This window comes from Aurantimonas sp. A2-1-M11 (assembly GCF_036549475.1).
In the GTDB taxonomy this organism is placed as follows: Bacteria; Pseudomonadota; Alphaproteobacteria; order Rhizobiales; family Rhizobiaceae; genus Aurantimonas.
Genome location: NZ_JAZHLI010000039.1, coordinates 1 through 43,196 on the forward strand (window position 1 = coordinate 1; position 43,196 = coordinate 43,196).

At 62.4% G+C, this 43,196-nt stretch carries 41 protein-coding genes and 2 pseudogenes; 22 read left to right on the forward strand and 21 right to left on the reverse strand.

What is annotated here, in order from left to right; all coding sequences use genetic code 11:
• Nucleotides 1–293 precede the first annotated feature (293 nt).
• Nucleotides 294–611: a hypothetical protein gene (locus tag VQ042_RS16460; protein ID WP_331821222.1), complete on the forward strand. Its 318-nt coding sequence runs from the start codon at nucleotides 294–296 to the stop codon at nucleotides 609–611.
• Here VQ042_RS16460 and VQ042_RS16465 read toward each other — a convergent pair.
• Nucleotides 590–1,594: an AAA family ATPase gene (locus tag VQ042_RS16465; protein ID WP_331821225.1), complete on the reverse strand. Its 1,005-nt coding sequence runs from the start codon at nucleotides 1,592–1,594 to the stop codon at nucleotides 590–592. The two genes, VQ042_RS16460 and VQ042_RS16465, sit on opposite strands and share 22 nt — an antisense overlap.
• A gap of 109 nt (nucleotides 1,595–1,703) precedes the next feature.
• A pseudogene (locus VQ042_RS16470) lies at nucleotides 1,704–2,521 on the reverse strand (aldo/keto reductase).
• Nucleotides 2,522–2,699: 178 nt separating this feature from the next.
• Here VQ042_RS16470 and VQ042_RS16475 point away from each other — a divergent pair.
• From VQ042_RS16475 to VQ042_RS16525, 11 genes and pseudogenes are all read left to right on the forward strand, one after another.
• Nucleotides 2,700–2,864: pseudogene (locus tag VQ042_RS16475) on the forward strand (IS3 family transposase); the annotation flags it as partial.
• 649 nt (nucleotides 2,865–3,513) lie between these two features.
• Nucleotides 3,514–4,683: a mandelate racemase/muconate lactonizing enzyme family protein gene (locus VQ042_RS16480; RefSeq protein ID WP_331821227.1), complete on the forward strand. Its 1,170-nt coding sequence runs from the start codon at nucleotides 3,514–3,516 to the stop codon at nucleotides 4,681–4,683.
• A gap of 13 nt (nucleotides 4,684–4,696) precedes the next feature.
• On the forward strand, nucleotides 4,697–5,599 hold the full coding sequence (locus tag VQ042_RS16485) for a LysR substrate-binding domain-containing protein (RefSeq protein ID WP_331821228.1): 903 nt from the start codon (nucleotides 4,697–4,699) through the stop codon (nucleotides 5,597–5,599).
• A gap of 128 nt (nucleotides 5,600–5,727) precedes the next feature.
• Nucleotides 5,728–7,326 (forward strand): FAD-dependent oxidoreductase, encoded by a 1,599-nt coding sequence (locus VQ042_RS16490; protein ID WP_331821230.1) that lies wholly within the window; start codon nucleotides 5,728–5,730, stop codon nucleotides 7,324–7,326.
• Complete coding sequence (locus VQ042_RS16495) at nucleotides 7,323–8,180, forward strand: transporter substrate-binding domain-containing protein (protein WP_331821232.1); 858 nt, start codon at nucleotides 7,323–7,325, stop codon at nucleotides 8,178–8,180. The genes VQ042_RS16490 and VQ042_RS16495 overlap by 4 nt, the downstream gene beginning before the upstream one ends.
• A gap of 46 nt (nucleotides 8,181–8,226) precedes the next feature.
• Nucleotides 8,227–8,973 carry an amino acid ABC transporter permease gene (locus VQ042_RS16500; protein ID WP_331821234.1) on the forward strand — a complete coding sequence of 249 codons (747 nt, stop codon included), beginning with the start codon at nucleotides 8,227–8,229 and terminating at the stop codon, nucleotides 8,971–8,973.
• Nucleotides 8,970–9,815: an amino acid ABC transporter permease gene (locus VQ042_RS16505; protein WP_331821236.1), complete on the forward strand. Its 846-nt coding sequence runs from the start codon at nucleotides 8,970–8,972 to the stop codon at nucleotides 9,813–9,815. Before VQ042_RS16500 ends, VQ042_RS16505 begins: the two co-directional genes overlap by 4 nt.
• Nucleotides 9,816–9,858: 43 nt before the next feature.
• The gene (locus tag VQ042_RS16510) at nucleotides 9,859–10,587 is read left to right on the forward strand and encodes an amino acid ABC transporter ATP-binding protein (RefSeq protein WP_331821238.1); all 729 of its coding nucleotides are present in this window, start codon (nucleotides 9,859–9,861) and stop codon (nucleotides 10,585–10,587) included.
• A gap of 95 nt (nucleotides 10,588–10,682) precedes the next feature.
• Complete coding sequence (locus tag VQ042_RS16515; RefSeq protein WP_331821240.1) at nucleotides 10,683–12,758, forward strand: NADH:flavin oxidoreductase; 2,076 nt, start codon at nucleotides 10,683–10,685, stop codon at nucleotides 12,756–12,758.
• Between the two features lie 72 nt (nucleotides 12,759–12,830).
• Nucleotides 12,831–13,544 (forward strand): HAD-IA family hydrolase, encoded by a 714-nt coding sequence (locus tag VQ042_RS16520; RefSeq protein WP_331821242.1) that lies wholly within the window; start codon nucleotides 12,831–12,833, stop codon nucleotides 13,542–13,544.
• Nucleotides 13,545–13,612: 68 nt separating this feature from the next.
• On the forward strand, nucleotides 13,613–14,875 hold the full coding sequence (locus VQ042_RS16525; RefSeq protein WP_331821244.1) for an NAD(P)/FAD-dependent oxidoreductase: 1,263 nt from the start codon (nucleotides 13,613–13,615) through the stop codon (nucleotides 14,873–14,875).
• 210 nt (nucleotides 14,876–15,085) lie between these two features.
• On the opposite strand, the gene VQ042_RS26020 is transcribed toward VQ042_RS16525, so the two are convergent.
• The 12 genes from VQ042_RS26020 to VQ042_RS16580 all read right to left on the reverse strand — a co-directional run bounded on the left by VQ042_RS26020 (nucleotide 15,086) and on the right by VQ042_RS16580 (nucleotide 26,205).
• Nucleotides 15,086–15,508 carry a LysR substrate-binding domain-containing protein gene (locus VQ042_RS26020; RefSeq protein ID WP_442880104.1) on the reverse strand — a complete coding sequence of 141 codons (423 nt, stop codon included), beginning with the start codon at nucleotides 15,506–15,508 and terminating at the stop codon, nucleotides 15,086–15,088.
• 83 nt (nucleotides 15,509–15,591) lie between these two features.
• Nucleotides 15,592–15,930 (reverse strand): hypothetical protein, encoded by a 339-nt coding sequence (locus VQ042_RS16530; RefSeq protein ID WP_331821246.1) that lies wholly within the window; start codon nucleotides 15,928–15,930, stop codon nucleotides 15,592–15,594.
• 81 nt (nucleotides 15,931–16,011) lie between these two features.
• Nucleotides 16,012–17,034, reverse strand: a complete 1,023-nt coding sequence (locus VQ042_RS16535) for a LacI family DNA-binding transcriptional regulator (protein ID WP_331821248.1) — start codon at nucleotides 17,032–17,034, stop codon at nucleotides 16,012–16,014.
• Nucleotides 17,035–17,044: 10 nt separating this feature from the next.
• Nucleotides 17,045–18,130: a glycerol dehydrogenase gene (locus tag VQ042_RS16540; RefSeq protein ID WP_331821250.1), complete on the reverse strand. Its 1,086-nt coding sequence runs from the start codon at nucleotides 18,128–18,130 to the stop codon at nucleotides 17,045–17,047.
• Complete coding sequence (locus VQ042_RS16545) at nucleotides 18,127–18,903, reverse strand: SDR family NAD(P)-dependent oxidoreductase (RefSeq protein WP_331821252.1); 777 nt, start codon at nucleotides 18,901–18,903, stop codon at nucleotides 18,127–18,129. Before VQ042_RS16545 ends, VQ042_RS16540 begins: the two co-directional genes overlap by 4 nt.
• A 3-nt stretch (nucleotides 18,904–18,906) precedes the next feature.
• Nucleotides 18,907–19,743 carry a carbohydrate ABC transporter permease gene (locus VQ042_RS16550; protein WP_331821254.1) on the reverse strand — a complete coding sequence of 279 codons (837 nt, stop codon included), beginning with the start codon at nucleotides 19,741–19,743 and terminating at the stop codon, nucleotides 18,907–18,909.
• Nucleotides 19,744–20,625, reverse strand: coding sequence for a carbohydrate ABC transporter permease (locus tag VQ042_RS16555; protein ID WP_331821256.1), 882 nt, complete (start codon nucleotides 20,623–20,625; stop codon nucleotides 19,744–19,746).
• A 67-nt stretch (nucleotides 20,626–20,692) separates the two neighbouring features.
• Entirely contained in the window at nucleotides 20,693–22,018 is a 1,326-nt protein-coding gene (locus VQ042_RS16560; RefSeq protein WP_331821258.1) for an ABC transporter substrate-binding protein, read from the reverse strand.
• A gap of 24 nt (nucleotides 22,019–22,042) precedes the next feature.
• On the reverse strand, nucleotides 22,043–23,113 hold the full coding sequence (locus VQ042_RS16565) for an ABC transporter ATP-binding protein (RefSeq protein WP_331821260.1): 1,071 nt from the start codon (nucleotides 23,111–23,113) through the stop codon (nucleotides 22,043–22,045).
• 3 nt (nucleotides 23,114–23,116) lie between these two features.
• The gene (xylB, locus tag VQ042_RS16570) at nucleotides 23,117–24,628 is read right to left on the reverse strand and encodes a xylulokinase (protein ID WP_331821262.1); all 1,512 of its coding nucleotides are present in this window, start codon (nucleotides 24,626–24,628) and stop codon (nucleotides 23,117–23,119) included.
• Nucleotides 24,629–24,916 (reverse strand): hypothetical protein, encoded by a 288-nt coding sequence (locus VQ042_RS16575; RefSeq protein WP_331821264.1) that lies wholly within the window; start codon nucleotides 24,914–24,916, stop codon nucleotides 24,629–24,631.
• A 2-nt stretch (nucleotides 24,917–24,918) separates the two neighbouring features.
• Nucleotides 24,919–26,205: an FAD-binding oxidoreductase gene (locus tag VQ042_RS16580; RefSeq protein WP_331821266.1), complete on the reverse strand. Its 1,287-nt coding sequence runs from the start codon at nucleotides 26,203–26,205 to the stop codon at nucleotides 24,919–24,921.
• A 93-nt stretch (nucleotides 26,206–26,298) separates the two neighbouring features.
• Here VQ042_RS16580 and VQ042_RS16585 point away from each other — a divergent pair, with 93 nt between their 5' ends.
• The 3 genes from VQ042_RS16585 to VQ042_RS16595 all read left to right on the forward strand — a co-directional run bounded on the left by VQ042_RS16585 (nucleotide 26,299) and on the right by VQ042_RS16595 (nucleotide 28,118).
• Entirely contained in the window at nucleotides 26,299–26,508 is a 210-nt protein-coding gene (locus VQ042_RS16585) for a hypothetical protein (RefSeq protein ID WP_331821268.1), read from the forward strand.
• Between the two features lie 192 nt (nucleotides 26,509–26,700).
• Nucleotides 26,701–27,789: an isocitrate/isopropylmalate dehydrogenase family protein gene (locus VQ042_RS16590; protein ID WP_331821270.1), complete on the forward strand. Its 1,089-nt coding sequence runs from the start codon at nucleotides 26,701–26,703 to the stop codon at nucleotides 27,787–27,789.
• Nucleotides 27,786–28,118, forward strand: a complete 333-nt coding sequence (locus tag VQ042_RS16595; protein ID WP_331821272.1) for a putative quinol monooxygenase — start codon at nucleotides 27,786–27,788, stop codon at nucleotides 28,116–28,118. Before VQ042_RS16590 ends, VQ042_RS16595 begins: the two co-directional genes overlap by 4 nt.
• An 89-nt stretch (nucleotides 28,119–28,207) precedes the next feature.
• On the opposite strand, the gene VQ042_RS16600 is transcribed toward VQ042_RS16595, so the two are convergent.
• From VQ042_RS16600 to VQ042_RS16610, 3 genes are read right to left on the reverse strand one after another with little or no spacing between them, the layout of a single operon-like run.
• Nucleotides 28,208–28,912, reverse strand: coding sequence for a GntR family transcriptional regulator (locus VQ042_RS16600; RefSeq protein WP_331821274.1), 705 nt, complete (start codon nucleotides 28,910–28,912; stop codon nucleotides 28,208–28,210).
• Entirely contained in the window at nucleotides 28,909–29,964 is a 1,056-nt protein-coding gene (locus tag VQ042_RS16605) for a Gfo/Idh/MocA family protein (RefSeq protein WP_331821276.1), read from the reverse strand. Before VQ042_RS16605 ends, VQ042_RS16600 begins: the two co-directional genes overlap by 4 nt.
• Nucleotides 29,965–29,989: 25 nt before the next feature.
• Complete coding sequence (locus VQ042_RS16610) at nucleotides 29,990–31,009, reverse strand: SMP-30/gluconolactonase/LRE family protein (protein ID WP_331821278.1); 1,020 nt, start codon at nucleotides 31,007–31,009, stop codon at nucleotides 29,990–29,992.
• Between the two features lie 138 nt (nucleotides 31,010–31,147).
• Between VQ042_RS16610 and VQ042_RS16615 the strand changes: the two genes are divergently transcribed.
• The 6 genes from VQ042_RS16615 (at nucleotide 31,148) to VQ042_RS16640 (ending at nucleotide 37,804) form a co-directional block, all read left to right on the forward strand.
• Nucleotides 31,148–32,155, forward strand: a complete 1,008-nt coding sequence (locus VQ042_RS16615; RefSeq protein WP_331821280.1) for a Bug family tripartite tricarboxylate transporter substrate binding protein — start codon at nucleotides 31,148–31,150, stop codon at nucleotides 32,153–32,155.
• A gap of 90 nt (nucleotides 32,156–32,245) precedes the next feature.
• The gene (locus VQ042_RS16620) at nucleotides 32,246–33,010 is read left to right on the forward strand and encodes a tripartite tricarboxylate transporter TctB family protein (protein ID WP_331821282.1); all 765 of its coding nucleotides are present in this window, start codon (nucleotides 32,246–32,248) and stop codon (nucleotides 33,008–33,010) included.
• Between the two features lie 9 nt (nucleotides 33,011–33,019).
• Complete coding sequence (locus VQ042_RS16625; RefSeq protein WP_331821284.1) at nucleotides 33,020–34,564, forward strand: tripartite tricarboxylate transporter permease; 1,545 nt, start codon at nucleotides 33,020–33,022, stop codon at nucleotides 34,562–34,564.
• A 361-nt stretch (nucleotides 34,565–34,925) separates the two neighbouring features.
• Nucleotides 34,926–35,891: a TRAP transporter substrate-binding protein gene (locus VQ042_RS16630; RefSeq protein WP_331821286.1), complete on the forward strand. Its 966-nt coding sequence runs from the start codon at nucleotides 34,926–34,928 to the stop codon at nucleotides 35,889–35,891.
• Between the two features lie 84 nt (nucleotides 35,892–35,975).
• Nucleotides 35,976–36,527: a TRAP transporter small permease gene (locus VQ042_RS16635; RefSeq protein WP_331821288.1), complete on the forward strand. Its 552-nt coding sequence runs from the start codon at nucleotides 35,976–35,978 to the stop codon at nucleotides 36,525–36,527.
• Complete coding sequence (locus tag VQ042_RS16640; RefSeq protein WP_331821290.1) at nucleotides 36,527–37,804, forward strand: TRAP transporter large permease; 1,278 nt, start codon at nucleotides 36,527–36,529, stop codon at nucleotides 37,802–37,804. The genes VQ042_RS16635 and VQ042_RS16640 overlap by 1 nt, the downstream gene beginning before the upstream one ends.
• 306 nt (nucleotides 37,805–38,110) lie before the next feature.
• Here VQ042_RS16640 and VQ042_RS16645 read toward each other — a convergent pair whose 3' ends face one another.
• Together VQ042_RS16645 and VQ042_RS16650 are read right to left on the reverse strand one after the other, a co-directional pair.
• On the reverse strand, nucleotides 38,111–38,299 hold the full coding sequence (locus VQ042_RS16645; protein WP_331821292.1) for a fasciclin domain-containing protein: 189 nt from the start codon (nucleotides 38,297–38,299) through the stop codon (nucleotides 38,111–38,113).
• 260 nt (nucleotides 38,300–38,559) lie between these two features.
• Nucleotides 38,560–39,876, reverse strand: a complete 1,317-nt coding sequence (locus tag VQ042_RS16650; protein ID WP_331821294.1) for an SDR family oxidoreductase — start codon at nucleotides 39,874–39,876, stop codon at nucleotides 38,560–38,562.
• Here VQ042_RS16650 and VQ042_RS16655 point away from each other — a divergent pair.
• Complete coding sequence (locus VQ042_RS16655; RefSeq protein ID WP_331821296.1) at nucleotides 39,760–41,376, forward strand: alpha-amylase family protein; 1,617 nt, start codon at nucleotides 39,760–39,762, stop codon at nucleotides 41,374–41,376. The genes VQ042_RS16650 and VQ042_RS16655 overlap by 117 nt on opposite strands.
• 298 nt (nucleotides 41,377–41,674) lie before the next feature.
• On the opposite strand, the gene ligD is transcribed toward VQ042_RS16655, so the two are convergent.
• On the reverse strand, nucleotides 41,675–42,739 hold the full coding sequence (ligD, locus tag VQ042_RS16660) for a non-homologous end-joining DNA ligase (protein ID WP_331821298.1): 1,065 nt from the start codon (nucleotides 42,737–42,739) through the stop codon (nucleotides 41,675–41,677).
• A gap of 295 nt (nucleotides 42,740–43,034) precedes the next feature.
• The coding region (locus VQ042_RS16665) for a transposase (protein ID WP_331821300.1) at nucleotides 43,035–43,196 on the reverse strand (162 nt) is incomplete at its 5' end.

Here is a 43,196-nt window from a genome sequence, read left to right on the forward strand (position 1 = left end):
ATCCGGACAGCCCGCTCACGGACCTCCGGCGAATATCTCTTCGATGTCGATTTTGTCATGATGACCCCATTCTCTCAGGAAATGAGGTCTCCGGGAAACCCGGGGCGGTTCAGACGCACAGTCTCCATGCGCGAGACGAGCGTTTCGTTTCGGGGTCGGCCGCGGTCCGTGTCAAGGTCCCGATACGCCTCCACCTTCCGCTGATAGTAGGCCTCCGCGCGTTGCGGCACGAACACTGAAGCTGTGATCGGTGCGCCGGGTTGGGCCGGCTCGTGGACGGCCACAAGCTCCATATGCTGGCGACGATCGGCCAGCTGGTCGAGGCCGGCTCGCTCCGACGATGGCAGGTCGATCTCGAGGCAGAAGCCGGGAACGCCAACAGCGAGCTGTGCATCGCGCGCAGCGATCTGCTGGCGCGCACCCTCCACGGCCTGTTCGATCGATTGCAACAGGGCGGTTGCGTGCCCTGTTCGATCACGCGCGGGGAGTGGCGATGGCTCTATGCGTTGGTTCGGCCGCCGGTACGCTTCCCGGACGCCGTTATTGAGGAGGTGGATGTGGGGGCGATCGCGAGGAAAATCGTCTGCCATTATGACCCATGCTGTCGATAATCAGACAGCGAGGCCTGCCGGCGTTCCGTCAGCGCATCGAGAAGCGCCTCCGTCGTGATCCGTTTCCCGCCCCGCAATATGATTGTTTTTGCTGCATCGTCCGCTGCGCGGGTGATCTCCGCCTGGGACAATTTCTCGGCCTGCGTGATCGCCTCGCTCCAGCCAAGCCCCCTGGTGTCGAAGCGATCGAGGCGGGCCCGCAGGAGCGCCTCAATGAGCGGCCGGTCAGGGACATCGTATTCAATCACGTCGTCGAACCGGCGAAACAAGGCCTTGTCGAGAAGCTCTGGGTGGTTTGTTGCCGCGATGATCAAGCTCTGGCTGGCCTCCTGCTCAAGGAACTGCAGGAACGAATTCAGCACGCGACGGATTTCGCCGACATCCTGGCGTTCTCCCCGACGCGCGCCGATTGCGTCGAACTCGTCGAAGAAGTAGACGCCTCGCGTCGTCTGGATCGCATCGAACACGAGGCGCAGCTTGCCGGCAGTCTCACCCATGAACTTGGTGATCAGCCCATCGAGGACGATCGTGAAGAGCGGCAGATGGAGTTCGCCGGCCAACGCCGAAGCCGTCATCGTCTTTCCGGATCCCGGGGGACCGACCAGCAGAAGCTTGCGGCGGGGCAAGAGGCCGTGCTCGCGCAAGCCGGCTTGCTGGCGCTGTTCGCCAAGTACGCGCTGCAGGCGACCTCGCAGGCCATCCGGCAGTACCATGTCGGTCAATCGCAGGTCTGGATAGCGCGCATATAGGAGCCCAGCGAGTTCACACTTGGGCTGAGCAAGGGGAACCGGCCGCGCGCTCCTCGCGATCCCCACGTCCCTGCTCTTGGCCGCGTCGACGAGGTCCTTGAGCTCCTGAGCGAGCTTGCCATGGCCCTGACGGGCCTTATGCGCAGCGAGCTGCATCGCGGTCGAGAGGAAGCGGTCCTCGTCGCCGGCAATATGGCTCTTGAGCAGCGTCACGATGTGGCGGGCGGTGGTCATAGGCTTTACCCGGCGTAGTGGTACCTCGACGACGGTTCCGCCAATCGCCTTCGTGCGTCGGCGCCTAGCTAGCTAGGGAATGCAGCACGTCCCGTTACTCGGGTTCTGATCAGAGCATCTGCAGCGGGATGCGGCGGCGCGGACTTGGAAAGGCGGCGTCCAGGGCACCGAAATCGCCCGTCGACAGGGTAAGATCGGCAGCGGCTCTGTTCTCGCGAACATGTTCGGCGCTTCCCGCTTTCGGGATGGCGATGACGCCTTCGCGGCGCATTGCCCAAGCGATCGCCACCTGCGCGGGTGTCGCGCCGATCCGGTCCGCCACGGCGACTAGCGCGGGATGCGTCAGGAGCCGGCCCTGCTCGACGGGACTGTACGCCATGACCGGGATCGAGCGGGCTGCGAGCCAGGGAAGCAGTTCGTGCTCTGGCCCGCGCCTCGAAAGATTATAGAGGATCTGGTCGGTCGCGCATTCACCGCCGCCCGCCTCGATCAACTCGATCATATCTTCGGTATCGAGGTTGCTGACGCCCCAACGCCGGATTTTGCCAGCCGCCCTCAGCGCCTTCATCTCCTCTACGGTCTCAGCCAGGGTACCGAACCTCGCCAGTGCAGCAGATAGAGATCGATCCGATCGGTCCGCAGCCGCGCCATGCTCGCCTCGCAGGCGCGGGCTAACCGGCCGCGCGACGCGTTTTGCGGATAGGCCTTGCTGACGATGAACAACTCATCGCGTACGTCCGCGAGCGCGTCGCCGATGAGACTCTCGGCGGCGCCGTCCCCGTACATTTCCGCTGTGTCGATCAGCGTCATGCCCAGTTCGACCCCAAGCCTGAGCGCCGCTATCTCGTGCGAACGCTCCGAAGCCCGCTCGCCCATCTTCCAACTGCCCAAGCCAAGCGCCGGCACCTTCTCGCCATGCGGCAACATCACGNCAGTTCGACCCCAAGCCTGAGCGCCGCTATCTCGTGCGAACGCTCCGAAGCCCGCTCGCCCATCTTCCAACTGCCCAAGCCAAGCGCCGGCACCTTCTCGCCATGCGGCAACATCACGGTCTTCATCATGGTTCCTTCGGCATCAGTGCTGTTCCCCACGGGAGGCAAGCGGCGGCTGGGCGTTGAAGGCCGAGATGACGGTGCGGTTCGTCACCGATGCCCTCATCATGGCGATCTGGCGCCGAGGCAAGCCCGACAGCCTGCTACACCATTCGAAGGAGGACAGCCAATATGCCAGCGAGCAGTTCCAGCGCTTGATGGCCGATCCCGGTGTCAGCAGGAAGGCGTGCCTCTGAGGTCGCACGGTTAGACCGCGGTGCGGATGAGCGATAAATGATCTCTTGATGCGAGTTCTGTTGTCGCAGGGAAATGCGGCAAGGGAGGCGGCCGATGCACATGCCACGGGCGAATCCTCCAATCCTGAGGATCACGGACGGACCCTGTCGAGGATTACGGCTTCATCGGCTGGGTCATCCCTTCGTGTCGAAAACCGAATAGAAGTCGCATTCGTCACGCAGAGCACGCATCATAATCGGTACCGCGTAGTCTAAGGCGGCATGTTGGCAACGCTCCTCGATCGCGCGATCGGCATGAACTTTCTGCATCTCACTGGGAGACAGCCGTAGGCGACGATGCAACTCGATATCCGTTATCTCAAGGCGGTGCAGATAGGCTCCTTCGTCGTATTGAGCGAAAGGGGCGCAGCGTTATCTTCGGACGTGCTACGGCCTTTGTCGGATCGTGGGCCATCACGTCGGCCAACGGAATCTGGAAAATAACTCGCTGTGCGGGGAGGGAGGGGCGTCATCGGAGGGCTTCTACATCTGAATTTTTTCAGCGCCTTCTGGGAGGACTGCGTTTCAGCGGACAAGCGCGGAGCAGTCGACTAAGTGGCTCTGGCGAATTCAGACGATTGGCGAGTGAAGCATGTTCTTGAGGTCTGCGCATATCCACGTCATCGAGAGCGGCGGGATTCGGCCGGTGATCCTGCGCCTCGAAACAGATGCGGGGATCGTCGGGCTGGGCGAGGCCGCCGTGGCCTATGGTGTCGGCGCGCGCGCCGCGGCAGCGATGTTGCAGGAACTCGCAGAGTGCTTTCTGAAGGGAGAGGTCGATCCCTTCCGCACCGAGGCGATCACCACGGCAATCCGCGATTTTTCCTTCTGGGCAAAGGGCGGCGGAGCGATCCTCAATGCGGCGCTCAGCGCGATCGAACAGGCGCTGTTCGACATCAAGGCCCGCAGTCTGAACGTTCCTGTCTACGAACTTCTTGGCGGCCGGCTGCGTGACGACCTGAGGACCTACGCCAATGGCTGGTACTTCGGCTGCGCCTCGGATCTCGAACTGCGAACCGCCGCCGAAAAGACGGTCGCGGACGGCTATGACAGCCTCAAATTCTATCCGTTCGCGACCATTCTGCCCGATGGCCGGCTACGCCATCCCGCGCATCGCGGCGCCGGCGACCGTGATCTGGTGGGGCGCGGAATCGCGCGGGTCGCGGCCGTCCGCGAGGTGGTCGGCGCCGCTGTCGAACTGATGCTGGACCTGTCTGCCGGCCTCAACCCGGCCGATACGATCCGCTTCTGCCACGCGATCGAACGATACGACGTCGCCTTCATCGAGGAACCGACGGAGCCGGACGATCTCGGCGCGCTGACGCTCATCTCCAACAGGATTTCGCAGTCGATCGCCGTCGGCGAGCGCCTCTATGGCAGACAGGGCTTCCGCGATCTTCTGGAGAGTCGCAGCGTTGCGATCATCCAGCCGGATCTCGGCAATACCGGCGGGATCTGGGAAGGCAGGAAGATCGCCGCCATGGCCGAGACCTACGGCGTTAAGGTGCAGCCGCATATTTGCGCGAGTTCCCTGTCGACGGCGATCGGCGCGCATTTCAGTGCCGCGATCCCGAATTTCTATGTTCAGGAGCATTTTCCCTATTGGGACCGCACCCCCGGCCATGTCGAGGTTCTGAAAAATCCGCTTGAGCCGCGGGTCACGAAGGGGCGTCTCCCGATCGACGATGCGCCGGGTTACGGCGTGGAATTGCACCAGGACCGCCTCGCGCCTTTCCTTTATGCCGCGGTCGATCTTTCGTGATGGTGTCTCGCAAGTGAACATCCAGCATTTCGCCGCCTTTCGCGCTGTCATGATGACAGGAACGGTGAGCGGGGCGGCTGAAATCCTGGGCCGAAGCCAGCCAGCCGTCAGCCGGCTGCTCGACCGACTGGAGGCGGAACTCGGTCTCGCTCTCTTCGAACGCCGAAAGGGGCTCATCACCCCGACTCCCCAGGCCCATCGACTTCTCGACGAGGTCGAGCGGGCCTATGTTTCACTCGATTCCCTGAAGAACCTCGCGTCAAGACTGGCGAAAGGGCAGGGCAATCAGGTCAGCGTCGCCGTTCTTCCGGCCCTTGGTCTCAGCTTCATGCCGAGAGTCATTGCGAAGTTTCGGCAGGACTGGCCGGAGACGAAGGTAAGTCTCAACGTCCGGATGTCGCCGACGGTGGAGGAGTGGGTTGCGGGACAGCAGGTCGATTTCGGATTCGCCGAGATGCCGGTACGCCGCTCGGGTTTCGAGACGGAAATCTTCAGCAATGCGCCCTACGTGGCTGCCGTCCCCAGTGGTCACGAATTGGCGGATCGCTCCTGCCTCATGCCGGAAGACCTCCGCGAAGGGCCCCTGATCAGCTGGACGCCATTCGTTGCGGCCCGCCACCTTCTCGATCAGGTCCTTGTCACCTCCGGCGTCCGGATCGAAGCACTCTGCGAAACGAGCCTGTCCGGGGCCGCCTTCGAAATGGTGAAACAGGGCCTTGGGATCGCAATTGTCGATCCCTACACAGCCGTTCTCCAGGCAGACGAGCGGATCCGTCTCATCCCGTTTCGCCCGGCGATACCCTTTAATCTTGCTCTACTACGGCCGGAGTTTCGCGGTTCACCACCAACGGTCGACCATATGCTCTCTTTCGCGAGGGACCTGCGGGACGACGTTCTGGCGCGTGTTCCGACCTGACGTGCTGCTGCTGGCGACCCGGTCCACTTCGGTATAACATTCACGCATAACAATCCGCGTATTATCAATTTTGATTATTTCGAGAGCCTCGGCATAGTTGGCGCCAGCACCGCTTGATCGGGGATGGGATGCAGCCGAAGCTGGCCAATATCGACGGATCGGAATGGGATGTCGCCGTCATCGGGGCAGGCATCAACGGTGCAGCGACGGCCCGCGAACTGGCCATGGCGGGATATTCGGTGCTCCTTTGCGAGAAAGGCGATTTCGCCGGAGGCGCTTCAAGTCGTTCGTCTCGCCTGCTCCATTGCGGACTGCGCTATTTCGAGACTGAAGCGCCGGTCCGGGCGTTCGGTCTGCATCCTGGTCGCTTCCTCCAGGCTCTGACGATGGCGCGGGAGGGTATGGAAGCCCGCCACGAACTCGCGACGACGGCGCGGGAGGGCGTAAGGCCCTTCACCATGTGCTTTCCCGTCTATACCGAAAGCCCCATTAAGACGTGGCACCTCGATGTCGGGCTGCGGCTGCTGAGGCAGCTCGGCCCGAGCGAGCCACCGCTCGAATACCGCAAGATCACGTCCGACTTCGAAGCCAAGCTTCCGTTTGCAAAGGATCTGCGAGACCACGATCGTCTGCGATCGATCGCGACCTACCGGGAATATGTCTTCGACTGGCCCGAACGCTTCTGCGTCGATGCTGCTCTCGAGGCCGAGGCCCTCGGCGCGACGGTATTGAACTTCTGCGGGGCCCGCCTCGGCGAACTCGACGCGGGTGGATGCCGGGAGATCGCCCTCCAGGGGCGGGACGGCTCGGCTGGCAAGGTCAGGGCCCGCCTCGTCTTCAACATGGCCGGCACTTGGATCGACGCGGTGAATGCTGGTTCGGCCGAGGGGGCAACCGGGACTCGGCGTCTCGTCCAAGGGACAAAGGGCTCCCACATCATGGCCCGCCTGCCGAATACCTACCGAGGTTACGGGATCGCCACGATGCACCGCAAGGGAATGCCCTTCTACTGCCTGCCCTCCCATGAGGATTTCTTCTATTTCGGCCCCACGGAAACCCTCTTCGAGGGCGACGCCAGTGATGTCTCCGCGACGGACGAGGAGATCGATTTTCTTCTTGGAGAGGCGAACTTCCTCCTGCCCGGCCTCCGGCTCGGCCGCGAAGATGTCGCCTTGAGCTGGGCGGGTGTGCGGCCGCTGACGTTCGACCGGGACCTGCCGATGGGGCGCCGATCGCGCCAGATCCATGACTTGGCCTCCGAGGGTATGCCCGGCGTCTTCGCGATGACGGCCGGGCCGGTCATGTCCCATCGCAGTGCCGCCCGACAGCTTCGCAAACGCGCCGAGACAGCCCTCGGCAAGGCGCCTCAGGCCAATAATGGCGAGCCGAAATCATGGCGGGTTTCGAAGAACACCCTGCGCCTTTCCGATCCCGGCATGTCCGGAAATGTCCGACGTGCAGCCGTGCGCCGGGCGGTGACCCAAGAACACGCCCAGGATCTGAAGGGCATCTTGTACACGCGTACCGCGCTGGCCTGGCGTCGTCATCTGGCGCGTAACGAGGTCGAGGACGCCGCCGCCTCGGTCTCCGACCTCTTCGACTGGACCCCTGAGCAGACGGCCGAAGAGGTCGACAGATTCCTCGCCTACCAGAACACCGTGTTTCGAGCCGGGACCCCGGATCGATCGAGCGCAATGCCAACCCCAAAAGGAGACACACAGCCATGAAGTCGATTGCCAGAGCCATGCGCCTTCCCGTCCTCGCCGCCGTCATGGGAGGCACCTTCCTTGCGGCGACCGCACCCGCCAGCGCCGATGGCGGCCTTCTGGAGGAAGTTCTCGATCGCGGCACGCTTCGCGTCGGCGTGCTTGGAGCCTTCAAGCCATGGTCGTTTCCCTCGCCGGACGGTTCCATGCAGGGCATCGAGATCGATCTCGCGCAGAGCGTTGCCGATACGCTCGGCGTCGAACTGGAGCCGGTCGTCGTCACCTCGGCCAATCGGATGCAGTTCCTGCAGCAGGGCAAGATCGACGTTATCATTGGCGGCATGTACGACACCGCCGAGCGTCGCGAGATCATCGGCATCATCGAGCCCGCCTACTGGACCTCAGGCCCAACCCTGATGGCCAAGGAAGGCAACGTCGAAAGCTGGGAGGACCTCGACGGCAAGCCCGTCTGCGCCAAGCAGGGCGCGAACTACAACAAGCAGGTTCAGCAGGACTACGGGCCGCGTCTCATTGCCTTTGCCGGCAATACCGAAGGCAAGGCTGCCCTGCGCTCGGGCAAGTGCGTTGCGTGGCTTTATGACGATGCCAGCATCATGGCCGATCTCGCCTCCGGCGAATGGGACGGCTACGAAATGCCGGTTTCCGTGCTCTTCAACAATCCCTGGGCCTCGGCTGTCCCGCTTGAAGAACTCGACAAGCCCTGGGGCGTGTTCATGACGGGAATGGCCTATGGGTGGCACGCCGATGGCAAGCTTCTCGAGCTTGAAAAGAAGTGGGAGGTGAAGCCCTCCGACTGGATTGCCGAGCAGAACAAGCGGCTCGAATGGGATGAGAGCTATCTGAGCGGCCAGTAAGAGGCCGCATTCGGAAGCATCGAAACACCTCACCTAGGAATTGAGCTTGTTCGAGTCGATCGCCCCGTTCTTCCAGCGTCTCGATCAAGAGACCGGATGGAACTTCGTCATCTTCTACAGCCGCTACGAGTTCGAGCGGTTCGTGACTGGCATGTCGATCTCGCTGCAGCTCATCCTGTGGTCGATGCTCCTGTCGCTGTTCATCGGCGTCTTGGGCGCGTGGGTGCAAACCTCGCGCTCGATGCTTCTGCAGGGGTTCGTCAACGGCTATATCCAGTTGTTTCGCAACACGCCGCCGCTGATCCAGCTTCTGTTCTTCTATTTTGGCCTCGGTGCGTTCACCCCTCAGGTGGACATGGGCGGTTACTACGAGCCGCTCATCACGTCATTCACCTGGGCGGTACTATCGCTCGGCATCTTCGGCGGCGCTTTCAATGTCGAGATATTCCGTTCCGGAATCGAGGCTGTACCAAACGCGACTGCCGAGGCTGCCGAAAGCCTGTGCTTTTCGTCCTGGCAGACCTACGCCTACATCACCCTGCCGCTGGCGTTTCGCATCAGTCTTCCGGCCCTGACCAACAACCTGGTCTCGCTCGCGAAGACGACGTCGCTCGCCTACGTCATTGCTGTCCCGGAAATGACCTACACGCTCAACCAGGTCTGGTCTGACAACATCAACGTCCCAGAGATGATGCTCGTCCTCTTCCTGTTCTACGTCCTGGTCGTGAGCCTCATCGCCGCGGGGCTGCATGTTCTGGAGCGGCGTCTCGCCCTTCCGGGGTACAGCCGATGAAAGCGCTCGCCAGACCCTTTCGGATCGATGCCGGACGGCTCTCCTCCTTCCAGCCGAGCCATGCACTGCGCGCCAGACACGGGATCGTCCTTCTCGCCCTGTTCCTGGCCAGTCTCGTCACCGCGCATGCCCAAGGGATAGACCCGGCGGGGCCACCCTCTGCCCTGGCGACACTCGTCGAGTGGATGCCCTTCATCCTGCGGGGATTTCTCTTGAACCTTGGCATGAGCCTTCTGGCCATGGCGATCGCCACGATTCTTGGTGTCGGGCTCGGAATGCTCCAGCTCAGCCGGACACGTTTCATCAGCGCCCCTGCCTGGCTGGTTACGCATCTCTTCCGAAATTCCCCCTGGCTCGTGATCCTCTTCGTCGTGATGCTTCTCGTCCCGTACGAACTCGAACTGCCGGGTGGCGGAAGCTTCATCATGTCGGACTGGCTGAAGGCGACCTTCGCTTTCTCCCTGCCGGTCATGGCGAACCTCAGCGAGATCACGCGCGGCGCCATCGTCTCGATCCCGAGCGGCCAGTGGGAATCGGCAGAGAGCCTCGCCTTCACGCGCGGCCAGACCCTGCGCTGGATCATCCTGCCGCAATGCGTGAAGCGGGCGATCCCGCCATGGATGAACTGGTATGCGCTCCTGGCGATGGCGACACCGATGGCATCCATTCTCGGCGTACGAGAAGCAGTCGGAAACGCGCAGGCCGCAATGGAGGCAGCCGGCGCGCGGCCGGAACTCCTGGCACCGTTCTACCTGTTCCTGTTGCTTCTTTTCTTCGTCTACATCTACCCGATTTCCATCTGGACCCGAATGATCGAGCGTAAATATGCCGTCGAAACGTAATGCTGCCTCACAAGCGGCGGCGTCTGCCGAGTGGACACCGGACATGCCGCTTGTCTCGATCAAGGACGTCCACAAATCCTTCGGGAAGCTGGAGGTGCTGCGTGGCGTGAGCTTGGACGTGAAGAAGGGCGAGGTGGTCTGCATCATTGGTCCCTCCGGCTCCGGCAAGTCGACGCTGATCCGGTGCATCAATGGTCTGAATGATATCCAGAGCGGATCGATCACCGTCGAGGGCCAGGAGGTCAACGACCCGAAGCTCGACAAGCTCGCACTGCGCAAGAAGGTCGGGATCGTCTTCCAGCAATACAATCTCTTTCCCCACAAGACAGCACTCGAGAACGTCATGATGGCGCCGGTGAAGGTGCTGAAGGAACCGAAACTAGAGGTCGAAGAGCGGGCGAGGGCGCTGATCGCCAAGGTCAGGCTGGGCGGCAAGGAAGACGTCTATCCGGGCCATCTGTCCGGCGGACAGCAGCAGCGCGTGGCGATTGCGCGCAGCCTTGCAATGAGGCCGGACGTCATGCTGTTCGACGAAGTTACCGCGGCCCTGGATCCGGAGACCGTCAAGGAGGTCCTCGCGACCATCAAGGAACTCGCCGCCGAAGGGATGACCTGCATTCTCGTGACCCACGAAATGGGCTTTGCCCAGGAGATCGCAGACCATGTTTACTTCACCGACCAGGGCGTGATCGTCGAACATGGTTCGCCTGAAGAGCTATTCACCAAGGCCAAGGACGAGCGCACGCAGCGCTTTTTGAGCCAGATCATCTAGCCGCCCGGGCCCGAGATCGGGCCGGTGGTCGCAACGGTCGTACGGGTGCCCGTTCAGCCGAGGCTACCGTTTTGTCGAAAATCGAGAGACACATCATGTTGGACACGCCGGAAACTGAAACTTCTCACCCCGGGAAAGCCCAGGGTACGATATCTAAGGACCCCCTGCTTCAGCCCCTGACGATCAAGCATCTGACTTTTCGAAACCGCATCATGAGCACCAGCCATGCCTGCGGCCTCGAGGTCGGCGGCAAGCCGCAGGAAGCCTACCAGCGCTATCACCTAGAAAAGGCGAAGGGTGGTCTCGCTCTCTCGATGTTCGGCGGGTCGTCCAACGTGGACCGGGATTCCCCCAACATCTTCCGCCAGCTCAACGTCGGCACGGACGCCATCATTCCGCATCTGCAGCAGTTTTCCGAGCGCATGCACGGGGAGGGAGCGGCCTTGATGTGCCAGATCAGCCATCTCGGCCGGCGTGGCGATCCGTATGCAGGCGACTGGCTTACGACCATTGCGCCGTCTCCCTTGCGCGAGACGCTCCATCGCAGCATCCCGAAGGAGATGGACGAGCACGACATCAACCGAGTGGTGAAGGCGTACGGGGCCGCGGCACGGCGCTGCAAGGAGGGCGGGCTCGACGGGATCGAGACCCTTTCGGCGGGTCACCTCATCGGACAATTCCTTTCGCCGTTGACCAACCGGCGCACCGACCGGTTCGGTGGCTCGCTGGAGAACCGTTGTCGCTTTGCGCTGATGGTCCACTCCGCCATCCGTGATGCGACCGGCGATGATTTTCTCGTCGGCATTCGCCTCGTCGTCGACGAGGCGACCCCCGGCGGCATGGATTTCGAGGAATGCGTCTCGGCGGCGCAGATACTCAAGCGGGAAGGCGCCGTCGACTTCTTCAATGCCATCTACGGCACCATGGATACGACACGTGCCCTTGCCGAGGAGAACATGCCCGGTATCGGTTCACGGCTCGCACCCTGGGTGGAGCCGGTCGGAGCATTTCGCCGCGAAGTGGGCCTTCCAGTCTTCCATGCAGCGCGGATTTCCGATCTCGCCTCGGCGCGGTTTGCCGTCTCCGAAGGCAAGGTCGACATGGCGGGGATGACCCGCGCGCAGATCGCCGATCCCCACATGGTGGAGAAACTCGCCACAGGGCGGGAGAACCAGGTCCGCCCTTGTATCGGCGCGACCCACTGCCAGTCGCCCTACCGCCCGTCGTGTCTCCACAACCCGGTGACCGGCCGCGAGACGACGCTCGACCACATCGTCGAACCGACGAGCGGGGCAAGGCGGAAGATCGTCGTTGTCGGCGGCGGTCCGGCAGGCCTCGAAGCCGCGCGCGTGAGCGCCGAGCGCGGTCACGACGTCTCGCTCTACGAGGCGGCGGCGGACGTCGGGGGCCAGATTCTCCTCGGTGCGACTGGCTCCTGGCGCCGGGATCTTCTCGGGATCGTCGAATGGCGCGTCACCGAACTGCAACGGCTCGGGGTCGAGATCCACGCCAACGCCTATCTTGAGCCGGAGGACATCATCGCACTCAAGCCCGAGGTGGTGATCCTTGCGACCGGTGGCCTGCCGCAGGTCGATCTCCTGGAGGGCAACGACCTCTGCGTCAGCACCTGGGACATAATCTCCGGCCAGATGCCGATCGGGCGCGACATTCTCGTCTATGACGGCACCGGCCGCCATCCGGCGCCGCTCGCGGCCGAGCGGGCGAAGGAGGGCGGCGCCAGCGTCACCTATGTGACCATCGATGCGACACTCGCCGAGGAACTGACTTATGCCGAGAGGCTGCGTTGGAAGAAGCGCTTCCTTTCCCTCGGTCTCGAGCCCATCAGCGAAACTCGGCTTGTCGCGGTTCGCCGTCGCGACAACGGGCTTGAAGCCGTGCTCCTGAATGAGATCTCGCGGCAGCAACGCATCGTGCCCGTCGATCAGGTGATCGTCGAGCAGGGCAGCATTCCCATGAACGAACTGTTCGAAGAGCTCCGGACGGCCTCCTCGAATGACGGCGTGACGGACATTGACTCCTTCGTCAGCGCTGCGCCGCAGCCGGCGACCATTCGCGCCGGTTTCGAACTCCATCGCATCGGTGATGCGGTTTCCAGCCGCAACATTCATGCCGCGATCCTCGACGCAGTCCGAATCTGCAGCCCGCTCTGATGATCGGAACGCCGAAAGATCGCGCGACCCAGCCTGAACATCAAACAAGACTATGAGAAGGACATCTACCTCATGAGTTTCGACCGCTTCAAAGTGCTCACCTTCGACGTCGTGGGAACCCTAATCGACTTCGAGAAGGGCCTGCTCGACGGCTTTCGCTCCTTCGGCGGACCGGCAGCCAGCGACCTCAGCAACGACGACATCTTCGGTCCCTATGTCGAGGCCCGCGACATTCATCCCGGCCGTGCCAGTCAGGTCATGGGAGAGGTCTATTTCCATGTGGCTCACAAGCTCGGCCTGGACACCAGCGAGGCCGCGGCCGTCTCATTCCAGGCTCATGTCCTGAAATGGCCGGCCTTCCCGGACTCGGTCGCCGCGCTGAAGCGCCTGCGCAAACGCTTTCGCCTCGTGGCGATGACGAATGCCGACCGGGTGATCTTTTCCAGCTACTCCCACACCCTCGACAACCCCTTCCATGATGGCGTTACCCTAGACGACGTTGGGATCCCGAAGCCGAGTCCACGGTTCTTCGACTACAATCGGGGACGCCAGGCGGCCTTCGGCTTCAGGCAGGACGAGATCCTACACGTCGCACAGAGCCAGTATCACGATATCGGCGTGGCGCGGGAACTCGGCTATTCCGTGTGCTGGATCGAGCGGCGGCAGGGACAGAAGGGCTTTGGTGGGACGCCGGTGCCGAAGGAAGTGACGAAGCCGGACTTCCACTTCGCCACGCTCGTCCAACTGGCTGACGCGATCGACGCCGACATGGCCGGCGAACGGTGACAACCGCAGAACCCGGCAAGAACGGGGTGAGAGCGTCCTCCGCAAGTGGATGGCCGACCTCGCTCTGGATGGAAACGGCACGTGCGCGCCCGGTCCTTGGCGAGCCGGGCGGGCAGGATAGCGCCGACGTGGTCATTGTCGGCGGCGGCTATACCGGGCTGTCCGCGGCCCGACGTTTTGTCGAGCGGGGGGTTCGGCCGCTGATTGTGGAGGCGAACGGCATCGGATGGGGCGCGAGCGGGCGAAACGGCGGGGTGCTATCGCCGAAGTTCCGCCTCGCCATTCCCGCCATTGCCCGCCAGCACGGTCTCGACGTCGCGCGCCGCATGGCCGGACTCGGCCACGAGGCGGTCGACGCCGTCAGGGAGGCGGTGCGGCGCGATGGGATCGACGACGCCGACCTCACCATGACCGGCAACCTGCGCTGCGCCCACTCTCCGAGCGCCTTCGACGCCCTGAAGGACGAGGCGCGGACCATGCGGGAGGATTTCGGCGACGAGACGAGCCGCATCCTCGACCGCGACGAGGTCGCCGAAGAGACCGGCTCGGCCGATTTCGTCGGCGGCGTGCTGGTCTCCCACGCCGGTCTCATCCATCCCCTGAACTATACGCTCGGCCTCGCCGAGGGTTTGCTGGCAAAGGGCGTCGACATTTGGGAAGGCGCCCCGGCCACATCCATCCGCCAAGATGGCTCCGAGGTGGTGGTCGAGACGCCCGTGGGGACGATCCGCGCGAAGCACGTGCTGCTAGCCACGAACGGCTACTCCGATCTGGCTCACGGAACGGGCGCGATCCGGCGATCCGTCATTCCCTTTCGCAGCGCCATGGTCGCCACCGGTCCGCTTTCCGAAGAGCTTCGTGCCCGGCTGCTGCGCCACGGCCGCAGCTATTCAGAGACGCGGCGGATGATGCGGTGGTTCCGTCCTTATCGCGACCGCCTGATCTTCGGCGGACGCGGCGCCTTCGGCAGGGACGACAGCAAGGCCGCATTCGACGCACTGGAGCAGGCGATGGTGCGTGTCTTCCCAGACCTGGCGGGGGTGCCGGTCACCCACCGTTGGTCCGGCCTCGTCGCCATGACCCTCGACGCCGTCCCGCAGATCGGCCGATTGGACGACAGAATTTCATTTGCTCTCGGCTACAATGGCGCTGGCATCGCGATGGCTTCATTGATGGGTCGGTATGCCGCCGACGTCGTTCTCGGCGATCGACCCTACCTCGCCCTGCTCGGCCCAAAGCAGTTGCAGAATATACCATTCTATTCGTTGCGAGAGCCCGCTGTGAGAGTTGTCGCAGGCTGGTATCAGTTCCTCGATGCGATTGGAATGTAGTTCGGATATTCGACCGGCATTCTTCGAAGGCCCCCCTCCCGCCGGGCAAGTCGGTCGGTGCAATCGTGACGGGCGGGTGGTCTTCAGTCCTGACGGCTGTGATCAAGGTGAAGATCGCCTGATCGACCAGTGCCAGCGCGCGTCCTGCTGCTTACGAGGTTCATGTGACCATGCTCATGTGCGAATTGATGAATCGAGTAGGCAGGCCGCTCAGGTCTGATCGCTGACATCCAGCAGGCCGGACCGAGCGACGCTACCGCGCACGGCGGCTAGCGCCGCATTAACAGAGGGGAGGATGTCTTCTGCGCGATGCACTATGCATAGGTTCGCCGATTCCAACGCAGGCTGGCATTGCGATGCAACGAGCGTCCCTGCCTTGACTTGAGGCGCAATCAGCACGGTCGGTAGGATCGAGATGCCTATGCCGGCTTCCACCAGATTTGCTAGCACCCCGGGTACTGTATTGCATGACGAGATGTGGGTCGGCTCCAGTCCCGCAGCAGCAAACCAAGCCATTGTCTGACGGTGGTTAGGCGACGGGCCCGGGTTCATCAGCACCGTTAAATGATATACATCGCGAGGATGAATGACAGGTCTCGCCGGCGAACAGTTCGAAGGTCGCGGCGATGCCATCGAGTTCGTTCAGCTGCCTCGCCAATTCCGCAGCGAGAGCGACCGTTCGTGTCGTCTGCTTCTTTTCCAGGCGCGACTGGGCGTCATTTCGGCCCGCTTGAACGGCGCAAGCCGGTCCCCCTCCCACTCGCCGGCAGAGAGTAGCACTTCGCACGACAGTTTGGCGGGACCGGTTGCGCCCGCCACGGGGTCTTGTTCAGCGACCAGTCGAACTGAGGCGTGTTCACCGCCGGCAACTGGCAGACGACGACGCGAATGTCGAGACCATCATGGATGATCTTCGATCGCAGCGAATCGGAAAAAGTGCGGATCGCCGCATTGGCGGCGCAATAGGGCGCCTGCAGCGGCACCGACCGGTAGCCGAGCGCGGAGCCGTGCCAGCGCGTGATGCGCTGACCGCGCCGTTTCGAGCCTTGCTCCAATCCATTCGATGGTCGTACCGGTCGCCGCGCTGTCCGGTACCTTATGTATAGTTCGCGCTGGTAACAGAGCTGTGGCGCGCTTCAAAGATCGATGGCGGCAACGCTGTCCCGTTCGATCACTTCGCCGGCATCCAGCACTTGCCTGAAGGTTTTCCGTTTTCCCTCGATGATGTCGATCAGGCCGTGGGCGCCAACGAAACCCATTTCATCGAGTGGTACCGACAGTGTCGTGAGAGGCGGAAACAGCATTTCGGCCAGGGAGCTTTCGTGGAACGAGAGGACCGACATCTCGCCAGGCACGTCGATCTTCGCACGATGCAGCGTCGCCAGCGCACCGGCAGCGGCGACCAGTGTCACCACGAAAATTGCAGTAGGCGCCGGGCCGGGGCGGTCGAGGATTTCCTGCATCGCCCGCTCGCCGCCACGCTGGTCGTAGTCAGAGATCGCAATAAGGGAGGGATCATACGTGATCCCGGATTCGGCCAGCGCCTGCCTGTAGCCTTCGAGACGTAACTGCGCGTTGAAACGACGCGGATCACCGGCCAGATGCGCAATGCGTCGATGACCCTGGTCGATAAGATACTGTGTTGCCCGCTTGGCCCCGGCTACTTCATCACAAAGGATGCTGCTGGCGAAACCCTTGGCTTTTCGGTTCACCAGGACCGCCGGGATCTGAAGCGTCTTGAGCACGGCAAGCTGCTTGGCCTCGTCCTGAAGGGTCGCGACCAGCAGCCCGTCAATGCGCAGATTGTTCGCCATGGTCTCGTAGACGATCGGATCCATCAGATCGGTCATCTGCGCGATGATCAGGCTGTAGCCTCGCTCCTTTGCTGCGCGGTCTGCCCCGATGATCATCTGCGGATAGACCGGATTGATGAGTTGCGGGACGACAATACCGATCGAAAGGGTCTGCGCGGTTCGAAGCCCGCGCGCAGAGGGGTTGGGCTGGTATTTGAGCGCCGCTGCTGCTGCCAGGACACGCTCGCGCGTTTCCGGCCGCACCTTGAGGGTCGCGTCGTTGCTCAGAATGCGCGAGGCTGTCGCATTGGCGACACCAGCTTGCGCGGCAACATCTCCCAGCTTCGGTCTGTACTTAGCGCTCATCCGCCTCGGCTTACCGATTTGCCCCTTGTCGATTCTCAACCGCATTCATAGCAGCCAGAACGGAGGCCTCGCTGGCCGGTTTGACAAGATTCCCGATATAAGGCGCCTCGCAGGTCAGACGTGCCACGAGGCGCCGCTCGCTGTCGCCGAGCGAGCCGGTTGTGATGTCGCCGAGCGAGCGAGGCAGGCCAAGCGCTTCGTAGAAGGCGGATTGTTCCGCGATTTCGCCGTCAGGGCGGCCTTCATACGCCATCTGGACCAAGGTCCCATAGGCGACGAGTTCCCCATGCAGGAATGGGGCACAAGACGGGAGCGCGGTCAGGCCTCGCAAGAGAGCATGTGCCAGTGACAGTCCGCCGCTTTCAAATGCCAGTCCGCTAAGCAGGACCGCCGCTTCCACGACGTTTTCCAGATCATCCGAGACAGTCTTGGCCTCGGCGGCGGCCATCGCGCGCCGCCCGTGGGTGAGAATGACCCGGTGCGCCTGATCGGCCAGGAACAGGGCCGTGGAAAGCGGGCGCGTGCCGAAGAAATTCGTGCCCCCCGCTGCCGCGCATTGTCCGACCTCAAATGTCTTGCTGAGCGCATCGGCCATCCCCGCCGCCAGGAAGCGGGCAGGCGCCCGGGCAATGACCTCGGTGTCGACCAGCACGACGTCAGGGTTGCGGCGGGTCAACAGCACCCTGTCGACCTTGTGATGGTCGTCGTACAGCACGATCAGCCGACTGGTCGGTGCATCGTTGGAGGCTATGCTGGGTGCGATCACCAGCTTGGCACCGGTGGATCGCGCGACGGCCTTCGACAGGTCGATGGTTTTGCCGCCCCCAAATCCGATGACACAGTCGAACTCGCCGGCCTCGTCGACGAGCGCCTGTGCGCCCGCTTCGGTACACTCGGCCGGACTGTGAATGACGCGAAGCTGAAGCTCTGCTGAAGCCAGCGAAAGCCGCACCGCTTCGATCGCCTCCGTAAGCTGTGGATCGGCAACCACGACGACGGACGTCGTACCGAGCTCGCGGGCTGTTGCACCAATCTCCCTGAGCGCGCCGGGGCCCTGCACATAGCGGCCGGGAAACCCGAAGATACGAAGGCTCATTCCTCACCCCAGTAGAAGTCGCGTCGGCCACCGTCCATGCAGACGGTTGCACCGTTGATGAAGGCCGCTTGTCGCGAACAGAGGAAGGCGACCAGGCTGCCGACCTCGTCTGGCCGGCACAGCCGCCCGACGGGGTTCTGTTCGCGCATGATCGCCAGCTTGTGCTCGGACATGTATGCTAGGAGCTCGGTGTCGACGTAGCCTGGGGCGATCGCGTTGGCTGTCAGGCCAAAGCAGCCGATCTCCTTGGCAAGGGTGCGCGTCAGTCCGGCGATCCCCGCCTTGGCCGCTGCGTAATTTGCGACTCCCGGTCGCCCGCCGCCCGTGTAGTTCATCGACGAGGTGTTGATGATACGCCCGTGCTTTCGCTCGCGCATGAGAGGGATCACGGCACGCGAGCACAGAAAGGTGCTGCGCAGATGGACGTGGATCATCGCATCCCAGGATTCGGTGGTGGTATCGACCAGATGCTTGCCGAGATGTGGACCTGCGATGCCCGCATTGTTCACTAGGATGTCCAGCCGGCCGAAACGATCTGCAACGGCGTTGACCATCGACGCCACAACAGCCTCGTCGGCGGCGTCCGCTGCAAAGGCCTCGCACTGCCAACCTTCGGCCCGCAACGCAGTCGCAGCGTCGGCCGCGGCGTCGCGATCCAGATCATTGAGCGCGATGATCGCCCCTTCCGCGGCCAAGGCCCGTGCTTCCGCAAGGCCGATGCCACGCGCCGCTCCGGTGACGAGGGCGACGCGGCCCGCAAGATCAAGATCCATCGATCAACCTTTCATCGCGCCGGCGGCCAGGCCCTGGATGAAGTACCGGCTGAGGAACATGAACAAGAACAGCAGCGGCAGCGCGATCAGCGTCGCCCCGGCCATCACCTCTCCCCAGCGGACGTCGAAGGTGCCGAGGATGGACGAAAGACCGACCGGCAACGTCTTCTGCGAATCGCTCGACAGAAGGACAAACGCGAAGATGTAGTCAGTCCAGGAAAGAAGGAACGAGAAGATCGCCACCGTCACGATCCCGGGAAGGGAGAGCGGCAGGATGATCCTTACGAAGGCACCGAACCGCGTGCAGCCGTCGATCATCGCCGCCTCCTCGAGATCGAAGGGCATGGACTTGAAGAAACCCCAGAACAGCCAGACGCCCAGCGGCAAGGTTAGGGTGCAATGCGCGATGACGATCGACAATCGGGTGTCGGCAAGGCCCAGTTCGGCAAAGATCGAAAGAAGCGGAATCGCCAGCAGAAGCGGCGGAAACATGTAAGCATACAGCATGCTGCCGATCAGCGCAGTCTTGCCCGGCACCCGGTAGCGGGTAACGGTGTAGGCGACGATGATCGACAGGACCAGCGTGATCACAACAACGAACCCGGCGACGAGGAGGCTGTTCAGGAACTGCTGTCCGTAGTCGGTGTATTGCAGCAGCGTGCGGTAGCTCTCGAGCGAAAATCCGCCCTCGGGCAGAAGTGTCGGGCGGGTGAACAGGGCGCTCGGTGGCCGCAGGCTGGAAATCACCATCCAGTAGATCGGCAGGAACGACCATATCAGCGCTAACAGGATGGCGCCGAAGAAGCCGACCCGCTGTAGCGGCGTGAACGGACGGTGCATTCAGCCCTCCTTTTCTTCGAGGGGGAAGATCCTGAAGTAGATGAAGATCAGAACGGACAGAATCAGGAACGAGATTGTGGCAATCGCGGCTCCGCCGCCGACGTCGTACTGCAGGAAGGCACGCCGATAGGCGAGAATCGGCAGATGCTCGGTCGCTCCGAGGGGGCCGCCCTTGGTCATCAGCCAGACGATGTCGAACTTATTGAACATCCAGATCGAGCGGAGGAGTACGACAACGGTCAGTACCGGGCTGAGCACCGGCAGGGTGATGTGCCAGAAGCGGCTCCATGCGCCAGCCCCATCGACGTGGGCGGCCTCGTAAAGACTGCTTGGAACGGTCTGAAGACCCGCTAGGAAGGAAATCGTGACGAAGGGGGTCCAGGTCCAGACGCTGATCAGGATCACGATTCCCAGCGCGGTGGTGGGGTTTTCGAACCAGGCCGGTCGACCAAGACCCATCTGCATCGCCCAGTTCGTGAACAGCCCGAACGATCCGTCCAGCATCCACTGGAAGGCAACGGCAACCACGACGGTGGGCAGCAGATACGGCAGGATCGTCACGCCGCGGACAATGGCGCGCCCCTTGAAAGGGCGGTTCAGAAGGAGCGCGAAAAGTATCCCGAGCACCACCTGCAGAAGGATGGCGAGGCCGGCAAAGGCCAGACCGACCCACAGCGAATTCCAGAAATCCGGATCGACAACGACACGCTTATAATTGTCGAGCCCGGCCCACGTGCGATCGCCGACGAAGGAGCTCGCATTGAAGAAGCTCAGTTCGACGGCGTGATACACCGGAATGGCGATGAAGACGCCGGTCAGTCCAATCGAAAGGACGAATAACGTCAGAAGGATCTTGTCGCTGGAAGTCGAAAAGCTTCGCATGAGGGTCTCTGCAGGGGAGAGGTCGGTGGGAGCGTTCGCTCCCACCGTTCACGGGGCTCGTCGATGGCTAGGCGAGGGCCTTGCGGTAGAGTTCGGCGCCGCGTTCGAGAGCCTCGGCCGCGGGAACGTCCTGTAGCAAACGCAACTGCCAGGCCTCGGGGATGCCGTAGGCTTCGAAGAGCTTTCCTTGACGGACGTCCGGTGCCGGTCCCTGCGTGTCGACCGACCGGATAATCAGGTCGTCATCGTCGAGCAGGTCCTTCTGGAATTCAATGAATTCCGCGTGCTTCTGGATCAGCGGGTTTGATCGCCACTTCGCATCTTCGTAGATGTCGAGGCGTGCCGGCTGGAAGTGCAATGGCGCGGTATGCAGGAAGTCGACGTAGCGGTCCGTGGTTAGCCAGTCGAGGAACTTGACCGCTTCCTCGGACATGCCTGTCTTCAGCACCACCCAGCCGTCATAACCGTGGTTAATGGCACGCTTCTCGCCACTTTCGCTCGGGAAGGTGAAGTAGCCGACATTCTCCACCATGTCGGGTGCCTTCTGTTCGAGATACTCGATCATGCGGCCGGCATATGGGGCGTGGGCGACCTGGTCGCTGGAGAACTGTGCGAGCGCCGTGGCGAACTCCGCCTGGGTCAGTCCGGGCGGCATGGTGCCGCTCAACGATTTCATGAAATCGAGATAGGCAATCGCCCGCGGCTTCATCACGTCGTTGTCGAGAACCACGTTCCAGCTGTCATCGATGATGTTGACGTCGTTTGCCCACATGTAGCCGAGCGACATCCACTGGGCAGCGCTGTTGTTCCCGAGCGGATGCATCACACCGAAGCGGTTGTCGCTGGTGAGCGCCGTGCAGTTCTCGAGCATCTGTGCCTGGTTTTCTGGAACGCTGAGGCCCTTCTCGGCATAGAGGTCCTTGCGATAGTACATCCAGCAAAGATTGTAGTCGTAGGGATACCAGTAATATTGATCGTTGATGGGGAAGAGGATACGCGGTCCCCATTCGTGCTTCTGGACAAGGTCGTTCAACGGCACCAGCATGTCGTCGCCCGCCAGTAGCGCTACATGGGCTGCAAATGCCAGGGTGGCGATGTCGTAGGGCTGACCGGAAGCGATCGACGCTTGCAGTTTCGCCCACGCCTCGCCCGGGGGCACGGTATCGATCGTCACCGAAACGCCGGTCTGGCTCTCGTAGTCGGCGGCCGCTTTCTGAAGCACCGCGACACTCTCCCGACTAGGCTCGGCATTGAGGAACCGGATCTGCTTCGTCTGGCCGAATGCCCGAGGCACACTCGTGGCCAGAGATGCTGCGCCGAGGGCTGCCGCTCCCGTCAGCAGCGTACGGCGGTTCATGCTGGATGCGTGCAAATTATCGAGTATGCGTTTCATGGTTTCCTCCCAGTTTGCCGCGCCCTAGAGCGCCTGACCGCCAGTTGCATCGAAGAAGTGCATTTTCTCTGGCGGGATTCCGATGTCTCTGGTGTCGTCGATGCGAATGGTGTCGTCGCGGTCGACAACGGCGCGCAACGACTGGCCGCCGACATCGATGGCTGCCACGGTCTGTGCGCCCATCTGTTCGACAAGGACGATCGCGGCAGGAATGCCGCCCGAACCGGTAAAGCCCATGTGCTCCGGGCGAATGCCGAGGGTGACGGGATTTCCGGTCGCAACGGAATCGAGACGGCCCGCTGGAATCGGCAGCGAGAACGCCGCGTGATGGAAGCGGCGCAGGCCGGCATCCTCGCGGATTTCCCCCTCGACGAAGTTCATCTCCGGCGAGCCGATGAAGCTTGCGACAAAACGGTTGGCCGGGCGATCGTAGACCTCCAGCGGCGCACCGACCTGCTGCACTTCACCGTCCTTCATGACCACGATCCGGTCGCCAAGAGTCATCGCCTCGACCTGGTCGTGAGTGACGTAGATCATGCTGGTACGAATGCGCCGATGCAGATTTGCGATTTCCTCCCGCATCCGCACCCGTAACTTGGCATCGAGGTTGGACAGCGGCTCGTCGAGCAGGAAGACCGCCGGCTCGCGTACCATGGCGCGGCCAAGCGCGACGCGTTGCATCTGCCCGCCCGACAATTGCTTCGGCTTGCGGTCCAGCAGTGACTCGATGCCGAGCATGCCGGCGGCCCATCGCACGCGCCGATCGATCTCGGCCGCAGGTACCTTCGCCATCGTCAGGCCGAAGGACAGGTTCTTGTAGATCGTCTTGTGCGGATAGAGCGCGTAGTTCTGGAAGACCATCGCAACGTCACGGCCGCGCGGTTCCAGATGCGTGACATTGCGATCGCCGATCGTGATCTCGCCGGAGGTGACCTCTTCAAGTCCGGCGATCATTCGCAGTGTCGTGGATTTTCCGCATCCCGAGGGACCCACGAGAACGATGAACTCGCCGTCCTCGAAGGATAGGTTGACGGACTTCACCGCATGAAAGCCGCCATAGTGCTTGTCGACATTCCTGAGAACGACCTGGCCCATCTGTCAGCCTCCGACTGCGACGTGGTGAAGACGGTGGTTGATGTCGGCAAGCCGTGACTGAGCATCCTTGTAGATGCCGAACATCTCGGTGTACGTCGCGGCGCTGGCCGGATCCGGCTCGTGACGGGCCGCGATCCCGACGCAAGCGCGAGCCGCTGAGATCTCGTCCGCGAAGACCCCGGCGCCGACGCCGGCCAGCAGCGCTGCCCCGAACGACGCATCGGTCACGGCGGGCATGCTGATCGGCATGGCCAGAACATCGCAGACGATCTGTCGCCAGAGCGCGCTCTTCGAGCCGCCGCCGACGATCCGCGCCTCGCTCATGTCCAGCCCCTGCGCACGGAGTGCGGACAGGCAGTCACGCAGGGAATATGCGATGCCCTCATAGAGGGCCCGCGTCAGATGAGCCTGGCCGTGAGACATGGTGAGGCCGATGAAGTCGGCTCGCAGCAGCGGGTCCCAGTAGGGTGAGCGCTCCCCGTTGAGATAGGGGTGGAACAGCAGCCCTTCGGATCCGGCGGCGATGTCGGCAGCAGCGCGATCATAATGCGCGAATGCGCGATCGTCCGTGGCGGCGAAGACGCTGTCCCGCAGCCATTTGTGCGCGGAGGCACAGCTGTTTGTGGCAACGATCGTGTACCAGAGGCCGGGTACTGCATAGGGATAGTTGATCAGGGTCGAGTGAATGGTCGGTGCGGCCGCCACCACGCTGACGGTCGCAGCCGTGGCGAGCTTGACGCAGCCCGCACCACTTTCCACCGCGCCGGCACCGAAGGACTCAATCGAGGTGTCGGATGTACCGCAAACGACCTTGGTGCCGACCGCGAGACCTGTCTCCGCGGCGGCCCTCGAGCCGACGGTACCGATGATGTCGGTGGGCGACACGACAGGCGGCAGCGTGTCGAGCCGCCAATTTATAAGATCGCAGATCTCGCGCGACCAGCAGTCATTGCCGGCATCATAGAGAAGCGTCCCGATGGCATCGGTGCGGTCCGTGTGCCATTCACCGGTCAGCCGGAAGCGGAGGTAATCTTTCGCGACCATCAGCTTCCGGGTTTTCCGGCCGATGTCCGGCTCGTGCTTCTGAAGCCATGCGAGTTGCGGCAGCGTCCAGGTCGGATTCGGCTGGTTGCAGCCTGTGGCGAGGATCATCTCTCCATGTCGCTCGCTCAGATGTCGCGCCTCAGCACCACTGCGCTGATCACTCCAGAGGATCGCTGGTCGAAGCGGCCGGTCTGCCTCGTCGAGGAGAACCGGGGTATGGGCACCTGCGCTGAAGCTGACGGCCGCCACATCCGCTCCGGAGAGCCCGGCTTCCCGCAGGGCGCGTGGCACCGTGGCACACATGGCCACATACCAATCGTCGGGATCCTGCTCGGTCCAGCCCGGCTTCGGGTGACGCGTCGCAATTTCCATGGACGCGTCACCGACAACGCGTCCATCCGCGCTGATGATCGTCGTCTTGACGCTGCCGGCCCCGATATCGACGCCCATGAGATGATTGCTGATCGTCATTCAGGCGTCCACAGTCTCGAGCGCGGCCAGGAAGGTGCGAAGCTCCGCCGGAATGTCGTATCCATACACGCATGCCGGACGACACAATTCGGCAACCCGGGTCTCCGACAGCTTCGCGACCACGTCGGGATCGGCGCGGACATAGCCTTCTTCCACAGCGACGGCGAGATAAGACAGGGCCGACGGAAGAAGCGTCTCCAAATGGCTGTCGGATGTCTCGGGAACAGCGCCCCGGCAAGGGTTCGGGCAATAGCTGCAGATGCGAAGTGAGTTGATGCGATCGCTCATGATTACGCCTCGCTCTCGCTGCGCCGGCGAAGGGCGAGTTTTCCGGGATTGCAAACATTGTTCGGGTCGAGCGCGTCCTTGATCGCCTGCAGGACGCCGTGGCCGTGGCCAAGCTCCTCCGGAAGCCAGGGATTGCGGAATGAACCGGCGCCATGGTGATGGCTGATGCTTCCGCCCTTGGCGATGCAAATGCTCTGCGCCTGTCGCCACGCTTCCTTGTGCAGGCGCAGACCTTCCTCATCACTGAGTGCGGGGAACCTGACCGTCATGTACTGACAGGCACCTTCCGGATACACGTGCGACCAGTGAGCGCCGAAATGCGCATCGGGATGCAGGGCCCGGATCGCACCACCGATTTCCTCGTACAGCGCCGAGAGTTCGGTCCAGTTGCCGGTGATCTCGATCGTGTCCATGAAGTAGTTGTTCGCCTGAAATTTTGGCGAATAGGACTGGTATCGTGACGCCTTCCATTTTTCGTATGGAGCCAAGTCGTCCGACAGCGCTGCGCCCTGGCGGGTGCAGATGTCGAGGGCGAGCCTGCGTTCGGCGCCCACGATGTCCGGATGCCCCGCAAATACCAGCACGCAAAGGAACGGTCTGGTGTCGAATGGTGCTGCCCGACCGGTCCGCTCCTGCGATTCTGCAAGGTCGTAGAGACGAGCAATCTCCGGGCGCAATTCCGACTGGGTGATCTCGCGCAGCGCGTTCCATGCGGACGGAAGATCGGGGAAGGCGACGACAGCGGGAACCCGGGTCTTGGGCATCCGCCAGATCCGCAGGGTGAGTTCGGTGATGATCCCGAGCGTGCCTTCGGAGCCCACCAGGACATCGCGCAGACCGGGGCCCACAGCACGGCGCGGTAGCGGCCGGACCTCCATGATTTCGCCGTCCGGCATGACGGCGCGCAGCCCGACGACGATGTCCTCGATCTTTCCGTATTTCGAGGAAGCCTGCCCCGCGCCGCGACAGGCCGCCCAACCACCGACCGTCGACATGTACATGGACTGGGGATAGTGGCCGGCGGTCCATCCTTCACGATTGAGCGCTTCCTCGAAGCGCCCCCCGTTCATGCCGGCCTGTACCGTCACAAGCCCGTTCACGGTATCCATCGCGCGGATCTCGTCGAGACGTTTCAGGTCGATCATCACCTCGCCGTTCAGGGGCAGGGCCCCTCCGACGACGCCGGATCCCGCGCCGTAGGGAATGAGCGGGAAGCCGTTCTCGTTCGCCGCCTTAACAAGCTGTGCGACTTCTGCCTCGCTTCCCGGCTGAACGATTGCCCGCGGCATCGCTTCGGGTGTCCGTCCGGATCGGAAGCTGAATGTGGCGATGGGGGTGCGGTCCCGACTGTATGCCAGACGATCGGCGAAGGAGGCGCTGGTATGCCCGGCTCCGACGATGGCTTCGATCGCGCCTTGCCAGCGGGGCGAGTGATCGTCTTTCTTTGCCTGCTCGGCGGCAATTTCCAGCATTTTCCATTCCTGCGCTTCTGCGATGATGTTGTCACGATAAACGTAAAAACGATTCAGTCAATCGTTTTACCAGATCCGAAGAGGAAGCATTTGGCCGTATCCGACAGGCTACGGGTCTGAGACCCGATCTCGTTCGGAAAGACGTCGCATGCAGCTTCAACTCCTGGAAAATCGCTCCCAGCTGCTTCGTTGCTCTTCAGAAGCGTTTGCCGCACTGCATCCTCCAGTCTCATTTAATGCATGCATTGACGCATTCATTAAATGAGACTACGCCGTAGACAGTGGCGAGGCAGTGGCGACAGGAGTATTCGGATGAGTGATCTGCAGATCGTGGTGCTTCCCGGTGACGGAATCGGCGTCGAGGTAATGGAAAGCGGTCTGGCCGTTTTGGATGCCCTGGAGGCGCGCTGCGGCTTTCGCATTGCCCGTAATCAGCATCCGGGCGGGGCGGCCTATTTCAAGCAAACCGGCATCGCCTTGACCGACGAGGCTTCGCAGGCGACGAGAACCGCAGATGCGATCCTGTTCGGTGCCATGGGGCTGCCCGACATCCGCTATCCCGACGGCACTGAGATCGCACCGCATCTCGAGATGCGCCGGGAATTCGGCCTCTACGCCGGTGTTCGTCCCGTCAGGCACCTTCCCAATACGCCCAGCCCGCTCGTCGATCCGCGCGCCAAGGACATCGATCTCGTCATTATCCGCGAATCGACGGAAGGCCTGTTCTACTCCCGCGGCAAGGGCACGGTGGAAAACGACAGTATCGCACGCGAGACCATGGTCATCACGCGCGCGACCACCGAGAAGCTTTTCGACTTCTCCTTCCGTCTCGCCGAGCGGCGCCAGAAGCTGCGAAACAGACCGGGCCGCGTTACCTGCGTCGACAAGTCGAACGTGTTCGTCGCGATGGCCTTCTTCCGCAAGATCTTCCGCGAAAGGGCGGCGAACTTTGCAGGCGTCGAGGCGGACGCCGCCTATGTCGATGCCACGGCACTGGATCTGATCCGCAAGCCTTGGGACTTTGACGTCATGGTCATGGAGAACATGTTCGGCGACATAATCTCCGATCTCGGCGGTGGACTGGTCGGCGGCATGGGCCTGGCGCCCTGCGCCGAGATCGGCGACGAGCATGCGCTGTTCCAGCCGAGCCATGGCAGCGCGCCCGACATCGTGGGCACTGGCAAGGCCAATCCGACGGCCATGCTCCTGTCGACAGCGATGATGCTCGACTGGCTCGGCGCGCGTCACAAGCTGGAGAAGCTGACCGAAGCCTCGCTCATCCTCGAAGACGCGATAGATCGGGCCTATGCGGAACGGATCCGGCCATTCGAGTTCGGCGGGAGCGACGGCACCAGCGAGATCACCCGCGCCGTGATCGAGGAAATCGGAGCGGCGAAATGAGTGACGGTCCCGAGACGGATCGCGCCGCGCCTTACGTCATTCTCGTCGAATTCGCGCTGGCGGTTGGGGCCGATGCGGCGTTCGAGGCCCTGATCTTGGAGAATGCCCGCCGCTCGCTCTCCGACGAGCCCGGTTGCCGCGTCTTCGACGTTTGCGCCAAGGCCGACGACGCCTATTCCATCGTGCTTTACGAGGTGTATGCCGATCGCGCCGCCTTCGATGCGCATCTGGCTGCGCCGCACTTCAAGGCGTTCGATGAGGCCTCCGCGGCGCTGGTAACCGGCAAGCGCGTGACCGAGCTCACGCTTCTGACTGGCGCGTCGGGCTGATCGCCCGCGACGGGGCGTGGCGGGCGAGGGGGCTCGCCACGCCGGTCCGGAATGGGGTGTCGAACCGGCAGCCCGGAGTTTTGCAGTCTCTAGAGCTGCGTCAAACCGTAATCCCGCAGCAGACCGACCAGCATCCGGCCGTTGCGGAACCTGTGTTCGCGGTGAATCTGCCTGGCGGCATCGGCGTCACGCCGTTCGATCGCGTCGAGCAGTGCTTCATGGTCCTCGTTCGAGCCCACGGGCTTGGGTCGCAACCGCAGGGTCAGCATGCGGACGCGATGGGACTGGGCAAGGAATTGCGAAACGAGGGCGCGCAGGCGCCGGTTCGGGCAGTTCTCCATTAGCAGCCGATGGAAATGGTCGTCGGACTGTGCCCAGGCCAGAAGGTCTTCCGTCTTCAGCGCCGCGTCCATGTCGTCGACGGCCTGGCGCATGGACTGCATGGCTTCGTCCGTGATGCCCTCGCGCGCGATCTCTTCCGCGGCCTCCGATTCCAGCGCCGTCAGGATCTGGTAGATTTCCTGCATGTCGTCGGCCGAGACCGGCAGCACCCGCATGCCGTGTCGCGGCTTGATCTCCACCATGCCTTCCTCGGCCAGTCGGATCATCGCCTCGTGGATCGGCGTACGGCTCATTGCCAGAAGAACCGACAGTTCCTTTTCCAGGACATGCGTGCCGGCGGGCATTTCGTTGTTCAGGATCAGCCTGCGGATCTCGCGATACGCCCGTTCGGCGTAGGAGATCCGCTCATCCGCGACGGATCCGGTTGCGCCAGTCTCTGTCGCAGTTGTCACAAGGCACCTTCCGCAAAAGAATCATCTCGTACCGTCTTTAACATTCCATCGCCGGCCGAGGCATAGATCGCCGCTTCAATCCGCAGATTGGCCAGATAGTCCGCAGCTGTGTTGACGACAGGTGTGCCCTGCAGGAGATGGTCGACAACATGGCGTTGCAAGGCAAGAACGCTGTCGCCGGCAAATCCCTCCATGTTCCGCTCGTAGGCGATCTCGCTCTTCACGTTGGTGCCGAAGGAGCGGAAGAACAGGCGGCCATAGCCGTCGAGCCTGATCGTGCCCTCCGAACCCTCGACCAGCATCTCCCCCATGGTCAGGCGGCGGTCGTCGGCGAGATGATCCCCGAGCCTGTTGCCGTCGAACATGGCGCGGACGCCGTTCGCGAATTCGAACAGGATGAAACCCGCATCCTCGCCGGCGATCACGGGGTTCAGGCGGGTGAGCCGCGCCATTACCGCGTCCACCGGCCCGAACAGGTAGCGGAACGTGTCGACGAAGTGGATTGCGGTCTCATGGACGAGGAACCGCTCCATCTTCTGGAAATAGGGCTGTCGGTCGAGATAGGCGCGTGGCCCCTGCCCATCGCCGGGACGCATGCGGAATCCAGCCTGGTAGACGGTGCCGACCCGTCCGGCTTCGATCTGGCGGCGGATCTCCCGATACCACGGCTGGAAACGGAAATTCTCGTGCACCACGAGCAGCGTCTGCGCGTCGGCCGCAAGCTTGGCCGCCTCTTCGGCCTCGGAGATACCAGTGCAGAAGGCTTTCTGGCAGACCGTCGGGATCTTCCGTCCCGTGGTCTTGCGGATCAGCTCCAGATGCGTGTGCGGCGGCGTGATGATATCAACGAGATCCGGACGCACCGTGTCCAGCATGGCGTCGACGTCGGTGTAGACGTTAGGAACCGACCAGCGATCGGCATACTCGCGCGCCTTCGCCGCGTCCTGATCGCAAACCGCGACAAGCGACGCATCGTCGATGCGCGACCAGGCGTCGTGGTGAAAGCGGCTGAAATAGCCGGCGCCGATGGTCGCGACACGAAGTTTGCTCATGGGCGGGGTTCCTTGGCGATGGGTGTCATGATGGCGTCGGTGCCAGGGCGGGCAAATCGGCGATCCGCCGCTGCAGCGCATCGATGGGCAGGGCCCAGTGCACAGGCGCAGCGCCTGCGATCGGGCACTCGAAGCTTGCGATGGACTCCCCTTGCAGGCAGCCGAGATAGGCGACCCTGAGGTCCGGCCCGCCGAAGGCGAGACTGGAGATCGCCCGCAGCTTGCGGCTCTTCATCGTGTCGAGATGCGACCGCTCGATGCTGTTCGTGGCGTAGGCCTCCTCCACATGCGCGACGTGATCGGGATCGGCGTCTTCCAGGACGAGAGTCTGCTCGCCGTCGGGGCTGACCCTGATCACACGGTTGCTGACGATGCTCGTGATCCAGAGATGACCTTCGCAATCGAATGTCATGCCGTCGGGGTAGGTGCCCGGGCCAAAGGAGGTGACCACGTGCTGCCCATGCAGCCCGCCGTCTCGGATGGTGAATCGGGTCAGGCGCCGCGCGAACGTCTCGTTGACGTAGAGATGGCGTCCGTCCGGGCTGACGAGGCACTCGTTGCTGAAGCCGATCCCGTCGGCGACGATCCTGGCGCGGCCATCCTCGACGAGAACGATGAAGCCGTCCGCGACATCGCCGCGGGCTGCAAGGTGGCGTGGCATCATGCGGGTGCTGACCGTCACCCACATGCGGCCGGCCGCGTCCAGATGCACGAAATTGGCCGGCGGCAGCGGTGCGCCCTCGACTTCGAGCAGGACTGGCTCCGTCATGCCGTCGGGGTGGAGGCGCCAGACCCCGCCGGTCTCCGCGCCGAGCTCGGTTAGAAGGATGCTGCCGCCACGTTCCAGCGCGATGCCGTTGGGCCGCAATGGCCGCGGTGGATTGCGCGCCAGATGCCGACTGACCCGTCCGGAGGGCTCGATGATCGCGACGCCGCCCCCGTCGGTCCAGTCGGCCGTGAGCAGTAAGCCGGACTGGTGGGTCAGGACGCATTCGGGCCGGTTCAGCCCGTGCCCGTGAAAGGTGATCCCGGAAAGACTGAGCATCAAACGACCTCGACAAGGATATGAAAGAGCAGTATCCTATTCGTAGACTAATACATAAGCGCATACAATGTATGGAAATTGCTCCGACTGGGAGGTTGGAGGGATGCCGAGTAGAAGTCTTAACGGGAGGAAAATCATATGCTTGACTGGAAAATTGCGGGAGCTGTAGCGCTCCTGACCGGTGCCTTGGCAATGCCCGCAGCGGCGCAGGATTACCCGGATCGGGATATCTCCAATGTCGTCGTCTGGGCGGCGGGCGGTGGCACCGATACGCTCAACCGTCTGATCTCGGCAGAGATGCAGGACGATCTCGGCGTCAATATCAATGTCTCCAACCGCACCGGCGGTGTCGGTGGTTCGGTCGGGATGAGCTACGTTCATTCGCAGCCAGCCGATGGCTACACGCTGGCCGGCATTTCGGAATCGGTTGTTACGGCCGGTGTGCAGGGCGGCTGGGATCAGCGTATGGACGTATGGGACTTCTTCCTCGTCGGCGGTTCGCCGGAAATCATCTCGGTGTCGGCGAACGCGCCGTACCAGACCCTTGAGGAGGTGATCGCGGCGGCCAAGGAAGCGCCCGGTACAATTCGCGCCGGCGCGAGCGCAGCCGGCTCGATCCATCATCTCAATTTACTGGCCCTGCAAAAGGGTACGGGGGCAGAGTTCAATTTCATTCCGTACACTGGCTCGGCTCCGGCGCAGAATGCCGCGATCTCCGGCGAGGTTACTTTGGTCGTTACTTCGCTCGCCGAACAGCAGCAGCTGATCCAGGCCGGACGCTTGCGGCCGCTGGCCATGCTCGTGCCGGACGCGACCGAACTCGACGGTATCGGCACCATCCCTTCGGCCTTCGATGCCTATCCGGGGCTGACGGACACGCTGCCGATCAAGCAGGCGATCGGCCTGGCGGTGCGGGCGGATACGCCTGACGACGTGAAGGCCAAGCTCACCAGCGCCTTTGATGCAGCGATGGCTTCCGATGCCGTCGTCAAATGGGCCGCGGACAACCACTATACCCTCTCCGGCCTGACCGGCGAGGAGGCGAGTGCTGAAATGAACCGGCTGGAATCGCTGTTCGCCTGGACGCTCGACGATCTCGGCGCGACGACCGTCAGCCCGGAGAAGCTGGGCATTCCGCGTCCGTAACGGCTTCCGGACCGACGCGACAAAAGGGGCGGGGGGGCAATGCCGCTCCGCTTCCGGCAAATACGAATATCGTGAGGAGCGTTGCAGGGCATGGATCCAAATCGCTCGCTGAAGGACGCACGCGCAGATTTCTGGGCAGGCCTCGTCATTCTAGGCTCGGCGACAGCCATGCTCGCAGGGTCGCTCTCCTATCCCCTACAAGGCACTTACGCGGGCGTGCGCAATGCCTGGTACGTTTCGCCGGCCCTGTTTCCGCTCATCATTGCCACCGGCCTGATCGTTCTCAGCCTGATGCTTCTGGCGCGGGCGCGCAGGAATGGCGGGACCGAAGCGGCCATGGCCTCGATCCGGCATCTGCGTCCAGGCCGCATGTCCGAGCGCAGCGCCACCTTCTGGCTGACCGCCGCGCTGCTCGTGGGCTATGTCTACGGCCTTGTTCCGCGCGTCGACTTCGTCGCCGCAACGGCGCTGTTCCTGCTGGCCTTCACGACTCTCTTCCACCTGACCGCCTCCGCAGCCAGCAGGCTGATCCTCGCCTTGTTCTTCATTGTCGTCCTGGCCATCGGAGGGGCGGCATCTCTCGGCTACGAGACCGGTATACGGACATCCGGTGCCCTGATCGTCGACGCGGCCATCTGGCTGGCCGTCTTCGGTGCCAGCGCCATGCTCCTGGTGGTCGACCGCACGCCCGAGGATGTCGCCCGACATGCACGGCAATGCGTCGTCCTCAGCCTCCTGGCGCCTTTGATCCTCGGCATCGTGTTCAAATACGGGCTCCTGGTGCCGCTCCCTCACGAAGGACTGACGATCGTGGGAACCGATCACGTCCGGGCGCTGCTCCGCTCCACCTTCTAGGCGATCCTCATGTGGCTCATCGATTCCTTTGGTTCGTTCTTTGCCGCTCTCGGCGGGCTGCTGGCGAACCCGTCGAACTGGATCATCCTCATGGGATCCAGCTTGTTGGGGATTGTCTTCGGGGCTTTGCCGGGGCTGACGGCGACCCTCGGCGTCGGACTGCTGGCGACGCTCACCTATGGCTTCGATCTGGACGTGGCCCTCATCGCACTCCTGGCAATGTACGTGGGGGCGGTCTATGGCGGCTCCTATTCCGCCATCCTGATGAACATTCCAGGCACCGCAGCCTCCGCCGCGTCAGCCCTCGACGGCTATCCCATGGCGCGACGGGGCGAAGGCGGTCGCGCCCTGGGACTAACCACGACGGCTTCCTTCATCGGGACCATCCTTGGCATGCTCGCGCTGGTCGTCTCGGCGCCGCTGATCGTCGAGCTGGCATTGCAGTTCACCTCCTACGAATTCTTTGTCCTCGCCCTGTTCGGCATCCTGATCTCCGGAACCTTGACCAGCCCCGACCTTGTCCTCAAGGGCTGGATCGCAGGTTTCATTGGGCTGGCGCTCTCAACGGTCGGGCGCGATCTCCTAATGTTTTTCCCGCGCTTCACCTTTGGTTTCCCGGAGCTGGATTCCGGCCTTGAGGTCGTACCGGTTCTCATCGGCGCCTTCGCCGTTCCGCAGATCATCCGGTCCCTGCAGGAGCGGCACATCGCCGGGCCGATCCAAAAGGTCGGTCGGGTCCTGCCCGACTTCGGGACTATCTTCCGCAACCTTCGCCATATCGTTCGCTCCGGTCTGATCGGCGTCGGCATTGGCGCGGTTCCCGGCATCGGTGAGGACATTGCCGGCTGGGTGTCCTACGGCACCGCCAAGAGCATTTCGAAGACGCCGGAAAATTTCGGCAAGGGCGAGCCCGCCGGGCTCATATCCGCGGAGACCGCCAACAATGCCTGTATCGGCGGTGCGCTGATCCCGTTGGTCACCCTTGGTATTCCCGGTAGCCCGCCGGCTGTGATGCTGCTCGGCGCGCTCATGCTGCATGGGCTGACGCCGGGACCAATGGTCTCCATCGAGCGTCCCACATTCCTGACCGAACTGGCCGCGATCATGGTACTGGCATCGCTGGCCATGTGGCTGAACGGCATTTTCCTCGCCCGGCAGGTGATCCGGGTGCTCAGCATCCCGACCACCCTCTTCATGCCGATCGTCGCCGTGGTCAGCGTACTGGGCTCCTATGCACTCGGTCTCAGCATCTTCAACCTTTATCTGATGATTCTGGTCGGGCTCGCTGCCTATCTCCTGACTGAGATGGAGTATCCCATTGCACCGCTGGTGATCGGGGTGATCCTTGGACCGATGGCCGACACCAATCTTCGCCGCGCGCTGATGGTGGGGCAGGGCGACATCACCGGCTTCTTCTTGCGGCCGGTCAGCCTCATCCTGATCCTTGCCATCGTGCTGATGGTGCTGTTGCAGCTTCCCGCCTATCGCCGCATGCGCCAGCGGCAGAACGAGTGGCTTCGACGAGCCTGGTCGCGCGTTCGCCGCCGGGCCTGAGCACAGACCTCGGCCTCGAGGGGGGAGTTGCTGTCCCGGCTGACGGCATTTCGCATAACGCCCGACCCGATACCGGCGCCGAAGTTGGCGATTTCCTGATCGCCGCCACGGAGCTGACCGATCCTACAAAATTTGCAGATTCCCCGAACCTCGCCCCGCGCGGCTGTTGTCGCACAATCTGGAATTGGCGCTCGGATCGGCATCTCGGATTTCATTACGTATGCATTGACGAATGCGTTGGCTTATAGACATACTGTGGAATGGGTTGCGCGGAGAAGCGTATCGGCGGCTGACAGCGTGCACGTCGTATTCCGCTTCCTCTCAGTTTGTGGCCCATCAAGCTCTAGGGAGGAGATCGATCATGAAAAAAACAACGGTCGCAATGGCCATGCTGCTGAGTGGAGTGCTCTCAGCACAGACCGAGGCACGCGAGATCAGCCTGGCGCATCTTGCGCCCATCAACGACCCACGCCATGAAACCCTCGTCGAGTTCGCTGAGCAGGTGAAGGACGAGACTGATGGCGAGATCACCATCAAGATCTTTCCGAACTCTACTCTGGGTAAGGATCGCGAGGTTTTCGAGCAGCTGCAGGGCGGCCTGACCGAACTCGCCCTCAACGGCGAGATCGTGTCGAACTTCTATCCGAAATGGTCCATCATCAACTTACCCTACTTTTGGCGCGATCAGGATCACCTGAACACCTTTCTTTCCAGCGATACTGCGCAAGGTTGGGTGGGCGACATGGCCGAGCAAACCGATGTCCGTACGCTCGCCTTTCTCAATCGCAATCCGCGTATTCTTGCCACCAAAGAGACCGAGGTGAATTCGGTCGAGGACATTCAGGATCTGAAAATCCGGGTCCCTCGCATCGACATCTACATGGATACTTGGCGGGCTTTCGGCGTGCAGCCGACGCCCTTGTCGTCTTCAGAATTCTTCCTGGCGCTGAAGACCGGCACGGTCGATGGCATGGAGAACCCGATCGAAGTCATGCATGATTGGAAAATCTATGAGGTGGCCAAGAACCTCTCACTGACAGAGCACATGCAGACGCGGCTCTTCCTGAACGCCAGCACGAAGTTTCTCGACAGCCTGAGTGAAGAGCATCGTAAGGTGATTGTGGACGCGGCAGTCGACGCCGAACGCCGGCACGCGGAAAAAATGAGCCAGATGAGCGGCGAATATGTTGAACTGCTGCGTGAGCAGGGCATGACAATCGTCGAGGACCCTGACGTGTCGGGGTTCAAAGAGCGTGCCGATGAGGTCCACGAGGCCTATCGTGACGTGATTGGCAATGATGTGTTCGAGGCTGCCAAGTCCATGTAGCCCCTTTGGCGGAACGCGCGGCCGACGCCGGCGCGTTCCGCCAATCTGTCCTTTAGACACCTGCTGCGCTCGAGAGGCGAACACATGCCATTGTCCACCGCGGACCTACCAGGGCCGGCGCGCGCGCTCGCCGTGCTCAACCGTCTGGTCACGTTCGTAATCATCATTGCCTTTCTCGCCATGGTGTCGTCGGCTTGGCTGCAGGTCATCTCCCGCTATTTCTTCGGCTACTCGCTCGGCTGGACCGAGGAGGTGGCCCAGATCTCGCTGTTCTGGGTGACGTTCATGACGGCGGCGCATCTGGCTGCCGGTCGGCGGCTGATGAAGGTGGACGCCTTTCTCGTGCTGGCCCCTCCTCGCATGCGCCTGGCGCTCTCCGCGCTGATGCAGTTCGTTGCGGCGCTGGGTTTCGCCTATCTCGCCTGGCTGGGTATCCGGTTGATGGGGCTGGCCGCGAACCAGACCTCGACGGCGCTGAAAATTCCCTATTCCGCCATCTATCTGAGCCTGCCTGCGGGTGTCGGCATTCTCGTCCTGCATCTGTTGATCCACGCGGTCCACGATGCCCGTCATGCTCTGCGCGGCGACATCCGGGCTGATGATCCGACCGCATCGCGCGATCTGAGGGATCAGTAATGACCTTTCTCCTCGTCTTCTTCTTGCTCCTGGCGGCAGGCATGCCAATCGCTGCGGTCATGGTGGTGGTCGGTCTTGCCTATGTGGTGCTGGTCATGGGCATGGACCCGCTGATCGCCGCCCAAAGGGTAGCGACCGGTATCGACTCCTTCCCGCTACTGGCCATCCCGTTCTTCATGCTTGCAGCCGAGCTGATGAACCATGCCGGGATCACCGACCGCATCTTCCGCCTCGCCAAGGCGATCGTCGGGGCCGTGCCCGGCGGGCTCGGCCATGTGAATGTCGTTGCCAGCATGCTCTTTGCCGGCATGTCCGGATCGGCTGTGGCCGATGCTGGCGGGCTCGGAAAGATCGAGATCAAGGCGATGAGGGAGGACGGCTACGATGTCGAATTCGCTGCTGCCCTGACTGCAGCGTCATCGACGATCGGACCGATAATCCCGCCAAGCATCTCTTTCGTCATCTACGGCCTGACGGCGGGCGTATCCATCGGCGGCCTTTTCGCTGCGGGGCTCGTCCCGGGCCTTCTCATGGGCGGCGCGCTGATGGTGATGGTCGCCATCTATTCGGTGAGAAGGGGTTATGGTCGCTCCCAACCGTTCACTTTCGTAGAACTCGGCGCTTCCTTCACTCACGCGTTCCTCGCGCTGATGACGCCGGTTATCATCATCGGCGGCATTCTGGGCGGCGTGTTCACGCCGACCGAAGCGGGAGCGTTTGCCGTTCTGTATGCCTTTATTCTCGGGAAGTTCGTTTATCGCACCGTTCGCTGGAGCGACGTACCGGAATTGGTGATGGAGACGGCGCGCAGTTCGGCAAACGTCCTGTTTATCATCGCTGCGAGCGCCCTCCTGGGGTGGATCCTGACCGCCGAGCAAATTCCCATTCATTTGGCCGAGGCCATTATCGGCTTCTCGGCCGAACCGTGGGTGTTCCTGCTGCTGGTGAACCTGATTCTGTTCGTCTTGGGCTGCTTTATGGCGTCGGCACCGGTGATCATCATGCTTGCGCCGGTGCTCTTGCCCTCGGCGACTCTTCTAGGGATCGATCCAATTCACCTGGGCGTCGTCATGGTGCTGAATCTGATGATCGGGTTGATCACGCCGCCGGTGGGGCTGTGCCTCTTCGTGGTGGCGGATGTGGCGCAGCTGCCGGTCGCTCGATTGGCACGCGCGTTGGTACCGTTCTTCATTCCGTTGGTCGTGGTCCTCTTGCTGGTGACCTACATTCCGCAGCTGACCCTCACCTTCCCGGCGCTGCTCGGATATGGTGGGTAACGGCCTGCTAAACCGTGGTGGGCCTGCTGTCTTCTCTGCCACGCGCGCCGGATCGGAGACGCCGGAGCGCCAATGGCCGCCAGATGGTGACCGAAGCCGCCATTTCTTGCCCTCGTCCCAGCCGGTGCCCGCCTGCCGGCACCGCGGAATCTGTCTTCGGACTCTTATCAACTGTCAGATTTTGTCCACTCTCGCGGGCTTCAGGCCCTTCTTGTCCGTAACCGCGTCATCCGGAACGATGCCGCTGAGGTTCAATACGTAGGCTCAGACCGCGTAGATCTCATGGGGGGGCGTGGTCTGGGGCCTTCATTTCGGCATCAGAATAAAGTCGATGACGTGCACCGCACCGTTCGACCGCATCAAGTCTGCCTTGGTAACCTCCGCTCCGCCGCCGCTTTTATCGATGACGTCGAGCAGGTCTCCGTCCATATTCAGCGGGAGCATAGCGTCCTCGACAGTGGTACAATTGTGCGCACCGCTGTCCTCCTTGATCATCTTTATCGCCTCCGACGAGGTTGCAGCAGCCGATGGGCCGAAATCGGCATATGAGCGATCTTATTGCGGACTTCGTCAACAGTCACCATAGATGCGAATTTCGCTGATCGTGAGCGTCGATTCATTCCATCGTGAGCGCTGATTTCAGACGATCGTGATGCGCATTTCGCACGCATGCGCCATTCTCCCCTGTCGATCCTGGTGTGCGAGCGCGATGGGCGGGCCGGAGCCGGACAGGGCGCAGCAGAGAGAAGCGGCTTTTATCGAAGTCTCTTTCGATCTGCTGGGCTCCTTCTGAGGGTCTTGAGAATCACTGCCAACCCCAACGCCCCGATGGTCGCCAAGCCGAGCTTAATTGCTGTCCGATCGCTCTGAGTGAGAACGAGTAGCCTGCGGTTCGAAGCGCGGCTGGAAAAGCGGCCTCGGGCGCTGGAATGGCCTGGCGCCGGTGCGAAGAGATTGGCCGGGGCGTCGGGATTCCTGGGCTCTTTGGTCAATTGGCCGCTATAGCCCTTACGCGCGAGAAAGCGGTCGAGAAGGCCCGGCGCAACCATGTTGCCGAGGATCGCCCGGATACTGGAATGGCCGATCCAGGCCTCGCGGGTGCCGCTCTCGGCCGCTTCGAAGATCGCCCTCGCGACGGTCTCCGGCTGGAAGATTGGCGGCACCGGTTGCGCCCGCCACGGGGTCTTGTTCAGCGACCAGTCAAACTGAGGCGTGTTCACCGCCGGCAACTGGCAGACGACGACGCGAATATCGAGGCCATCATGGATGATCTCTGATCGCAGCGAGTCGGAAAAAGCGCGGATCGCCGCCTTGGCCGCGCAATAGGGCGCCTGCAGCGGCACCGAACGGTAGCCGAGGGCGGAGCCGATATTAACAATCGTGCCACGCCCGTGCCGTCGCATGCGCTTCAGGGCGGAGAGCATGCCGTGGACCTGGCCGTGATAGGTGACATCGGTCGCGCGGCGGACCTCCTCGGCGGTCAAATCTGCGACCGGTGAGAACACCGTCGCCATGGCGACATTGACCCAGGTGTCGATCGGTCCGAGTTCGGTTTCCACCCGGGATGCCGCTTCGTCCACCGCCGCTGCATCGGCAACGTCCGTCGGAACCGCGACAGCCCGCCGTCCGGTCGCTTCGATCTCAGCGGCAAGATCTTGGAGGCGTTCGCGGCTGCGGGCGAGGAGGCCGACGTCATAGCCGTTCCTGGCAAATTCGAGCGCTACGGCGCGACCGGCACCTGCTCCCGCACCGGTGATCACGGCAACCTTGGGCATGAGCGACCCCACGAGTGTCTTTCGCAACGTTCCTGCTGCAGCCAACTGTCGGAATTGCACCAAGCCGGCCACCATGGCTAACGTAGACCCTCGGCAACCGACATCCATTGGGACGCCATATATTGTTGAACTCGAACGTCCCCGTGCGCGCTGGTCGAAATCTCGACCACAGGAGGCCCGATGCTGAATCTCTGGTACAAAAACGCCGTCATCTACTGCGTTGACGTCGACGCGTTCCTCGACTCCGATGGCGACGGCATCGGCGACTTTCGGGGCCTGGCCGACCGCCTCGACCACATCGAGGCACTTGGGGCAACCTGCATCTGGCTCTTGCCCTTCTACCCCACGCCCGACCGCGACAACGGCTATGACATCACGGATTATTACGGCGTCGATCCGCGGCTGGGCAACCTCGGGCATTTCGTAGAGTTCGCCAACGCAGCACGAGACCGGGGACTGAAGGTGATCGTTGATCTGGTGGTCAACCACACCTCGATCGATCACCCCTGGTTCCAGGCAAGCCGGGCGGGCCACCCAGTCTATCGCGACTGGTACCTGTGGAGCAAAGAGAAGCCGAAGGACGCCGACGAAGGGGTGATCTTTCCCGGTGTCCAAGAATCCACATGGACCTTCGACCAGAAGCGCAAGGCCTACTATTTCCACCGCTTCTACAAGCACCAGGCCGACCTCAACATCGCCAATCCGGCGGTGCGGGAGGAGATCCAGCGCATCATGGGCTTCTGGCTGGAACTCGGCGTGTCGGGCTTCAGGATCGATGCCGTACCGTTCATCATAGAGGACCTGAAGAAGCCCGGTGATGGTCTATCGCCCTTCGACTACCTGACCGAGATGCGTCAGTTCCTCTCCTGGCGGCGGGCCGAGGCGATCCTCCTCGCCGAGGCCAACATTCCGATGAGCAAGGCCCAAGACTATTTCGGCGATGGGGATCGGCTCAATCTCATTTTCAATTTTCCGCTCAATCAGACGCTGTTTCTGGCGCTGGCCCGCGGCGACGGAGAGCCGCTTCGATCGCTGCTTCGGAACCTGCCGGACATTCCGGAGATCGGTCAGTGGGCAACCTTCCTGCGCAATCATGACGAGATCGACCTCGGGCGCCTCTCCACCGAGGAGCGGCAGGAGGTCTTCGCTGCATTCGGTCCGGACAAGTCGATGCAACTCTACGACCGAGGCATCCGTCGACGATTTGCGCCGATGCTCGGCGGTGACGAACGCAGGATTGCGATGGCGATCAGCCTGATGCTGGCACTGCCGGGCACGCCGGTGATCTGGTACGGCGACGAGATCGGAATGGGCGATAATCTCGATCTGCCGGAGCGCAAGGCGGTGCGGACCCCCATGCAGTGGACGAGCGGTGCGAATGGTGGCTTCTCGACGGCGCCCGCCGAGGACTGCGTGCGTCAGCCCGTCGCCGATGGCCCCTTCTCCTACGCCCATGTCCATGCCAATCGCCAGAGGATAGACACGGAAAGCATCTTCTCGACATCCCAGAGGCTGATCCGCGCGCGGCGCGGCGCAAGGGAGATCGGCTGGGGCGACTGCCGCGTCGTCGACACCGGCGAGACATCGGTCGTTGCGCTTGTCGCGACATGGCGCGGAGGTAGTGTGCTGACATTGCACAATCTGGCGGACCGGCCCGTGACGATCGACTGCACAAAGATCATCGGCGATGCGGACGTCCTGCCTCTGCTGAATGCGGCGGTCGACATCAACCCAACGGACGGCGGAACGACGCTGCGCCTCGGAGCCTACGGATACGACTGGCTCCGCCTTCAGTGACGACTGAGCCCCCTCTAGATCTTGGATAGTGGCGCAACTGTCCTCGCCGTCACACCCGGAGATGTCCCGAAGTTTGTTGAATTTCGTCGAGCGGTGTCATGAGCAATTCGCCGGATGGTAAGACCGATCTCCTGAAGCCGGGCGATGAAGGGGCGCCTGGGACTACCGGAAGCGGAGAAAACTCTGTCCGGAGTGCGGAGGGACGGGCCAGAACCCGGGCGAGCCGTGCCTCCGCTGTCTTGAAACCGGAATTGTACAGGAGGGGTTGGAGGCGGTTGATGTCACCTCAGGTGCGGAACTATGGCGCGTTTCTTGCCGGTATGAGGAGGACGTCGGCATGATCCGCCGCCTCACGCAGCCCCTTGAATGACGCGTGTCGGAGCTTGCTGTCTCCGGTCCAGCCGCGGTACTCGATCTCAGCAATCAGATCGGATTGCACAAAGACGAGCTTCTTCCCGCTAGGCGCATATGGCGGCCGCTCCGTCATCATCCCGTCCAGCAATAGCTTCAGCTCGCGCACCTGGTCGCCTTTGAAGCCGGTACCGACCGAGCCGACATATTTGAGATCGTTGCCCTCTCTGGCTGCGAGAAGAAGGCTCGCGATCGCACCGCGGACCTTGCTCGACAACTCGTAGCCAATGACGACGAAGCTGTCGCTCTGGATGCACTTGATCTTGAGCCAATCGCCGCGGCGGCCGCTTCGGTACGGCTTGTCACGATGCTTCGCGATGATTCCTTCCAACCCGTGTTCGCAAGCGATCCGCAGAAGGTCGGCCCCCTCGGCGTGGACCTCTTCCGACAACCGGATGGTTCCGGTGTCACCCTGAAGCAGATCCTCAAGCAGATGCCGGCGCTCGACGAGCGCCATTCCGGTGATGTCGTGACCGTCGAAATAAAGGAGGTCGAACGCGTAAAAAACTATTTCGTCGCCGGTGATGCGCTTGCCGCCGCGTCCACCAAGCGCCTTCTGAAGCCCGGAGAAGTCCGACCGCCCTTGATCATCAAGGACCACAGCCTCACCGTCCAGAATTAGGGATGGGGCATCGAGTTCGGTCGCTGCCGATGCAATTGCAGGGAACCGGGCAGTCCAGTCATGGCCATTGCGGGTCAGCACCCGCGCCTGTCCGCGATCGAGGTGGACCGCTAGCCGGTAACCATCCCATTTCACCTCGAAGGCCCAGTCTGGACTTACCGGAGGCTCGGCCGCCAACAATGCGAGGCATGGCTCCACCCGGTCCGGCATCCGATCGAAAGGAAGCTGCGGCTGCCTGGGATTGCGCGGCCTCGGCGCCTTGCTACGGGCAACAACATCCGGCTCCTGCTGGAGGCCGATCGACTTCGGAGGACGGGGACGCTTCACCATCCTGCGATTTCGGCTGAAACCGATTAAGAGACCGTGATCTCGACGGCCGTTGCGCCCCGTGCTCCTGCCGGCATAGCTAACCGTCTCGTTTCCTATGACACCGCTAAGGAGCGTTCATGGCACTGTTGGTCGGGTTGATGCTGGTCAGTCTCCTGAGCGTTTTCCACCACGTAGCACTTCGAATACTCGACCGATCAACGGGCCGCGACCTGGTGCGCCCGAACCTGACGGTGATCGCGATCTTTCTGGGCCTGCTCGTCATCCATACGTGCGAGATCCTGCTGTATGCCGTCGCCTACGCCGTACTTCTCCGGTGGTCGGAGATGGGGGCGCTCACTGGCGAATCATCATTTTGCTCGAGCAGCAGCGCGCCGACGAGGCGCTGGATGGCCTCATCGTTGGGAAAGATGCCGACGACGTCGGTGCGCCGCTTGATCTCGCCGTTCAGCCGCTCGAT

Bases quoted from the DNA above. Each gene is read 5' to 3' on its own strand.
- VQ042_RS16520 (WP_331821242.1), top strand. From the start codon at position 12,831: ATGAGTTTCGACCGCTTCAAAGTGCTCACCTTCGACGTCGTGGGAACC.
- VQ042_RS16645 (WP_331821292.1), bottom strand. From the start codon at position 38,299: ATGATCAAGGAGGACAGCGGTGCGCACAATTGTACCACTGTCGAGGAC.
- VQ042_RS16460 (WP_331821222.1), top strand. From the start codon at position 294: ATGCTGGCGACGATCGGCCAGCTGGTCGAGGCCGGCTCGCTCCGACGA.
- VQ042_RS16540 (WP_331821250.1), bottom strand. From the start codon at position 18,130: ATGAGCCTTCGTATCTTCGGGTTTCCCGGCCGCTATGTGCAGGGCCCC.
- VQ042_RS16595 (WP_331821272.1), top strand. From the start codon at position 27,786: ATGAGTGACGGTCCCGAGACGGATCGCGCCGCGCCTTACGTCATTCTC.
- VQ042_RS16550 (WP_331821254.1), bottom strand. From the start codon at position 19,743: ATGCACCGTCCGTTCACGCCGCTACAGCGGGTCGGCTTCTTCGGCGCC.
- VQ042_RS16585 (WP_331821268.1), top strand. From the start codon at position 26,299: ATGCCCGGCTCCGACGATGGCTTCGATCGCGCCTTGCCAGCGGGGCGA.
- VQ042_RS16525 (WP_331821244.1), top strand. From the start codon at position 13,613: ATGGAAACGGCACGTGCGCGCCCGGTCCTTGGCGAGCCGGGCGGGCAG.
- VQ042_RS16640 (WP_331821290.1), top strand. From the start codon at position 36,527: ATGACCTTTCTCCTCGTCTTCTTCTTGCTCCTGGCGGCAGGCATGCCA.
- VQ042_RS16505 (WP_331821236.1), top strand. From the start codon at position 8,970: ATGAAAGCGCTCGCCAGACCCTTTCGGATCGATGCCGGACGGCTCTCC.
- VQ042_RS16580 (WP_331821266.1), bottom strand. From the start codon at position 26,205: ATGCCGCGGGCAATCGTTCAGCCGGGAAGCGAGGCAGAAGTCGCACAG.
- VQ042_RS16555 (WP_331821256.1), bottom strand. From the start codon at position 20,625: ATGCGAAGCTTTTCGACTTCCAGCGACAAGATCCTTCTGACGTTATTC.
- VQ042_RS16605 (WP_331821276.1), bottom strand. From the start codon at position 29,964: ATGAGCAAACTTCGTGTCGCGACCATCGGCGCCGGCTATTTCAGCCGC.
- VQ042_RS16495 (WP_331821232.1), top strand. From the start codon at position 7,323: ATGAAGTCGATTGCCAGAGCCATGCGCCTTCCCGTCCTCGCCGCCGTC.
- VQ042_RS16560 (WP_331821258.1), bottom strand. From the start codon at position 22,018: ATGAAACGCATACTCGATAATTTGCACGCATCCAGCATGAACCGCCGT.
- VQ042_RS16575 (WP_331821264.1), bottom strand. From the start codon at position 24,916: ATGAGCGATCGCATCAACTCACTTCGCATCTGCAGCTATTGCCCGAAC.
- VQ042_RS16655 (WP_331821296.1), top strand. From the start codon at position 39,760: ATGCTGAATCTCTGGTACAAAAACGCCGTCATCTACTGCGTTGACGTC.
- VQ042_RS16620 (WP_331821282.1), top strand. From the start codon at position 32,246: ATGGATCCAAATCGCTCGCTGAAGGACGCACGCGCAGATTTCTGGGCA.
- VQ042_RS16490 (WP_331821230.1), top strand. From the start codon at position 5,728: ATGCAGCCGAAGCTGGCCAATATCGACGGATCGGAATGGGATGTCGCC.
- VQ042_RS16610 (WP_331821278.1), bottom strand. From the start codon at position 31,009: ATGCTCAGTCTTTCCGGGATCACCTTTCACGGGCACGGGCTGAACCGG.
- VQ042_RS16510 (WP_331821238.1), top strand. From the start codon at position 9,859: ATGCCGCTTGTCTCGATCAAGGACGTCCACAAATCCTTCGGGAAGCTG.
- VQ042_RS16635 (WP_331821288.1), top strand. From the start codon at position 35,976: ATGCCATTGTCCACCGCGGACCTACCAGGGCCGGCGCGCGCGCTCGCC.
- VQ042_RS16590 (WP_331821270.1), top strand. From the start codon at position 26,701: ATGAGTGATCTGCAGATCGTGGTGCTTCCCGGTGACGGAATCGGCGTC.
- VQ042_RS16625 (WP_331821284.1), top strand. From the start codon at position 33,020: ATGTGGCTCATCGATTCCTTTGGTTCGTTCTTTGCCGCTCTCGGCGGG.
- VQ042_RS16535 (WP_331821248.1), bottom strand. From the start codon at position 17,034: ATGAGCGCTAAGTACAGACCGAAGCTGGGAGATGTTGCCGCGCAAGCT.
- VQ042_RS16615 (WP_331821280.1), top strand. From the start codon at position 31,148: ATGCTTGACTGGAAAATTGCGGGAGCTGTAGCGCTCCTGACCGGTGCC.
- xylB (WP_331821262.1), bottom strand. From the start codon at position 24,628: ATGACGATCAGCAATCATCTCATGGGCGTCGATATCGGGGCCGGCAGC.
- ligD (WP_331821298.1), bottom strand. From the start codon at position 42,739: ATGGTGAAGCGTCCCCGTCCTCCGAAGTCGATCGGCCTCCAGCAGGAG.
- VQ042_RS16465 (WP_331821225.1), bottom strand. From the start codon at position 1,594: ATGACCACCGCCCGCCACATCGTGACGCTGCTCAAGAGCCATATTGCC.
- VQ042_RS26020 (WP_442880104.1), bottom strand. From the start codon at position 15,508: ATGGCATCGCCGCGACCTTCGAACTGTTCGCCGGCGAGACCTGTCATT.
- VQ042_RS16565 (WP_331821260.1), bottom strand. From the start codon at position 23,113: ATGGGCCAGGTCGTTCTCAGGAATGTCGACAAGCACTATGGCGGCTTT.
- VQ042_RS16515 (WP_331821240.1), top strand. From the start codon at position 10,683: ATGTTGGACACGCCGGAAACTGAAACTTCTCACCCCGGGAAAGCCCAG.
- VQ042_RS16630 (WP_331821286.1), top strand. From the start codon at position 34,926: ATGAAAAAAACAACGGTCGCAATGGCCATGCTGCTGAGTGGAGTGCTC.
- VQ042_RS16545 (WP_331821252.1), bottom strand. From the start codon at position 18,903: ATGGATCTTGATCTTGCGGGCCGCGTCGCCCTCGTCACCGGAGCGGCG.
- VQ042_RS16480 (WP_331821227.1), top strand. From the start codon at position 3,514: ATGTTCTTGAGGTCTGCGCATATCCACGTCATCGAGAGCGGCGGGATT.